Origin of the sequence: Planktothrix mougeotii LEGE 06226 (assembly GCF_015207485.1) — a bacterium.
Classification (GTDB): Bacteria; Cyanobacteriota; Cyanobacteriia; order Cyanobacteriales; family Microcoleaceae; genus Planktothrix.
On sequence record NZ_JADEWU010000020.1, the window covers coordinates 1 to 57,671 of the forward strand.

Annotated in this window: 60 protein-coding genes (1 of these 60 running past the window's edge); 41 read left to right on the plus strand and 19 right to left on the minus strand. The window is 39.6% G+C overall.

Annotated features, from left to right (window positions below; translation table 11 throughout):
* Window positions 1-1,573 (minus strand): choice-of-anchor Q domain-containing protein (locus tag IQ236_RS10920; RefSeq protein ID WP_322744114.1); only part of this gene is annotated, 1,573 nt, incomplete at its 3' end.
* Window positions 1,574-2,159: 586 nt separating this feature from the next.
* Window positions 2,160-3,581, minus strand: a complete 1,422-nt coding sequence (gnd, locus tag IQ236_RS10925) for a decarboxylating NADP(+)-dependent phosphogluconate dehydrogenase (RefSeq protein ID WP_193869278.1) — start codon at window positions 3,579-3,581, stop codon at window positions 2,160-2,162.
* Window positions 3,582-3,722: 141 nt separating this feature from the next.
* Between gnd and IQ236_RS10930 the strand changes: the two genes are divergently transcribed.
* The 4 genes from IQ236_RS10930 (at window position 3,723) to IQ236_RS10945 (ending at window position 7,319) form a co-directional block, all read left to right on the plus strand.
* Window positions 3,723-4,148, plus strand: a complete 426-nt coding sequence (locus IQ236_RS10930) for a hypothetical protein (RefSeq protein WP_193869341.1) — start codon at window positions 3,723-3,725, stop codon at window positions 4,146-4,148.
* 57 nt (window positions 4,149-4,205) lie between these two features.
* Window positions 4,206-4,778 (plus strand): Uma2 family endonuclease, encoded by a 573-nt coding sequence (locus IQ236_RS10935; RefSeq protein ID WP_193869279.1) that lies wholly within the window; start codon window positions 4,206-4,208, stop codon window positions 4,776-4,778.
* 103 nt (window positions 4,779-4,881) lie between these two features.
* Complete coding sequence (locus IQ236_RS10940) at window positions 4,882-5,451, plus strand: Uma2 family endonuclease (protein WP_193869280.1); 570 nt, start codon at window positions 4,882-4,884, stop codon at window positions 5,449-5,451.
* A 128-nt stretch (window positions 5,452-5,579) separates the two neighbouring features.
* Window positions 5,580-7,319, plus strand: a complete 1,740-nt coding sequence (locus IQ236_RS10945; RefSeq protein ID WP_193869281.1) for a potassium channel family protein — start codon at window positions 5,580-5,582, stop codon at window positions 7,317-7,319.
* A 63-nt stretch (window positions 7,320-7,382) separates the two neighbouring features.
* Here the strand turns inward: IQ236_RS10945 and rpsU are convergent, their stop codons facing one another.
* The 3 genes from rpsU to lipB all read right to left on the minus strand — a co-directional run bounded on the left by rpsU (window position 7,383) and on the right by lipB (window position 8,909).
* Window positions 7,383-7,598, minus strand: a complete 216-nt coding sequence (gene rpsU / locus IQ236_RS10950) for a 30S ribosomal protein S21 (RefSeq protein ID WP_072720560.1) — start codon at window positions 7,596-7,598, stop codon at window positions 7,383-7,385.
* Window positions 7,599-7,734: 136 nt separating this feature from the next.
* The gene (locus tag IQ236_RS10955; RefSeq protein WP_193869282.1) at window positions 7,735-8,046 is read right to left on the minus strand and encodes an RNA recognition motif domain-containing protein; all 312 of its coding nucleotides are present in this window, start codon (window positions 8,044-8,046) and stop codon (window positions 7,735-7,737) included.
* A gap of 188 nt (window positions 8,047-8,234) precedes the next feature.
* On the minus strand, window positions 8,235-8,909 hold the full coding sequence (gene lipB, locus IQ236_RS10960) for a lipoyl(octanoyl) transferase LipB (protein ID WP_322744116.1): 675 nt from the start codon (window positions 8,907-8,909) through the stop codon (window positions 8,235-8,237).
* Between the two features lie 266 nt (window positions 8,910-9,175).
* Here lipB and hpf point away from each other — a divergent pair, with 266 nt between their 5' ends.
* The 4 genes from hpf (at window position 9,176) to IQ236_RS10980 (ending at window position 15,688) form a co-directional block, all read left to right on the plus strand.
* Window positions 9,176-9,823, plus strand: coding sequence for a ribosome hibernation-promoting factor, HPF/YfiA family (hpf, locus tag IQ236_RS10965; protein ID WP_190522831.1), 648 nt, complete (start codon window positions 9,176-9,178; stop codon window positions 9,821-9,823).
* Between the two features lie 481 nt (window positions 9,824-10,304).
* A complete protein-coding gene (locus tag IQ236_RS10970) occupies window positions 10,305-12,947 on the plus strand; it encodes a response regulator (protein WP_193869283.1) in 2,643 nt (880 codons plus the stop codon).
* Complete coding sequence (locus tag IQ236_RS10975) at window positions 12,944-13,987, plus strand: GGDEF domain-containing response regulator (RefSeq protein WP_193869284.1); 1,044 nt, start codon at window positions 12,944-12,946, stop codon at window positions 13,985-13,987. The genes IQ236_RS10970 and IQ236_RS10975 overlap by 4 nt, the downstream gene beginning before the upstream one ends.
* Before the next feature lie 93 nt (window positions 13,988-14,080).
* On the plus strand, window positions 14,081-15,688 hold the full coding sequence (locus tag IQ236_RS10980; protein WP_322744117.1) for a mechanosensitive ion channel family protein: 1,608 nt from the start codon (window positions 14,081-14,083) through the stop codon (window positions 15,686-15,688).
* Here the strand turns inward: IQ236_RS10980 and IQ236_RS10985 are convergent.
* Entirely contained in the window at window positions 15,685-16,398 is a 714-nt protein-coding gene (locus tag IQ236_RS10985) for a DUF4079 domain-containing protein (RefSeq protein WP_193869286.1), read from the minus strand. The genes IQ236_RS10980 and IQ236_RS10985 overlap by 4 nt on opposite strands.
* A 133-nt stretch (window positions 16,399-16,531) precedes the next feature.
* Between IQ236_RS10985 and IQ236_RS10990 the strand changes: the two genes are divergently transcribed.
* The 3 genes from IQ236_RS10990 (at window position 16,532) to IQ236_RS11000 (ending at window position 19,748) form a co-directional block, all read left to right on the plus strand.
* Entirely contained in the window at window positions 16,532-17,836 is a 1,305-nt protein-coding gene (locus tag IQ236_RS10990; protein WP_193869287.1) for an FAD-binding oxidoreductase, read from the plus strand.
* A gap of 32 nt (window positions 17,837-17,868) precedes the next feature.
* Window positions 17,869-19,269, plus strand: a complete 1,401-nt coding sequence (locus tag IQ236_RS10995) for a (Fe-S)-binding protein (protein WP_193869288.1) — start codon at window positions 17,869-17,871, stop codon at window positions 19,267-19,269.
* A 77-nt stretch (window positions 19,270-19,346) separates the two neighbouring features.
* On the plus strand, window positions 19,347-19,748 hold the full coding sequence (locus tag IQ236_RS11000; RefSeq protein WP_228041559.1) for a ribosomal maturation YjgA family protein: 402 nt from the start codon (window positions 19,347-19,349) through the stop codon (window positions 19,746-19,748).
* A 26-nt stretch (window positions 19,749-19,774) separates the two neighbouring features.
* Here IQ236_RS11000 and nfi read toward each other — a convergent pair whose 3' ends face one another.
* The 4 genes from nfi to IQ236_RS11020 all read right to left on the minus strand — a co-directional run bounded on the left by nfi (window position 19,775) and on the right by IQ236_RS11020 (window position 24,311).
* A complete protein-coding gene (gene nfi / locus IQ236_RS11005) occupies window positions 19,775-20,437 on the minus strand; it encodes a deoxyribonuclease V (RefSeq protein WP_193869289.1) in 663 nt (220 codons plus the stop codon).
* Between the two features lie 8 nt (window positions 20,438-20,445).
* Window positions 20,446-20,655 (minus strand): hypothetical protein, encoded by a 210-nt coding sequence (locus IQ236_RS27720; protein WP_228041560.1) that lies wholly within the window; start codon window positions 20,653-20,655, stop codon window positions 20,446-20,448.
* A 21-nt stretch (window positions 20,656-20,676) separates the two neighbouring features.
* Entirely contained in the window at window positions 20,677-22,401 is a 1,725-nt protein-coding gene (locus IQ236_RS11015) for a diflavin flavoprotein (protein ID WP_193869290.1), read from the minus strand.
* Between the two features lie 179 nt (window positions 22,402-22,580).
* On the minus strand, window positions 22,581-24,311 hold the full coding sequence (locus tag IQ236_RS11020) for a diflavin flavoprotein (RefSeq protein ID WP_193869291.1): 1,731 nt from the start codon (window positions 24,309-24,311) through the stop codon (window positions 22,581-22,583).
* Window positions 24,312-24,740: 429 nt separating this feature from the next.
* Here IQ236_RS11020 and crcB point away from each other — a divergent pair, with 429 nt between their 5' ends.
* Both crcB and IQ236_RS11030 read left to right on the plus strand, forming a co-directional pair.
* Window positions 24,741-25,136 carry a fluoride efflux transporter CrcB gene (gene crcB / locus IQ236_RS11025; RefSeq protein ID WP_193869292.1) on the plus strand — a complete coding sequence of 132 codons (396 nt, stop codon included), beginning with the start codon at window positions 24,741-24,743 and terminating at the stop codon, window positions 25,134-25,136.
* Between the two features lie 56 nt (window positions 25,137-25,192).
* Window positions 25,193-25,639 (plus strand): fluoride efflux transporter FluC, encoded by a 447-nt coding sequence (locus IQ236_RS11030; RefSeq protein ID WP_193869293.1) that lies wholly within the window; start codon window positions 25,193-25,195, stop codon window positions 25,637-25,639.
* A gap of 52 nt (window positions 25,640-25,691) precedes the next feature.
* Here the strand turns inward: IQ236_RS11030 and IQ236_RS11035 are convergent, their stop codons facing one another.
* The 4 genes from IQ236_RS11035 to IQ236_RS11050 all read right to left on the minus strand — a co-directional run bounded on the left by IQ236_RS11035 (window position 25,692) and on the right by IQ236_RS11050 (window position 29,323).
* Entirely contained in the window at window positions 25,692-26,165 is a 474-nt protein-coding gene (locus tag IQ236_RS11035) for a hypothetical protein (protein ID WP_190522885.1), read from the minus strand.
* Window positions 26,166-26,286: 121 nt separating this feature from the next.
* On the minus strand, window positions 26,287-28,020 hold the full coding sequence (locus IQ236_RS11040; RefSeq protein WP_193869294.1) for a SulP family inorganic anion transporter: 1,734 nt from the start codon (window positions 28,018-28,020) through the stop codon (window positions 26,287-26,289).
* Between the two features lie 10 nt (window positions 28,021-28,030).
* Window positions 28,031-28,570: a rhodanese-like domain-containing protein gene (locus tag IQ236_RS11045; RefSeq protein ID WP_193869295.1), complete on the minus strand. Its 540-nt coding sequence runs from the start codon at window positions 28,568-28,570 to the stop codon at window positions 28,031-28,033.
* Window positions 28,571-28,633: 63 nt separating this feature from the next.
* Window positions 28,634-29,323 carry an MBL fold metallo-hydrolase gene (locus IQ236_RS11050; RefSeq protein ID WP_193869296.1) on the minus strand — a complete coding sequence of 230 codons (690 nt, stop codon included), beginning with the start codon at window positions 29,321-29,323 and terminating at the stop codon, window positions 28,634-28,636.
* Between the two features lie 455 nt (window positions 29,324-29,778).
* Here IQ236_RS11050 and petC point away from each other — a divergent pair, with 455 nt between their 5' ends.
* The 14 genes from petC to IQ236_RS11120 all read left to right on the plus strand — a co-directional run bounded on the left by petC (window position 29,779) and on the right by IQ236_RS11120 (window position 43,528).
* The gene (gene petC / locus IQ236_RS11055) at window positions 29,779-30,312 is read left to right on the plus strand and encodes a cytochrome b6-f complex iron-sulfur subunit (RefSeq protein WP_193869297.1); all 534 of its coding nucleotides are present in this window, start codon (window positions 29,779-29,781) and stop codon (window positions 30,310-30,312) included.
* Between the two features lie 92 nt (window positions 30,313-30,404).
* Window positions 30,405-30,839, plus strand: coding sequence for a beta-lactamase hydrolase domain-containing protein (locus IQ236_RS11060; protein WP_193869298.1), 435 nt, complete (start codon window positions 30,405-30,407; stop codon window positions 30,837-30,839).
* Window positions 30,840-30,977: 138 nt separating this feature from the next.
* On the plus strand, window positions 30,978-31,490 hold the full coding sequence (locus tag IQ236_RS11065) for a rhodanese-like domain-containing protein (RefSeq protein WP_193869344.1): 513 nt from the start codon (window positions 30,978-30,980) through the stop codon (window positions 31,488-31,490).
* A gap of 74 nt (window positions 31,491-31,564) precedes the next feature.
* Complete coding sequence (locus IQ236_RS11070) at window positions 31,565-32,881, plus strand: NAD(P)/FAD-dependent oxidoreductase (RefSeq protein WP_193869299.1); 1,317 nt, start codon at window positions 31,565-31,567, stop codon at window positions 32,879-32,881.
* A 425-nt stretch (window positions 32,882-33,306) separates the two neighbouring features.
* The gene (locus IQ236_RS11075) at window positions 33,307-34,008 is read left to right on the plus strand and encodes a 4Fe-4S dicluster domain-containing protein (RefSeq protein WP_193869300.1); all 702 of its coding nucleotides are present in this window, start codon (window positions 33,307-33,309) and stop codon (window positions 34,006-34,008) included.
* 15 nt (window positions 34,009-34,023) lie between these two features.
* Window positions 34,024-34,866: a DUF2202 domain-containing protein gene (locus IQ236_RS11080; RefSeq protein WP_193869301.1), complete on the plus strand. Its 843-nt coding sequence runs from the start codon at window positions 34,024-34,026 to the stop codon at window positions 34,864-34,866.
* Window positions 34,867-34,949: 83 nt separating this feature from the next.
* Window positions 34,950-35,996, plus strand: a complete 1,047-nt coding sequence (locus IQ236_RS11085; protein WP_193869302.1) for a heterodisulfide reductase-related iron-sulfur binding cluster — start codon at window positions 34,950-34,952, stop codon at window positions 35,994-35,996.
* A 63-nt stretch (window positions 35,997-36,059) separates the two neighbouring features.
* Window positions 36,060-37,130, plus strand: a complete 1,071-nt coding sequence (locus IQ236_RS11090; protein ID WP_193869303.1) for an FAD-dependent oxidoreductase — start codon at window positions 36,060-36,062, stop codon at window positions 37,128-37,130.
* Window positions 37,131-37,144: 14 nt separating this feature from the next.
* Window positions 37,145-37,732 carry a 4Fe-4S dicluster domain-containing protein gene (locus tag IQ236_RS11095; protein ID WP_193869304.1) on the plus strand — a complete coding sequence of 196 codons (588 nt, stop codon included), beginning with the start codon at window positions 37,145-37,147 and terminating at the stop codon, window positions 37,730-37,732.
* The gene (locus IQ236_RS11100) at window positions 37,729-38,595 is read left to right on the plus strand and encodes a CoB--CoM heterodisulfide reductase iron-sulfur subunit B family protein (RefSeq protein ID WP_193869305.1); all 867 of its coding nucleotides are present in this window, start codon (window positions 37,729-37,731) and stop codon (window positions 38,593-38,595) included. The genes IQ236_RS11095 and IQ236_RS11100 overlap by 4 nt, the downstream gene beginning before the upstream one ends.
* A 58-nt stretch (window positions 38,596-38,653) precedes the next feature.
* Window positions 38,654-38,944: a DUF4405 domain-containing protein gene (locus IQ236_RS11105; protein WP_193869306.1), complete on the plus strand. Its 291-nt coding sequence runs from the start codon at window positions 38,654-38,656 to the stop codon at window positions 38,942-38,944.
* Window positions 38,941-39,549, plus strand: a complete 609-nt coding sequence (locus tag IQ236_RS11110) for a ferritin-like domain-containing protein (RefSeq protein ID WP_228041561.1) — start codon at window positions 38,941-38,943, stop codon at window positions 39,547-39,549. Before IQ236_RS11105 ends, IQ236_RS11110 begins: the two co-directional genes overlap by 4 nt.
* A gap of 189 nt (window positions 39,550-39,738) precedes the next feature.
* On the plus strand, window positions 39,739-40,587 hold the full coding sequence (locus tag IQ236_RS11115; protein ID WP_193869307.1) for an MBL fold metallo-hydrolase: 849 nt from the start codon (window positions 39,739-39,741) through the stop codon (window positions 40,585-40,587).
* A gap of 214 nt (window positions 40,588-40,801) precedes the next feature.
* Window positions 40,802-43,528, plus strand: coding sequence for a cyclic nucleotide-binding domain-containing protein (locus IQ236_RS11120; RefSeq protein ID WP_228041562.1), 2,727 nt, complete (start codon window positions 40,802-40,804; stop codon window positions 43,526-43,528).
* A gap of 95 nt (window positions 43,529-43,623) precedes the next feature.
* Here the strand turns inward: IQ236_RS11120 and IQ236_RS11125 are convergent, their stop codons facing one another.
* Window positions 43,624-44,463, minus strand: a complete 840-nt coding sequence (locus IQ236_RS11125; protein ID WP_193869308.1) for a DUF4114 domain-containing protein — start codon at window positions 44,461-44,463, stop codon at window positions 43,624-43,626.
* Window positions 44,464-44,963: 500 nt separating this feature from the next.
* Entirely contained in the window at window positions 44,964-46,058 is a 1,095-nt protein-coding gene (locus IQ236_RS11130) for an NAD(P)H-dependent flavin oxidoreductase (RefSeq protein WP_193869309.1), read from the minus strand.
* Between the two features lie 337 nt (window positions 46,059-46,395).
* Between IQ236_RS11130 and IQ236_RS11135 the strand changes: the two genes are divergently transcribed.
* From IQ236_RS11135 to IQ236_RS11170, 8 genes are all read left to right on the plus strand, one after another.
* Window positions 46,396-47,442 (plus strand): heterodisulfide reductase-related iron-sulfur binding cluster, encoded by a 1,047-nt coding sequence (locus IQ236_RS11135; RefSeq protein ID WP_193869310.1) that lies wholly within the window; start codon window positions 46,396-46,398, stop codon window positions 47,440-47,442.
* Window positions 47,443-47,575: 133 nt separating this feature from the next.
* On the plus strand, window positions 47,576-47,782 hold the full coding sequence (locus tag IQ236_RS11140) for a YgaP family membrane protein (RefSeq protein ID WP_193869311.1): 207 nt from the start codon (window positions 47,576-47,578) through the stop codon (window positions 47,780-47,782).
* A 95-nt stretch (window positions 47,783-47,877) separates the two neighbouring features.
* A complete protein-coding gene (locus IQ236_RS11145; RefSeq protein WP_193869312.1) occupies window positions 47,878-48,312 on the plus strand; it encodes a NifB/NifX family molybdenum-iron cluster-binding protein in 435 nt (144 codons plus the stop codon).
* A 44-nt stretch (window positions 48,313-48,356) separates the two neighbouring features.
* Entirely contained in the window at window positions 48,357-48,737 is a 381-nt protein-coding gene (locus IQ236_RS11150) for a rhodanese-like domain-containing protein (protein WP_190524903.1), read from the plus strand.
* 138 nt (window positions 48,738-48,875) lie between these two features.
* Window positions 48,876-49,331 (plus strand): DUF2214 family protein, encoded by a 456-nt coding sequence (locus IQ236_RS11155; protein WP_193869313.1) that lies wholly within the window; start codon window positions 48,876-48,878, stop codon window positions 49,329-49,331.
* An 8-nt stretch (window positions 49,332-49,339) separates the two neighbouring features.
* A complete protein-coding gene (locus IQ236_RS11160; protein WP_193869314.1) occupies window positions 49,340-50,020 on the plus strand; it encodes a class I SAM-dependent methyltransferase in 681 nt (226 codons plus the stop codon).
* Window positions 50,021-50,046: 26 nt separating this feature from the next.
* Window positions 50,047-51,048, plus strand: coding sequence for an NAD(P)/FAD-dependent oxidoreductase (locus tag IQ236_RS11165; protein WP_193869315.1), 1,002 nt, complete (start codon window positions 50,047-50,049; stop codon window positions 51,046-51,048).
* Between the two features lie 53 nt (window positions 51,049-51,101).
* Window positions 51,102-51,794: an aldehyde oxygenase (deformylating) gene (locus IQ236_RS11170; protein WP_193869316.1), complete on the plus strand. Its 693-nt coding sequence runs from the start codon at window positions 51,102-51,104 to the stop codon at window positions 51,792-51,794.
* Window positions 51,795-51,939: 145 nt separating this feature from the next.
* Here the strand turns inward: IQ236_RS11170 and IQ236_RS11175 are convergent, their stop codons facing one another.
* Both IQ236_RS11175 and IQ236_RS11180 read right to left on the minus strand, forming a co-directional pair.
* A complete protein-coding gene (locus IQ236_RS11175; RefSeq protein ID WP_228041563.1) occupies window positions 51,940-52,545 on the minus strand; it encodes a hypothetical protein in 606 nt (201 codons plus the stop codon).
* Window positions 52,546-52,579: 34 nt separating this feature from the next.
* Entirely contained in the window at window positions 52,580-54,052 is a 1,473-nt protein-coding gene (locus IQ236_RS11180) for a polysaccharide deacetylase family protein (protein ID WP_193869317.1), read from the minus strand.
* 275 nt (window positions 54,053-54,327) lie between these two features.
* Between IQ236_RS11180 and IQ236_RS11185 the strand changes: the two genes are divergently transcribed.
* The 6 genes from IQ236_RS11185 (at window position 54,328) to IQ236_RS11210 (ending at window position 57,330) form a co-directional block, all read left to right on the plus strand.
* A complete protein-coding gene (locus tag IQ236_RS11185; protein WP_193869318.1) occupies window positions 54,328-54,909 on the plus strand; it encodes a Uma2 family endonuclease in 582 nt (193 codons plus the stop codon).
* Window positions 54,910-55,076: 167 nt separating this feature from the next.
* On the plus strand, window positions 55,077-55,541 hold the full coding sequence (locus IQ236_RS11190) for a DUF29 domain-containing protein (RefSeq protein WP_193869319.1): 465 nt from the start codon (window positions 55,077-55,079) through the stop codon (window positions 55,539-55,541).
* 229 nt (window positions 55,542-55,770) lie between these two features.
* Window positions 55,771-55,929, plus strand: a complete 159-nt coding sequence (locus IQ236_RS11195; protein ID WP_193869320.1) for a GTPase — start codon at window positions 55,771-55,773, stop codon at window positions 55,927-55,929.
* Window positions 55,910-56,194 (plus strand): hypothetical protein, encoded by a 285-nt coding sequence (locus IQ236_RS11200; protein ID WP_193869321.1) that lies wholly within the window; start codon window positions 55,910-55,912, stop codon window positions 56,192-56,194. The genes IQ236_RS11195 and IQ236_RS11200 overlap by 20 nt, the downstream gene beginning before the upstream one ends.
* A gap of 123 nt (window positions 56,195-56,317) precedes the next feature.
* A complete protein-coding gene (locus IQ236_RS11205; RefSeq protein WP_156093101.1) occupies window positions 56,318-56,554 on the plus strand; it encodes a type II toxin-antitoxin system Phd/YefM family antitoxin in 237 nt (78 codons plus the stop codon).
* A gap of 158 nt (window positions 56,555-56,712) precedes the next feature.
* Entirely contained in the window at window positions 56,713-57,330 is a 618-nt protein-coding gene (locus tag IQ236_RS11210) for a Uma2 family endonuclease (RefSeq protein WP_322744120.1), read from the plus strand.
* 88 nt (window positions 57,331-57,418) lie between these two features.
* Here the strand turns inward: IQ236_RS11210 and IQ236_RS11215 are convergent, their stop codons facing one another.
* On the minus strand, window positions 57,419-57,671 hold the 3' portion of the coding sequence (locus IQ236_RS11215) for an RNA-guided endonuclease InsQ/TnpB family protein (RefSeq protein WP_193869322.1). 980 nt of this gene lie beyond the right edge of the window; only the last 253 of its 1,233 coding nucleotides appear in the window; its start codon lies beyond the right edge, outside the window — the gene reads right to left on this strand; its stop codon occupies window positions 57,419-57,421.

Consider the following 57,671-nt stretch of genomic DNA (forward strand, 5'->3'; position numbering starts at 1 on the left):
GGGATGGGGTTGGGGTAACAGTGAACTCATAAGCACCACTATCAATAATTAATGTACCATTTTGATCGCCATCAATAGGACGAGGTTGATTTTTTTGATCAGTTGTTAATGAATTATTGACTCCGGTATCAATAGCGGGACTACCAATTAATAAAGGATAAAAATAAGTTCCGTTGACATTTTGGAGGGTTCCTAATTGAGGATCAACTTTGACAATATTTGTTGTCGCATCATATTGATTTCCTGTTTGATTAGGATTTCCAGGCCATTGAATATTTCCCCCTAAATCGCTAAAAGTTCGATTAGTATGTTGTAAAATATTCCATGAATTTCCACCATTATTAGCTGTATTATTATAGAAAATTGTATTTTGAACAGTGACCGTTTCATCTGATGCTGCGGAAACTCCACCGCCTGCCCATCCCGCATAATTATCAGCAATAGTAGTATTAATAATATTAGTCGGGCCATAAAGAGCCATTGCTCCTCCATTGCCTTGAACAGTCGTTGCTTCTGCCCGATTTCCTGAAAAGGTACTATTCGTAATTGTTGTGGGAGCATCCATCATCCAAATGCCCCCGCCTTGATTGGCGGCGGTATTATTAATAAAAGCCGTATTGTTAATTGTAAATCCTTGATTTAATCCATTACTGGTTTGAACAACAGCACCTCCATTCCCATTATTTCCGCCGGGAAGGGGTAAAACTTGATTATTAATAAAAACATTGGAGTCAAAAATAATGTTATCTTGAGTTCCAGCAAATAAGTTAGCCGCACCCCCTTGTCCACGAGCCATATTACCTTCAAAACGGCTATTAACAATCCGAATTGTTCCTGATGGTTCATCCTTAGCACTAGCACGGTCAGCAAAAACAGCCCCTCCAGATCCTCTTAAAGAGGGGTTAGTTTTACCTGTATCATAAACAGCAGCAGTAGTTTTATTATTTAAAAAGGTAGAGTTTTCAATGGTTAATTTTCCATTTAAACTATTAATAGCTGCACCATTAATTCCTTCATTTTCACTAAATTGGCTATTCGTAACGGTAATATTTCTAGGCCCCCAAAAGGCGATCGCTCCTGCACCTCGTTCATCATTTCCTGCGATCGCTTTATTACGATTAAATTCACTATTATTAACGGTTAAATTACCTTCAAAAGCACTAAAAATTGCCCCGCCACCTTTGTCAGCGATATTATCATTGAATTTAACATTATCTATGGTTAAAATTCCTTGATGAGTTGTAGAAACTCCACCGCCTCGGTCTGAAGTATACCCATTATTAATCGTCAGATTTTGAAGGGTTAAACTGGTAGGGTTAACCGAGGTTGAATTAAGATAAAAAACCGTGAATTGATTATTTCCACTAATGATTAAATTAGGATTATCAATCCCATCAATAATTAAATTTCTACCTACAGGAATATCTAATTTTCCGGTAGTTAAGGTAATAGTATTTCCTCCGAAGAGAGTCGGATTAAATTTAATAATATCACCAGACTGAGCTTGATTAATCGTGTCTCGTAATGAGCCTGCTCCCGAATCTTGATTATTAATAACGAACAGTTCAGCCATGGTTAATTTTCCTTGATAATAGAGAAATTAATGTTTGAAATTGTATTAATTTCTTCTCTATTGATCCAAGCCATCAGGAAAAACTCTTATCTTTTTTTATTGCTATACTAGAGAGTCTATTTGTCGTGAAAAATCGCAGTATTTATTAAAGGCGAAACTTGACGCCCTCAGATTTGGGGGTTTATAATCCAGTCAGAGTAAGGCTTCTACAAGCCTAGGCTTTAGACTAAGAAATTAGTCGTATAGCAAGTCTAAATAGATTGTACAATCCTAATCATCAGTATTATTAATCCTCAAAACTGGACACAAATCCCAGTAGGGGCGAGGCGCGCCTCGCCCCTACGATGAATTGAATTTTAAGACATTGATATAACTGATTTAGACTTGCTATATTAATGGAAACTAATTGACGATTTTTTTATTAGTTATCAACTCAATCAATTAAACTTTGATTTGTCCGGCTAATGACTGCGCCTTGCGTCCTAACCGTCTTGGCGGTTGTTATAAATAGGTTTTCATACTAAAAGTCCCCCTAAAATAACGGGGGACTTCGGTAAATTTCAACCTAGCTTAAAAATAAGTTGAATTAATCTTTTGTCCATTCGGTGTGGAAGAATTCACCCCTGGGTTTATCAATGCGTTCATAGGTATGAGCACCAAAATAATCCCGTTGAGCTTGGGTTAAATTCAGGGGTAAAGTAGCCCGTCGATAACTATCAAAATAGTCTAAGGACGCACTAAAAGCGGGAACTGGAATTCCAAATTGATTAGCGAGAACTAACACTTCCCGCCAAGCTTCTTGACGATCTAAAATCGTCTGTTTAAATTCCGGTGCTAATAACAAATTCGGTAAGTTCGGATTTTCGCCAAAGGCTGTTTTAATTTTATTCAAGAAACCAGCCCGAATAATACAGCCTCCTTTCCAAATTCGCGCCATTTCACCGAGATCCAAATTGTATCCAAACTCCTTAGAAGCGGCGCTTAATAACGCCATTCCTTGAGCATAGGAACAGATTTTAGAACAATACAACGCATCCCGAATTTTATTCACTAAACTGGCAATATCTCCTTGATATTCACCCGTTGGCCCTGGTAATTCCACAGAGGCGGCGACCCGTTCATCTTTATAGGAAGAAATAATCCGACTATTGACCGCAGCGATAATAGTTGGAATAGAAACGCCTAACTCTAACGCACTCATTACCGTCCAACGTCCGGTGCCTTTTTGTCCGGCTGCATCAACAATTAAATCAACTAACGGTAAACCCGTTTCAGGATCAATTTTGGTGAAAATATCCGCCGTAATTTCAATTAAAAAAGAATTGAGTTCGTCGGTGGTATTCCATTCTGCAAAAACTTCATGAAGTTGAGCCGCATTCAACCCCGCTACATTTTTCAGCAAGTCGTAGGCTTCTGCAATTAACTGCATATCGCCATATTCAATACCGTTATGCACCATTTTAACGTAGTGACCTGCTCCCCCTGGCCCAATAAAGGTGACACAGGGGCCATCATCGACTTGAGCGGCAATTTTCGTTAAAATCGGTTCTAATTCTTTATAAGACGCTTCCGTTCCTCCCGGCATTAAACTTGGCCCCCAGAGGGCACCTTCTTCTCCGCCACTGACTCCCATCCCCACAAACCCTAAACCTGTGGCTTCTAGTTCCTTTGTGCGGCGTTCGGTATCTTCATAGAGGGAGTTACCCCCATCAATAATCATGTCATCTTGATCCAGCAACGGTTTAAGCTGATCGATGACTGCATCAACGGGTTTCCCCGCTTTCACCATCACCAAAATCCGGCGCGGACGTTCTAAAGATTGGACAAATTCTTCCAGGGTATAAGCAGCTTTGACGTTTTTTCCTTGCGCCCGTTGCTGCATAAACTCATCGGTTTTTGCTCCGGTGCGGTTATAAACTGCGATCGGAAACCCATTGCGCTCGACGTTCAACGCTAGGTTTTCACCCATGACGGCTAGACCAATTACACCAAATTTTTGCAGTGTCATAGACTTCAATTGACTGTAATATTGTGGGTTACTGAGTGCAGTAATCTTCTTACCTTAGCGTTGATTTTACTGAGTGTATAATTTAAGTCAGATTTTTTTAAAGATTGATCAACAAAATTTGAGTGCAGCTTGATGGAACCAATGGAAGAATTACAGTATCTTGCCACTTGGGTTAAGGAACAACACGCCCAAGAATATATCCTAACCTGGTTATTAACTCAACCGGGTGTTTGGTGGTCGAATGGGGAAGTTTACCAAGCCATTTTACAAAAATCGGGGAAACGATTGAAAGAATTTGTCAAGAAAAGCAAACAAGGGGAGTTATTTCAAGGGATTGCTGATAAAATTGTCACTGATGAGAGTTGGGATCAAATTGCTGAAAGTTTAGCTCGGTTAATGGCAATTTATCAAGAAGAATTAGTAAAATTACAAGATCAAGGACGGTTACAACCTACCTCTGGCTTATCCGTGAAAGCAACTTCAACATCTTCAAAATCTTGGTCTAATATGGATGTTCAACAACAACCTTTACCTGATCCTAATACTGATGCGTTAACAGGACTTTAAATCGTTCATTTTTGTTAGAATCAAAGTTAACAAAAAATTCAATAGGAGCTTGTGATCATGTCTCTAATGACGATAAAAGACTTAGAGCAAGTCCAAAAAAGCCTCTCAGAAGCTGGTTTAGATTATCAGTTAGAATTAGTAGAGGGAAAAATTGAGATTATGGGGCCATCAGATATTGTTTCTAGTGAAATTGGAGTAACTTTCAGCCGTTTGCTGGGGAACTGGGTTTATCCCCGTCGTTTAGGTCGTGTCTTTGACTCTGCTGGCGGTTTTATTCTTCCTGATACAAACCTAAAAGCTCCTGATGTTGCTTTTGTTCGAGCTTCTCGTCTCAGACAAAGTGTGCGTTATTTTGCTGAATTAGTGCCTGATTTAGTGGTAGAAATTAAATCTCAAAGCGATCGCATCAATCTGATTAAAAAGAAGATCAAGAAATTCTTAGAATTAGGAGCGCAAGTTGCGATTCTGATCGATCCTGACTTGTTAACCGTTACGGTTTATCGTTCTACAGAAGAACCAATTGTACTGGGAAATGAGAATATTTTAACTATTCCTGAATTGTTTCCGGGTTGGGAATTACCGATTGATGAATTATGGCCGCCTGTTTTTACCGAAGATGAAGAAGATTAAAATCCCGATCTTTTGAATGGTCGGGTGGGTGACTCTCTCAAGTTAATACGAGTTCGATCAATCCTGACAAAATTAATAAAAAATGTAATAGGAGATGATTCTCATGTCTTTGATGACGATAAAAGACTTAGAGCAAGTGCAAAAAAAACTCTCGGAAGCTGGTTTAGATTATCAGTTAGAATTAGTCGAGGGGAAGATTGAAATTATGGGGCCATCAGATATTATATCGAGTGAAATTGGAGCCGAATTCATTAGACTATTGGGAAATTGGGTTAAACCTCGTCGTTTAGGCCGTATCTTTGACTCTGCTGGCGGTTTTATTCTTCCTGATACTAATCTTAAAGCTCCTGATGTTGCTTTTGTTCGGGCTTCTCGTCTCAGACAAAGTGTGCGTTATTTTGCTGAATTAGTGCCTGATTTAGTCGTAGAAATTAAATCTCAAAGCGATCGCATTAATCCGATTAAAAAGAAGCTCAATAAATTCTTAGAATTAGGAGCGCAAGTTGCGATTTTGATCGATCCTGACTTGTTAACCGTTACGGTTTATCGTTCTACAGAGGAACCAATTGTACTGGGAAATGAGGATATTTTAACTATTCCTGAATTATTTCCAGGTTGGGAATTACCGATTGATGAATTATGGCCGCCCGTTTTTAGCGAAGATGAAGATTAAAATTGCTTTTCTGTGAAAGTTCGTGTTGTTAGATACAGTCTGAGAGTGACAATACCGTTGATAATTTTGGGTGATGGCTAAATTTTGAGAACGTTGGCTTGAGATCGTCTTGATGAATTTCTATCCCTATGAAACCTCGAATCATCGTTTGTAGCTTAGGTCGCACCGGATATCAGATTTTTAGACTCTTGAAACAACAAGGGGCGATTGTGGTGGGAATGAGTGACCGACCCATTCCCCAAGAAGGGTCTGATGTGATTGTGGGAAATTTACGATCCGCCTCCACTTTATTAGCGGCTGGGGTAAAAACGGCTCATGCTTTAATTTTAGCAGGAAATGATGAAGCTATCAATTTAGCAATTTTAATGCAGGCGCGAATTTTAAACCCTCAAATTCGGATTATTAATCGTTTATTTAATACTAATTTGGGAACCCGTCTAAATCAAACGTTATCTGATCACAGTACCATGAGTGTTTCGGCTTTAGCCGCCCCTGTATTTGCCTTTGCGTCTTTGGGAAATCAAGCCATTGGACAACTGGAATTATTTAATCAAATTTGGCCGATTCATGAAGAGTTAATTGATCAAGATCATCCTTGGTTGGGAAAAAGTTTGAGGGATTTATGGGCTGAACCTAATCGAATGTTAATTTATTATTTACCTTTTAAAGATCAAATTGATTTAGTTTCTGGGGTGATGGCTGATCAACAACTGCAAGTGGGCGATCGCTTAATTGTAGCTCTTAAACCCCAAACTCGTCAAACTCAAAAAGATCTGGGATATCGACTTTTAAAATTCAAACGCGGTCTACAAAAATTTAAACAATATGCCAAGTCTGCTTTGATTGTCAGCTTGATTTTATGTCTGACGATATTAGGTGCGACTTTAACTTATATTTTCGCTGACCCCAGTTATTCTTTTGTAGATTCTCTGTATTTTTCTGTGGGAATGATTACCGGAGCCGGAGGAAATGAACAAGTAGTTGAACATTCCCCGGAGGCGATTAAACTGTTTACCGTCGTGATGATGTTAATCGGGACGGGAGTAGTTGGAATTAGTTATGCGTTATTGAATGATTTTATTTTAGGGACTCGGTTAAAAGATTATGTGAACGCCACACGGGTTCCTGAACGCAATCATTATATTATTTGTGGCTTAGGAGAATTAGGATTAAATATTGCTCAACATTTATATCAACGCGGCTATGAAGTTGTTGTGATTGAACGTGATCCCAACAGTCGATTTATGAGCACGGCCAAAGGCTTAAAAATCCCGGTTTTTGAAGGAGATGCGAGTTTAGCCAATACCCTCAAAAGCGTGAATGTTGAAGCCGCCGAAGCGTTACTGGCCGTTACCAATGATGATACAGGAAATTTAGAAATTGCCTTGAGTGCGAGGGGATTAGCACCGCGTTTACGAGTGATTACCCGTACCCATGATTCCCATTTTGCTTTGATGGTGCAACAAGTTTTTGATTTTGAAGCGGTCTTAAATACAACAGAAATTGCGGCTCCAGCCTTTGCGGCGGCAGCATTAGGCGGACGGATTTTAGGAAGTGGAATCACCGCCGATAGTCTTTGGGTGGCGTTAGGAACCTTAATTACTCCTAATCATCCGTTTTGTGGAAAACGAGTCCAAGAGGTCGCCCGAAAAGTAGATTTTGTTCCTTTATATATTGAAACCGCTTATCAAACCATTCACAGTTGGGAACTGTTGAACTTTTTACTACAACCGGGGGATATTTTATATCTAACCATGCCAGCGAACCACATTGAACACCTATGGCATTCTCTCCCCCCAGAACGAACCTCCTGGGAGGATAATCGTGTCCTCAGCCCAGAACCCAGTATGGGGCCAGGAAAAAACTAAAGCGTCAGGGAGGAAGTCAAGACAGCAAACCAAATCGGCTCACTGTATCGTCCGTTTTTCCCTTTAGGAGTCACTATTTTGAAATTGTTGTCTACGGTTACGAAGGCGACGACGTTCTTTATGGCGAGCTACCTCTTTCCGCTTGCGTTTTTGTCCGGGGGTTTCAAAATGACGATTTTTTTTCAGATCGGCAAAAATGCCAGCTTGTGAAACTTTCCGCTTAAAGCGACGTAGGGCGGACTCTAATTGTTCTGTTTCACCGAGAACGACTTGGCTCATTCCATATTCTCCCACTTGAATAATTGATTGGGTTGGACAAGCTGCCCTAAAATCACCGACAGCATCGGGACAGGGTTGAAATTCCCTGTCCGGTCAGAAGAAGACTTCAGAGCAGGTTAATCAGAATTAAAACGGTTTACTGACGACCACCGCGATAGTTAGAATTACCGCCGCCGCCCCAGCCTCCTCTGGAGGGTTTGCGTTCTTCACGAGGACGGGCCTTATTCACTTTCAGGACGCGATCCATCCATTCAGCACCATCTAACTCTTCGATGGCTTTGGTTTCTTGAGCATCTGTTTCCATTTCCACGAAGCCAAAACCCCGTTTGCGTTGAGTTTCCCGATCAATAGGAAGCTGGACGTTTTTAACATTACCGTACTCAGCAAAGACTTCTGTGAGATCTTGTTCTGTGACGCTATAGGAAAGATTACCAACGTAAATAGTCATTACTTACCTCTTAAAATCGAGTGGTGTGCAGAGATTGGAATTCGGAGGTAAGCGAGTAGGACTTACACTAAACAGAAAAATTTTTCCTGATTCCAGCATAAACTGGGCTACCGATACCTAATCCAGCTTAAATTATAGCATGATTTTCGACCCTGACCAGTCAACTTGAAGGAATCTGTCAACCTCAACTAAATTATTCCCGTAGGAATCAACTCGACTTGAGGCGGAATCAACTCTACTTCAAAGATCTGAGCAAAGGTTTGAGCAATTTGGGGGCGTATTTGTTCGATGGTAATGCCGGGAATAAATTGGGCTAAACTCCCGACGGGTCGATGGGCAATCCCACAGGGAACAATCGCTTCAAACCCTTGCATATCAGGGCATACATTCAAGGCAAAACCGTGCATGGTAATCCAGCGACTGACTTTAATGCCGACGGCGGCAACCTTCACTTCCCCGATCCAAACCCCCGTTAAACCGGAAATTCGTTCTCCCGGAAGTTCATAAAATCTTAACACTTGGATTAACACTTCTTCTAACTGTCGTAAATACCAGTGTAAATCGGGGGTATGGCGTTTTAGATTTAAAATCGGATACCCGACCAACTGCCCTGGACAATGATAGGTGACTTCGCCCCCACGTTCCACCCGATGCAGTTCAACCGGACTCTTGAGGGGATCAAACTTGAGAAATTGTAGATCAGCGCCCTGCCCCAAGGTATAGACGGGGGGATGTTCCAAAAGCATCAACACATCATCGAGAGCCGGGTTGAGCTTTCGGTCTTCAACCAAAGAGTGTTGCCAGTTCCAAGCCACGGTATAGGGAACCGAACTAAAGTAATAAATTTGACAAGGGGGACGCACAGTAACCGTAAAAAAAACCAGTGAACTATAGTATAGATTAACCCATTTCTGCTAATATAATAAGTAAGAATACTTAAAACACAGCTAAGGAGAAAGGAAAACCCCCTACAATAAATTCCGAAAAAAATCAAGCAGTTTTTGACAAAACTTAACTTAAAAAAGTCAAGTTTTGTCACAGGATCAAAAAGATTTTAAACAGGTGAAGTTTGGTATCGGGTTAGTGTTAAGGTGAGATTATGCCCATATTATGAGCGGGAGGGAGCTTTATGAAGCTTGTTATCCAGGGTAAAAATTTGGAAGTTACGACTGCAATTCACGAATATGTACATCAAAAGATTACAAAAGCTGTCAGTCATTTTGAACAATTGACGACGGAAGTTGATGTACATTTGTCAGTTGCTCGGAACCCTCGGATAAATCCAAAACAAACCGCAGAAGTGACAATTTATGCCAACGGAACTGTGATTCGCGCTCAGGAAAGTAGTGAAAATCTTTACGCCAGCATTGATCTAGTCGCTGACAAAATTGCTCGCCAACTGCGGAAGTACAAAGAAAGACGCCAGGATAAAACCCACAATCTACCCAAAACGGGTGAAGTGGTTAACGAACATCCAGTTGTGGAAGACTTGGTTGGAAATCGTTCTCCTGAATTGCCCCAAGAGGTGGTTCGCACAAAATATTTTGCGATGCCTCCAATGACGATTAATGAAGCTTTAGAACAGCTTCAATTGATTGATCATGATTTCTATATGTTCCGCAATGCCGAGACTGAAGAAATTAATGTGATCTACAAGCGCTCTCATCACGGTGGTTATGGTGTGATTCAACCCCGCCAAGGAGAAGGAGTCAGCAATGGTAAATCCGCTCAGGGCAATACTGAGGTTTTAAGTTCACCCAAAGCGACTAAAGTTTAGGTGGGTTGGGGGTTTGAGTGACCACCAAACCCCCGATAAATGGTTGAGAGATGAATCTCCATGAGACATTTAGATCAATCAACAATATTTTTATTACACTCTGCACTTCACACTTTTTTCCAAAGCTCTTCTTTTAACAACTTTAGCCTTTAGAAAGAAGACAAGAATTCAACGGAGTCGCTACTTTAACGTTGATAGTTAAATCATTAGCGAATCTTCCTTAATAGATGAGTTTGATTAGTAGTAAATGGGTGTTCAACTGAACTCATCTCTCCAGAGATAGATGACTAATGGAGGGCATTATGAGGTAATCCAAACAAGCTCAAACATTAGGGATCTGATTCAATCCCAATAATTAGCAGGCGACGGTTGATTTCAACTGGGAAGCAATCGCTTCAGCAGCCTATTATGTTAATGAAGGCTCTTGCTCAAACCAAGAAGATCAGAACCGTGCCATATCAAGATGGAAAACATAAACCTTATGTTGAACTATGCAAATATAACCCCGGCTCCCCAAATTCTGATTGTCGATGATGTTTTGGAAAATTTAGAACTACTGCGCCATTTTCTGACGGAAGTGGGATATGACGTGATCAGTGCTTTAGACGGAGAATCTGCATTAGAACAGGTGAATCATCATCCTCCCGAACTGATTTTATTGGATGTAATGATGCCCGGTTTAACGGGTTATGAAGTTTGCCAACAATTAAAAGCTTCTCCCCAAACCCGTGATATTCCTGTAATTTTTTTGAGCGCTTTAGCAGAAATTAACGATAAAGTTAGGGGATTTGAAGTCGGAGGAGTAGACTATATTACAAAACCCTTTGAAATTGAAGATGTTATTATTCGCGTTAAAAATCAACTCACCATTGTTCAACAACAAAAACAGTTACAACAACAAAAAACTCAATTAGAAAAGGAAATTCAAGAGCGAAGACGAGTGGAATTAGCACTTCAAGACAGTATTAAACGGGAAAAAACCAGCGCTCGTGTCATTCAACGAATGCGACAAACCTTAAACTTAAATACAATTTTTAACGCCACAACCGCAGAATTAAGAAAGGTATTACAGTGTGATCGGGTTGTGATTTATCAGTTTAATCCTGACTGGAGTGGAAAGTTTGTTGCTGAATCTGTAGAATCGGGTTGGATACCCTTAGTCAAAGCCCAAAATTATGATCTAGTGATGAATCAAGCTGCTATTTCCAATTCGGATTGTGTGTTTGAACGCTTAACTGAAATTTCCGAAATTATTGTTCAAGATACTTACTTACAGGAAACCCAAGGGGGAGTTTACAGCCGAGGGGTAAGTTATCGATGTGTTGAGAATATTTATAAAAGCCATTTTAGTCCTTGTTATATTGATTTATTAGAACGATTTCAAGCTAAATCTTATTTAACCGTTGCCATTTTTTGCGGGAATCAATTATGGGGTTTGTTAGCGGCCTATCAAAATACAAATTTTCGCAAATGGGAACAAACAGAAATGCAAATGGTCGTACAAATTGCCAGTCAATTAGGGGTAGCGGTTCATCAAGCTCAACTCTTTTCTAAGATTAAACAGCAAACAGAAGAATTGAAACTTGCCAAACAATCAGCAGAGTCAGCCAATGCAGCTAAAAGTGAATTTTTAGCCAATATGAGCCATGAACTCCGAACTCCGTTGAATGCAATTTTAGGATTTGCCCAAATCTTAAAAAAAGATTTTTCCATGTCCTTAGAACAACGCAAACATATCGAAATTATTAACCGTAGTGGAGAACATTTACTGGATTTAATTAATGATGTTTTAGAACTCTCTAAAATTGAAGCCGGAAAAACAACATTAATGGAAGCTCGATTTGATCTGTTAATGTTGCTTCATAATATTAAAGATATGTTGCACTTAAAAGCAGAAAGTAAAGGCTTATTATTTGAACTTGAAATTTCCCCTACGGTTCCTCAATATATTATCGCAGATGAAAGAAAATTACGCCAAGTCTTAGCAAATTTATTAGGAAATGCGATTAAATTTACAGAAAAAGGTCGCGTTCAATTGTGTGTGAGTGCCGAAAAGAAAGCGGGACAGGAACCTTCTATTGAATTACACAATAGTATGGTGAATAGTGATTATCCCGAACTTTGCTCTCAGTTCAATTTTTCTACGGTCTTAGAAGGTTTATCCAAAAATCCCAAAATCCAGATTCAATTTAAAATTGAAGATACAGGAGTTGGGATTTCTCCCGAAGAACTCTGTTTATTATTTGAAGCCTTTTCTCAAACTGAAGCGGGCCGTCAATCAGGCCAAGGAACAGGATTAGGCTTACCCATTAGCCGTCATTTTGTCCAGTTAATGGGGGGGGATATTAAAGTAGAGTCTATTCGAGATCAAGGGTCAATTTTTACCTTTGAAATTCAAGCCAAAATTGATACAGAACCCACTCTATCATCTCCTCATATCCAGCAACAAATCATTCATCTTGCACCCGATCAAAAACCGCCTCGTATTTTAATTGTGGATGATGATTCAGATAACCGTTCATTATTAGTAAAAATACTAGGAAAAATAGGTTTTGAAGTTCAAGAAGCCTGTGATGGTCAAGAAGCTTTAGCACTTTGGCAAAGTTGGCAACCTGATTTAATTTGTTTAGATATGCAATTACCGATTCTCGATGGTTTTGCTACGGCTCGTCAAATTCGCAGCCAAGAGCAGCAAAATGCCATTCCGATTTTAGCGATTACTGCCTCTGTTTTTGAACAAGATCGACAATCTATTTCCGGTGCGGGATGTAATGATTGGATTAGTAAACCTTTTAAAGAAGAAGTTTTGTTAGAGAAAATTCGCGAACATTTAGGAGTAGAATATTTGTATCAAGAACCTTATTCAAATTGTGCATTACCTACAATGACAACATCTTCAGTAAGTTCTACCTTAACAACTCAATTGGCGATGTTACCCCCGGCCTTCATTCAAGAATTACACTATGCAGCTACTCAATGTAGCGATGATTTAGTTTTAAAATTAATTGATCAAATCCCCGGAGAATTTTTGGATTTGACCCAAGTGATTAAAGAATGGGTGCTAAATTTTAGATTTGATCTAATTATTGATTTAACTCATCCGATTCAATCCCCTAAGCAATGAACAACGATCAAAATCCTTTAAATTCCTGTGAGATATTAATTATTGATGATTATCCCGATAATTTGCGAGTTTTAGCAGCAATTTTATCGGAACAAGGTTATCGAGTTAGAAAAGCAATTAATGGTAAACTTGCCTTAGCAACTATTGAAACTCAAATCCCCGATTTAATCTTATTAGATATTCAACTTCCTGATATTAATGGTTATGAACTGTGTCGTCAAATTAAAGCTCATCCCAAAACCGATAGTATTCCGATTTTAATGATTAGTGTTCATGATCAACCTGAAGATATTGTCAGAGGTTTTTCAGAAGGAGCAGTAGACTATATCAAAAAACCGTTTCAACCCGAAGAAGTGATTGTTAGAGTTAAAACTCAACTGATGATTAGACATCTTCATCATCAATTAAAATCCCAAAATCAAACTCTCTTTGAAAGAAATTATCAATTAAAATTAGAAGTTGAACAACGGATACAAACGGAGGATGCTTTAAAAGAAGCAAATTTTAAATTACAAAAATTAGCATTTATTGACAGCTTAACCGGCTTAGGAAATCGTCGTTATTTTGATGATCAGTTGCCTCGTTCTTGGCGACAAATGGCTAGAAACAAACAATTCATTTCCTTAATTTTGTGTGATTTAGACTATTTTAAAACTTATAATGATACCTATGGTCATCCCGCCGGAGATCTCTGTCTGAAACAAGTTGGCCATGCCATTAATCGTGCGGTTAAACGTCCTGGGGATGCTGTGTTCCGTTATGGGGGTGAAGAATTTGTTATTATACTACCTGAGACTCCCCTAGACGGTGCCATACAAGTTACTAAAAATATACAGCTTGAAGTTGAACAACTTCATCTTCTGCACACTCATTTTTCTATTTATCGACAAATCACCTTGAGTTTTGGAATTTCGGGTCAATATCCTAATCCAAACACATCACCCACGGGTTTAGTCATTCAAGCTGATCAAGCACTTTATGAAGCCAAGAGCAAGGGACGTAACACTTATGTTGTTTATTCTTTCCCAAGTCATGTTTAATCTCTTGTAGATTATTAACCTATTTTAATGATAAAATCGTTTAAAAACCTTAAAATCATGTTAAGAAATAACTTCAGCAAAATAATTTTGCTTGTGTTGATCTGCCTGATTTATCTGTTCGGGTTTCCCGCCTCAGCACAGGAACAATTTCAACCCTTATTTCAATCTAATATTGCTGGCGTAACCTTAGACGGACGAGCCATTTTTAAAGTCAGTGGAGCCGAAAATTTGACCGCTCAAGAACGAGCAGAAATGATTAGTACCAAATTACAACAAGCGGCAATATCAACAGAACCCATAGAAGTTAAAGTTAAACCCATCAATGAACAACCCACCCTTTGGCTGAATAATTCCTATTTACTGACAGTGACTCAAGAAGATACACAAAAGCCAAATCTTCCTGAAGATCAAGCTCAAATCTGGCGTTCTGAAATTCAAGAAGCGGTTAAGGAAGCGAGGAAAGAACGCAGTCTTGATTTCCTAAAAAAAGCAACCTTGAAAACCATTTTAGTGCTGTTCTTTGGAGGCTTATTTCATTGGGGATTGGGTTGGTTTTGGCATCACTCACTCCGACGATTTTTTCAATTATTTATTAAGTCTACTCCTGAATCCTCTTCATCAGGAAATAAACCCCAAAATATAGAGTTATTTTTAAGTTTAACTCTGGCAGGTACAAGATTAGGATTATGGACAGCTATCATTCTCTATCTGACCAATCAATTTCCGTTTACTCGGATTTTAAGTTATCGATTAACGGGAACCTTAATTTCAACCTTAACTTCTAAACTGATTACCATTAATAAAGCGTCTTATTCTATTCCTGACTTATTAATTTTAGTGAGTTTAGTTTGGGGATTAATCGTTTTTGCTAAAGTCATCACCGACCTTTTACAATCTCGTGTTTTAAATGCCACCCGCATTAGTCGAGGTGCTCAAGAAGTGGTTGCGGTGATTTTTCGATATGGGTTTATTTCCTTGGGAACAATTGTTTTATTGCAAGTTTGGGGGTTAGATTTAAGTTCTTTAACGATTTTAGCCAGTGCATTAGGGATTGGAATTGGGTTTGGATTTCAAGATATTGCTAAAAATTTTGGCAGTGGTTTAGTTTTGTTATTTGAACGTCCTATTCAAGTCGGAGATTTTGTAGAAGTGGGGGATTATATGGGTACGGTCGAACGAATTGGTGCTCGAAGTACGGTGATTAAAACTTTAGATCAAGTCTCTATTATTGTCCCAAATTCTCGTTTCTTAGAATCAGAACTGATTAATTGGCATCATGACAATCCCATTTCCGGTTTACGCTTATCTGTGGGGGTTGCCTATAAGTCGAGTGTAGAAATTGTCAAAGATTTATTATTATCAGCAGCAAAAGCGAATTCTGAAGTTTTATCTATTCCCTCTCCTCAAGTTTTATTTAAAGGTTTTGGAGACAATTCACTGAATTTTGAATTAAGAGTTTGGATCTCTAAACCTAGCCGTCAGTTTATAATTAAAAGTGATCTTTATTTTCAAATAGAATCCCTTTTTAGACAATATAAGATCGAGATTCCCTTTCCGCAACGAGATGTCAATATTCGGGGAAGTGTTCCCTTAGAATTATCTCCTGAATTGCAAACAATAATCCGACAAATTGCCGAAAATAAAACCAACGGATACCCTCAAAAATTAGAGGGTTTTGGGGGGCAAAATTCTAATCCTTAACTTTTAGGCGGTTGAGGACAAGTTCTTTGATTCCAATTACATTGATAGAGATGTTGTTGTTGCCAACTTAGGGGAATTTCTAATAAATCTCTCGTTCCCGTCATGCCTTGACCTAAAAATAATAATAAAGCGATACAATTGAGAATGGTATGGGTTATTCTCCAGCGATTGGATTTATAAATATCGGGTACAATCGCTAAGGAAAAAATCATTAATAAGGCTGCTGCTACCCCATAATAATAATGAGAAAATTGCCACTCGTACCCTCGTCTAAAAACTCCATCTTGGCATCCTATCACGACAATTCCCATTCCCGTTAAGGTGGCAAAAATTCCTCGCCAAAGAGGTTGATTGGGTTTAGATCGATAGAGTAAAATTAGAGAAATGAGTGTAAATATAAACATTAAAACAATAAAACTAGCTTGAGGTATTTTTTCTAGCGATAAATCCTTAAAAATACCTTTAAAATAAATAGAATAGGCTAAAGCAATTAAGGTAATTCCCACGATTGAACCCGTTAACCACCGACCGATTTTTAAATGTTCTTGTCCGACAATAGCCGGAATTTTACTTTTATTCTCTTGATCAAAACGGGAGAGACGACGTTGACGAGTTTGCCATGCCATATAGACAGAAATGCCAATCAGGGGAAACACAAAACCCACCGCCAATACAGGATGGATTAATGCGATAATATCCTTAAATTCCATAACTTTCTCCTCAAAATAATGACGGCTGACTGCTTAAAGTTTATTTTTCCTGATCGGTTCCCTATTCTCTATTCGCTGCTAGAATAGTTATAACTTAATTTTTGCTCAAATCAATCTATTGTTTTGAATCAACGTGATTTCTACCACCGACCTTAAAAACCGACAGGAATTCGAGAAAATCGTAGGGGAAGCTAATGTCCAACCTTGGGACGAAATCGAACCCCTGCGACAACAACAGATCATACAATCCCTTGCACCCGAAACAACGCTTCAAGGGATTATTTATCCTCAAACTCAAGATGAATTAGCTCAAGTCATTGCCTATATTCATCAAGAGAAATTGAGCATTTTACCCTGTGGTTCTTGTAGTAAAATTAATTGGGGAGGATTGATTAAATCTGTTGATTTTGCCGTTAGTACAGAACGAATGAATCAACTGATTGAACACGCCGTTGGAGATTTAACAGTTACAGTAGAAGCGGGAATGAAATTTTCCGAATTAAAAGCTATTTTAGATCAAAAAAACCAATTTTTAGGATTCGATCCCACCTATCCAGAACGAGCAACAATTGGGGGAATTATTGCCACAGGTGATACAGGTTCTCTACGACAACGTTATCGCAGTATCCGCGATATGATTTTGGGGATTTCTATTGTTCGTTATGATGGGAAAATCGCTAAAGCGGGAGGTCGAGTTGTTAAAAATGTAGCCGGTTATGACTTAATGAAATTATTCACAGGTTCCTATGGAACCTTGGGAATAATTAGCCAAATTACCCTACGAGTTTATCCCCAAGCGGAATCTTCAGGAACCGTTATTTTAACCGGAGAACCGGAAGCAATTACCCAAGTCAACCAAACCTTATTATCCTCGGCTTTAACTCCCGTTGCGGTGGATTTAATCTCTACTAATCTTTCAAAAGTATTAGGATTGGGAGATCATATCGGTTTAGTTGTTCAGTTTCAAAGTATTCCTGAAAGTGTACAACAACAAAGTCAACGATTAATGGAACTGGGAGAAAAATTAGGGTTAAAAGCGATATATTTTGACGTTGATGAGGCAAATTTATGGCAACAATTAAAACAGCAAATTTGGCAATCTGAATCTAACACTTCTATTCTTTGTAAAATTGGCATTACCCCCACCTCTGCGGTTAAAACCTTGATACAATGTCAAACCCTAGGCGTTATTCATGCTGGAGTTGGTTTAGGAGTTTTACGGTTTGAAAGCGTTTCTTCAGAAACCTTGTTAAACTTAAGACATTCGTGCGAATCTCAAGGCGGATTTTTATCCCTTTTAAAAGCACCCCTAGAGTTAAAACAACAGTTAGAAGTTTGGGGATATTCAGGAAATGCGTTAAATTTGATGCGCCAAATCAAAAAACAATTTGATCCTCAAAATCAGTTTAGCCCTAATCGCTTTGTCGGTGGAATTTAATTGATCTATAATCATAGGAGAATTTTGTTAAAATGCCAACCTCTGACTTTGTTGCTGAATCTGAATTAATTCCGGCAAAAGACAGTAATTTTTTAGGACAAAACCCCCATTTAACCTCGGAGGAAATTCCAGGGTTTGACTCAATCAATCCGCCTAATCCCAATTTTATTAGTACCTGCGTTCACTGTGGATTTTGTTTATCCACTTGTCCCAGTTATCGAGTGTTAGGAACAGAAATGGACTCTCCTAGGGGACGAATTTATTTAATGGATGCGATTTCTAAAAATGATGCGTCTTTAGGAGAAACAACCGCCCAACATTTTGATAGCTGTTTAGGCTGTTTAGCCTGCGTTACAACTTGTCCCTCTGGGGTTAAATATGATCAATTAATTACCGCCACTCGTCCCCAAATTGAACGAAATGTACCTCGCAGTTTACCAGACCGTTTAATTCGCGCCTTAATCTTTAATTTATTTCCCTATCCCAACCGTTTAAGAGCGTTTTTAATTCCGCTTTTCATCTATCAAAAATTAGGAGTACAAAAAATTGTGAGAACAACGGGTTTATTACCCAAAATTTCTCCTCGTTTAGCCGCAATGGAATCTATTTTACCTGAAATTACTGCTGAGGCGTTTCGAGAGGATTTCCCGGTTATTATTCCCGCCCAAGGGGAAAAACGTTATCGAGTTGGGGTGATTTTAGGTTGTGTTCAACGATTATTTTTTAATCCGGTTAATGAAGCAACGGTGAGAGTTTTAACCGCTAATGGGTGTGAAGTTGTAATTCCCAGAAATCAAGGCTGTTGTGGGGCGTTACCTGAACATCAAGGACAAACAGAACAATCTCATACGTTAATTAAACAAATGATTGATCGATTTTCGGGAACCAATGTGGATGCGATTATTATTAATGCGGCGGGATGTGGTCATACTTTAAAAGAATATGGACATATCTTGAAAGATGATCCTCAATATCGAGAACAATCTGAAGAATTTGCAGCAAAAGTGAAAGATGTACAGGAATTTTTAGCCGAAATTGGTTTAACAAAAACCCTGCATCCCTTAACAGAAACAGGAGACTTAACCTTAGTTTATCAAGATGCTTGTCATTTATTACATGGACAAAAAATTAGTGTCCAACCTCGTCAACTTCTGCAACAAATTCCAGGGGTAAATTTACGAGAACCCCTCGATGCGGCTTTATGCTGTGGAAGTGCGGGAGTTTATAATTTATTACAACCGGAAGTTGCTGAGGAATTAGGACAACAAAAAGTGGAAAATTTAACGAATACGGGGGCGGAATTAATTGCGTCTGCAAATCCGGGTTGTTCGTTACAAATTAAAAAGCATTTACAATTACAAGGAAAGGATATTCCGTTAATGCACCCAATGGAATTACTGGATTATTCCATTCGAGGCGTTAAAATTAAATAGTTTATTGTTGGGCTTTAGCCCCTAAATTTCCTGTTAAAGCCCAACAACAACCTGAATCTAAAAAAGTGCTTTTAATTATGAAGATCAAGCAATATCAACAAATTATTTTAATCAGTTTAATTGCTTTAATTCCCATTGGATTAGCCAGTAAATTTTATAAGGGGCCGTTTGATGTATGGCTAAATAATTCTATGGGTGGGGTATTTTATGAAATGTTTTGGGTGCTTTTAGTTATTTTAATTAATCCTATTTTATCCCCCGGATGGGTTGCATTTTGGGTTTTTATTGTTACTTCTATTTTGGAATTTGCACAACTCTGGAAACCGCCTTTTTTAGAAGTGATTCGTGCAACCTTATTGGGTCGGTTATTACTGGGAACAACATTTTCCGGGTGGGATTTCCCCTATTATATAATCGGTTGCGGGTTGGCTTGGTTAGGGTTAAAATATCTTAAATATTCTTTAAAATCAATAGATTAAATGAGCGAATGGCTGTATAATAAAAATTAAGTATGAGAAGCTAATTTATCCGCCCATCGGGTGGTTTCAGGTAAACGATATTGAGTAATACACTTTAACACATAATCAATAGAGGTTTCTAAACTAATCCGATGACCAGGGGAAATATAAAGGGGTCTAACATTAGTTCTGGAACGTAAGACTGCACCGATAATTTCTCCTTTATCCTGTAGCGGTGTCCAACTGCCTTTTTCAGCCGGGAGATCATCATGTTTTCCAATTAATAAAGATTTCGCCGCCCCAATGGTCGGTTGATCAATTAATACCCCTAAATGACAAGCTAACCCAAACCGTCTAGGATGGGCAATTCCTTGACCATCACAGATGATTAAATCAGGGGTTATTGTTAATTTTTCTAAGACATCTAAAATTACAGGAACTTCTCGAAATGATAAAAACCCAGGAATATAAGGAAAGGTGGTTGAACGTTGAGCGATCGCAGTTTCTTGTACACTTAAATCAGGAAAACTTAAGACCGCCACTGCTGCTTGAGAAATGGTATAATTCTGTTTAAATCCCACATCAACCCCAGCCACATATTTAACCGTTTCTAATTCATCGGTTGTCCGAACTAAGGATTTAAGTTGGTTTTGAATTACCATCGCCTCTTCAACCGTTGTCGGCCATGTTTCCGGGCGTTGAATGTTCATAGTTTTTTCTAATCTTGGTTTGACTGAATTGCAATTTGTCCCAAACGTTTAAAAATTTTCAACACCTCATAGAGTTGGTTGCGACGGGGGAGGAGAGAAAATATATTAGATAATTCATATTGGGGAAATTCTTGCATTATTAGGGGCAATAGGTAATAGCTAATCGGTATTTTTTGAGCCAGCAAACAAGCATCTTGCCTGTTTTGCTGGCTAGTCATTAACAAAAGTTTGATTTTTGCTTAATACTGTGTTCCTGTTTTGCGATAATGAACAGCCGTAACGCCTTCTGGATGTAATAAATGACCATTATTAACTGTGGCATAAATCACCCAATGATCACCACATTCCATCCGATTTTTAACCTCACATTCCAGATAAGCTAAGGCATCTTTTAAGATCAAACAACCATTTGATGCTTCTTCTGTTTCGATGCCAACAAACCGATCTTCTCCGGGTTCATATCGTTTTAGAAAATGTTTTCGCAGTTGTTTTCCTTCCTGCAAAATATTCAAAACAAATTGATCTCCAATATGGGTTAAAGGTTCCAAAGCTCGATCCTTCGCCACAGCGACGGTAAACCCCGGAGGGTTAAAGGTGGCTTGGGATACCCAGGAGGCTAACATGGCGCTGCACACCTCGCCTCGACGACCGGAGACGACACACAACGAACCCACGATACGCCCTATGGCTTGGGCGGTGCGATCAGCCCCTGATGAAGTCGCAGTAGGACGAAAAGCCCGCCGTTTTTGCGTGCGTTTGAGGGTTTGAGCAAAATCAACCGCCGCTTCTTTACACATTTGTAACGTGACATCGGTGGGGGCAAATTTCACCCGAATGGGTTCAAAACCAAATTTATAACCGGCATCTTTCAAGCGACCTTCTAACAAATCAATGGCTTCTCCACTCCATCCATACGACCCAAATACTCCCGCTAATTTATTCGTAGAAGCTGTATTTAAAATCACTCCTAAAGCGGTTTGAACTTGTGTCGGTGCATGACCCCCTAATGTGGGTGAACCAATAATAAATCCATCACATTTTTCTAAAGCTTCTTGAATTTCTGAAGATTTGGCATATTCACAATTAATTAATTCTACAGCCACATCGGATTTAGTTAAACCCTTAGCGATCGCTTGGGCAACGGTCGCCGTATTTCCATAGGCTGAAGCATAGATTAATGCCACATTTAATTCATTAGATTTTTGTTTTTCACTCCATTGTTGATATAAATTGGTTAGTTCAGTCATGCCATATTTCACTAACGGCCCATGACCTGTTGCATAGAATTTAATGCCAGGTAAGTCTTTAATTTTATCGAGAGTCGAGAGCACTTGTTTAGCTTGGGCGGCATGAAGACAGTCATAATAAAACCGTCGATCATCGTTATACACTGACCATCCTTCATCAAACACTTGATCGCCGCAAACGTGTGCCCCAAATAGTTTATCGGAAAACAAAATTTCCGTAGCCGGATCATAGGTTAAAATTTCATCGGGCCAGCGAGGAGTTGGGGTTAAAATAAACTGTAATTGATGACCTTTACCTAAATCTAAAGTTTCTTCCCCCTTGATGGTCAAAATCTTTAAGTTTTCATCTTCAAAATATTCTCGTAAGGCTAACGCAGCAGGATTAGAGCAAACGAATGTTGCCTGGGGTGATAATGTTAATAAAGCCTTTAATGTTGCCCCCCGGTTAGCATTAAAGTGGCCCAAAATAATATAATTCAACTGTTCTAAATTTAAGCGACTTTGTAACGCTTCAATATAATTTTGGGTAAAGGATTCTCCTGGCGGATCAATAATTGCAGTTTGCTCGGCTTCAATAATATAACTATTTGCCGTTGTTCCCCGTTGCAGAGAATATTCCACTTCAAATTTTAATCGATCCCAAGTGCGCGATCGCACAACTTTTGTATCATTTCCAATTAAAAAAACTTGAACATCACGCGGTTTTTGATTAGGCATAATTCTGGATTAAAAAATTTTTTGCTCTTTCCTCAGTGTTAAATATCCCCCTGAATCAGGTTGATTTTGAGATTCCGGTTCCCCCTTTTTTAAGGGGGGTTAGGGGGATCTAATTCAGGTTAATTTTGAGATTCCAGTTCCCCCTTTTTTAAGGGGGGTTAGGGGGGATCTAATTCAGGTTAATAATGATTACCGACTTTACGATGATGAACCGCAGGTAGCACATCAGGATCACTGACCCGTCCATTATCAACAGTAGCGTAAACAATCCAGTGATCACTTAACTCCATCCGACTTTGAACTTGACATTCTAAATACGCCAAGGATTCTGTTAAAATCGGACTGCCATTGTTAGCGGTTTGGGTGTTAACTCCTTCAAATCGATCGGCTCCCGGAGCAAATCGTTTTAAGAAGTGTCGCATTAATTTTTGATAATTATTTTCCGCTAAAACATTGAGTACAAATTGATCATCCACTTGCATTAATGCTTCAATAGCCCGATCTTTAGCGACTGCAATGGTTAATCCTAACGGTTGAAAACTTGCTTGAGTCACCCAAGAGGCTAACATCGCACTGCTCACTTCTCCTTTTTGAGCCGTAATAATATACAACCCACCGCTTAAGCGTCCCATCGCTTTATCTAAGTTTGTATCCAGGGATTTCATCTGCTTAACGGTTTTATCCCGACTTAACCATTGTCCGATATCTGTTCCCGCTTCATCACAGGTTTGATAGGTGGTATCGTGGGGCGTTTCTGTAATCCGAATTGCAGGAAAAGATTGTTTTAATCCGGCATCATTGAGTTTAACTTGCAACGGATAAATTGATAAATCATTACCCCCTCCTGACTCATATAAACCGTAAGCTTGTTTATTATGAGCCGATGCAATAATCGTATTAATCGCTTCTTCTGCCAGTTCAGAATTGACCCCCGAAACAGGTGGCATTCCAATTACAAATCCCGCAGAACTCATCACTAATTCGCGCACTTCTGGCGGGTCAGCCGTGCGTAAATCCATCATTTCTACCGCCACACCTGTTTTGGTAATCCCGTGAGCAATGGCTTGGGAAAGGCGATCGCTATACCCATAATCGGAGAAATAAAACACCGCGACGCTGGTTTCCGATTTCGTTTGTTCGTGACTCCATGTCCAATAACGTCCGGTTAATTCTTTTAAATTATGCCGTAATAAAGGGCCGTGTCCGGTGGCAATGGTGGTAATTTCTCCTAACGGTTCCATGCGTTTCATGGCATTAATCACCGAACGGGCATTAGGAGCCATTAAACACTCATAATAAAAGCGAAAATCCGGTTCAATATCGGCTAAACTTTCATCGTAGGTGTGATCAGAACAATAGTGCATTCCAAACGCATCACAGGTAAATAACGTTTGGCTTTTGCGATCATAACTAAAAATGGTATCCGGCCAATGCAAATTCGGGGCGGAAACAAATTCTAAAACATGATCATTTCCTAAATCTAAAGTATCGCCATTTTTGACTAATTTACTTTGAAAGGGCGTATGGGTTAAATTTTCTAAAAATTGAATCGCCACTTTTGCCCCCACCACCGTAGCGTTAGGCGCAAGTTCTAGGACATCTTTAACTAAGCCACTATGATCGGGTTCAGTATGACTAATAATTAAATAGTCAATATCCGCAGGATTAATTAATCCCTTCAGCGTATCTAAATACAGTTGGCGAAACTTAGTGTGGGATGTATCAACGAGGGCTAGTTTTTCCCCGCGAATGATAAAGGAATTATAGGTTGTACCGTTTTGCAGACCAAATTCTATGTCAAATCTTTCCCGATCCCAATCTAGGGAACGTATTGCCGTGGTATCAGCAGCAATGTCTTTAACTTCAATGGTTAAACGATTTTGTTTTACACGGTCAGTGAGGGCTACCATTCATGACCTCCCTAGATAATTGATTATGATTTTTTAACTTGTTCTCTATTGTTACACGGATTAATCGTAAAGATTTATTAAAAAACCTATAACTCCGTTAAGCTTTGCAAAAGTAAAGGTATTGACCATTGACCATTGACCATTGGCTGTTCCCCATTCCCTGTTCCCTGATTTACAGAACTTTAACAATAATTGTAAATTTTTTACACAATCTTTAAATAGGGGGGTTGACCCCCCACCCTAAAAACGTTATATTATGGTATGTAGATGCACCCTGATGGTAGGGAGAGTTGCCAAAGCGACTCTCTCTTTTTTATGGTCTGTTGTCTGTTGTCTGTTGTCTGTTGTCTGTTGAGGGTTGTAGGGAGTGATAGTACATTAGTATTATTAGAAAACCGACTGCCATCAAGCAAAGGATCAATTCTAATCATGTCAGACCTAACTAACGTTTTAGCGATCGCAGCAGGAGCAGTACCAGGGGCACTATCTCGGTATCAACTGACCGAATGGACAAAAGCTAAATTCGGAACCCAATTTCCCTATGGAACATTTATTATTAATTTAACGGGATGTTTAGCTGTAGGTTTCTTTTTTACAATTTCCAAAGGAATTACAGGCTATCCCAAAGAATTAGATTTACTCATTAGAACTGGATTTTTAGGGTCTTACACCACATTTTCAACCTACGGGTTTGATACTCTAAGTCTCTGGCGGAATAAACAAACCGTTGCGACCGCTTTTTATTGGGCTGGAAGTGCAATTTTGGGTTTGATAGCGGTGATCATAGGCGTTGCGATCGCTAATATTATTGTACCTTCTTCATAAACAAAAGTTGAGATTGATCTCGTATAAACTGAACACAACTAATTTTAGGGAAAAACATGGAGTTTTTGAAAGGACGTTATGCTCTGTCTATGGCAATTGGGGCTATTTTTGGTGCATTAAGTCGTTTTTATTTAACTGAAGCCACCCAAGCAATTTTTGGAAAAAATTTTGGCTTTTACGGTACATTTTTGATTAATGCGACCGGTTGTTTATTAATTGCTTATATTTTGACTCTAGCGATTGAGAATATTCGACAGATCACACCTGAACTGCGACTAATGACGACAAACGGTTTCTGCGGTTCCTATACGACCTTTTCTACCTACGGTTTAGAAGCCAATGGTTTCTTAGCCCAAGGAGATACCCAGACGATGTTTCTTTATTTTTTCGGGAGTGCCGTAGTCGGTCTAATTTGTGTCCAAATCGGTGTTTTATGGGCAAGGGCAGGTCTTCCAAAACTTAAAGGGGAGGGGATTAGTCGTCGGGTTAACAAGACTAAGTAAGGTTATAATCCGAGTTAATCAAGGAGTTGATCGTTTTTGATTCATTAATCTCTTAAAAGTATTGAATGATTAAAGGTTTTTCCGGCACAAATCGGGAGGCAAAAGGTTCTTTTTTTCCTAATCCTTTGAAGTTAGAAATATTGACCGGAATTTCTAAGGGTCTGAGATCGGTGACTTCCCAAAAAATCGCGGCATCTAAGGCATCATTTGCTGCCGTTGCTGGACGATATTTCATGCCTTGGGGATGGCGACCGCGCCTCGAATCACTATGACCAATATATAATCCTTGCCAGGTGACTTTAGGAATAAAGGAGCGATTTTCTTGTTCAGAGGCATAAATTAACACCTTCACAGGGCGTTCATTACGATCTAGGTCAATTTTGCGAAACACTTCAAATTCACGGCTTCCAAAGGCTACTTTTCCCTCCTGTTCACAGACCTCCTGAGCAGAAATCAAATGAATTTCAGGTACAGGAGCCAGGAGGGAAAAATTACGGGTCGGTGATTTTACACTAGAATCGTGCATAAAAATCCTGATTCAGACAAGACGATTAAATTATCTCATCTTTAGGTAACAAAGAACCGGAGAGGTTACCCTATTTTATTGTAGGGGTTGGGTTTTCCAACCCTTTATACCCCTTAAAATATTATGATTGGGCTGAATTTGAAACTCGTTGAGATAATTCTTTCATGGCTTGGTCTGTGCTTAAGAAAATGCGATCGCGTCCTAATTTATCCACAAACCCAACTTTTTCTAATTGATCAAAAACCGGGCCTTTGACTTCAGATAAATAAAACTCAATTCCCATTCCCCTTAAATCATCAATCAAACTTTGAAGGGTTTCTAAAGCACTGCCATCAATTAAGTTAATTCCGCTACAAACCAAGAGCAAATACTCAACTTCCTTTTGTTCTGTTACCAGCTTTAATAAATAGTTTTCTAAATATTTGGTATTCACAAAATATAAACTTTCATCCACGCGCACCGCTAAAATATGGGGGCAAGTTACCACCGGATGACGGAGAATATTGCGAAAATGTTCTGTATTTCCCACCCTTCCAACAATGGCAATATGGGGTTTACTGGTTCGGACTAAATGTAATAGCAGAGAAATCAAAACCCCAATCATAATTCCTTGTTCTGCACGGGTAAACAGAACCGCAACAAACGTACCGCACCAGGTAATTGCATCCAGTTTATTATATTGCCATAACCGTTTTAGCGTCGGAAAGTCCAGGAGATTGCCAACCGCAACTAAAATAATGGCGGCTAAACTGGTTTGAGGTAAATAATAGAATAAAGGCGTTAAAAACAAAACCGTTAACATCAGGAATACGGCTGTAATCACTGATGCTAACCCGGTATTTGCTCCGGCGGAAAAGTTGACAACAGAACGACTTAAACCTCCGGTGATAGGATAGCCTCCCGTGAATGAGGCGGTAATATTTGAGGCTCCCAAGGCAATTAATTCTTGATTGGCTTCAACTTTTTTGCGTTGTTTACTGGCTAAAAATTGCCCTACTGAAAACGCTTCCATAAAGCCAACAAAACTAATGGCTAAGGCGGAGGTTCCTAATAATTGCAGATGGTTTAGATCTAAATTAGGGAGAGTCAAAGGCGGAAACCCTTTAGGAATTTCTCCCACCACTTTCACCCCAAAAATTTGATCTAAATGGAATAACCAGACTAAAATTGAACTCCCGATCACCACCATTAACGGCCCACTTTTGGTGAGGGGAATAATAATTGATTCCTGAACTCCTTTGGATTTGAGATATTGTCCTAAACCTCGATTAAAATAGAGTAATAAGACTAAACTAATTATTCCTAATGTCAACGTAATTCCGTTGAGATGAGGACTTTCCTGAAAAATAGCAGTAACGGTACTTAAAAACGATTCAGTTTGAGGAATTTTAATTCCCAATAGATGTTTAACTTGGCTAAATCCAATCAGAATAGCGGCGGCACTAATAAAGCCAGAAATTACCGCTTGGCTGAGGAAATTAGCGACAAATCCTAACCGGAAAATTCCGATTAAAAGTTCAATAATTCCGACTAATAACGCTAAGGTTAAGGCATATCCCCAATATTCCGGTGTGTTTTCTTTGGCGATCGCACTAACCGCCGTTGCGACCATTAAAGAATCGACCGCCACCGGAGCCACCGACAGCATGGAAGCGGTTCCTAAACAGGCATAAACAATTTGAGGAAAAATGCTGGCATAGAGCCCAACTTCTGGGGGTAAACCTGCCAGCATTGCATAAGCCATTCCCTGGGGAATTAATAAACTAGCGACAATAATTCCGGCGGTTAAATCTCCGGTTAAATCTGTTCGTTTGTAATTTAATCCCCAGTTTAAAATCGGAAAATATTGTTGCATTGATGCCAATTTAAACACGCTGATTATAAGGTAATTTTGCTAATAATTGTGCCATCATGCAAGTATTGGTAATTCCGGCAAACAGTAATCCAGCACCCACAAATCCACTTAAAAATAGAAAATTGGGAGAAACAAATGTGCCTAATAAGGTGCCAATTAAGACTAAGGAACCTGCAACAATTTGTACCTGTCTCATCATGCTAATGGGGGCATTTTTATTGACAATCGTAGGATATCCGGCTTGTTTCCAACTGTTTAATCCCCCTTGTAGGTGCATGACCTGTTTAAACCCAAAAGCAAACAATTTTTGAGCCGCTTGGCTACTGCGGTTGCTGGTTTGGCAATAAAAAACAAAGGGTTTTGAGCCATTCACAGGTAAATTTAAGGGGTCAAAGGTTGATAAAGGTATGGAAATTGACCCAAAAATATGTTCTCCTGCGTGTTCAGATGGTTCTCGAACATCAATCAGGGTAATTTCATCCTGATCAAGCCATTGTTTTAAGGTTTCAGCATCAATTGATTGTAATTGGTCAGTAATAAAGTTAGCCATATTTTATGTCAGGTAATTACATCGGGAATCATTCATTTAATCAGGTTTGCAGACTATCTTGCTTTAGGCTTGATTTCCACAGAGTTGATTCGCCGGAACTGCTTCAGCAATTTTTTTCGGGTTGGGTAGATTTAAGTTATTCATCATCTCAATAAAGCTGTTTCGATCTTTGCCCACAAACCGAGGATTAAATTGTTTTTCTTCTCCAATGGTTGAAACCGTTCTTCCTTGATAATCATGACCGGGATAAACGGCTGTTTGATCGGGCAGAGTAAATAATTTTTGAGTGATATGATCGTAGAGTAATCCCGCATTTCCACTTTGAAAATCGGTACGTCCACAGCCTCGAATTAATAAGGAATCTCCAGTTAATAATCGCTCCCCATTGACTAAATACGCCATGTGACTATCGGTATGTCCCAAGGTTGCGATCGCTTGAATTTTAACAGCCCCAATTTCTAAAATCTCCCCATCTTTAATCAAGCGATCAGCACAATTAACAATGGCGTTTTCGGGAACAATTCCTAAACATCCGGTGCGTTCTCTGAGTTTTCCAGTTCCGGTAATATGATCCGCATGAACATGGGTTTCTAAACAATAACGCAAGGTCAATCCTAATTGTTCTAATAGGGTGATATCTCGTTCTACTTGCTCTAACACAGGATCAACTAAAACCGCCTCTTGAGTTGTTTCGTCCGCAATTAGATAAGTATAGGTACTGGTTTCTGGGTCGAACAGTTGGCGAAAGAGCATGGTTTTTCACTCCTTGGGGGGAAATAGCAACACCACTATCCTACCATATAGTTTTATAGAAAGATGGATTTATAAAAAAATTTATAATTATCTTGACAATCATATAACTAAATGGCAATATTAATATACCTGCATATTTATCCTCTAACTCTAGGACTTACCCAATGGGCTGATGCAGAAGCCGGGTTTCTGGAGCGAAAATCAAGTTTCCATCCTGAAAAATAGCCAGAAACCTGATTTCTTGGGTACTGTGTGTAAGTCCTAACTTTTATTCCTTGCAGGTTTCAGCACTTATAAACGCCGAGGCGATCAACAGTGCCAACTTTGGCATTGAAGTGATCCACGTCTGAACTGTCGGTTTTGATTCCTTCTAACCGCGTCTTGCTTTCCCTTTTTTAATCCCCGGCTTCTTCAGATTTAAACGAGAAGTCGGTTTTTCTCCTAACTGAACTTTAATGGAAAATAGCCTACCTCTGGAAACTCCTTCTTTGTCCCGTCGTCAACTCCTGAATTTTTTGACAGGTGCAGTTGTTGCGACCACTGCGGGAGCCGTTCTTTATCCTGTAGTTGAATATATTCTTCCTCCGGTAGAAAGCGGAGAAGATGGGGCAATTTTGGCAAAAGATATCTTAGGAAATCCCATTCCTGCTAGCCAAATTTTAGCCGAAGCCCCTGGAACTCGTGCTTTAGTTGCGGGTTTAGCGGGAGATCCAACCTATTTGATTGTTGAAGAAAATAGCGGTTTAAATCCGATGGGAATTGTCAATAATTGTACCCATTTAGGGTGTACTTTTCCTTGGAATTCTGTTGATCAACAATTTCAATGTCCTTGCCATGGTTCCCGTTATAGTGCCGATGGTTCAGTTTTACGAGGGCCAGCACCTTTACCGTTGAAATTAGTTCATGTTGCGGTTAAAAATAACCAAATTTGGATTTCTCCCTGGACAGAATTAGATCCCCGAACCCAAGCTAAACCTTGGTGGGTTTAACAACAGCAATAGAAATCGGATTGGTAAAAAAAATTGGGTTATCAACCCAGTTTCTAGTGCCATTCTAACAATAATAACCATCGGATCACATCATGTTTCAAACTGTTACATCATCCTTAGCCATTGGGAATTTATCTTCCCCCGAAGAACTGCAAGAGATTGCTGAACAAGGGTACAGTACCATCATTGATTTATGTACACCCCAAGAAGGCAAAAAAATGCAAGCTGAAGAGGTGGAAAAACTGGGATTTAATTATATTAGTATTCCTGTTTCTCCTCCTAACCTCAACGCAGACGTACTGCAAACCTTTAACCAAGCTTTAAATACCGCATCTCAACCTATTTATGTTCGTTGTGCATCGGGTTTGCGTGCGGGAGTGTTAACCCTCTTGACCTTAGCCAGTGAATATAATTGGACAGAAGAAGACTATTTAAAACGTCATCAAGAATTAGGTCTTGAACACAAGCCTAACTGTTCAATTAAAGCGTTTACTGAAGAATATTTTACTAGCCATACATCTCAATAAACCCAGAGAACGATAGAGGCAATGGTTCATAATTTTGCCTCTAAAAAGCTAGGTATTAAAGGTTAAATAGAGCCTAATTTCTATTTTAATTTTTATTTCCAGGCTTTGAGATTTAGCTGTTACAGAATGGATATGTTTATGTTTGGAAATCTCGGTAAAATCAGGCAAAAATTATTATTATTATTTTTGCTAATTGGGTTGCTCCTTTCTCCTATCTTACTGTTTAAGCCTGTACCTGCCTTAGCCAGTTCTTTTGATTTAGGAGAGCCGGTTAATGCACCGGAAAATTTGAACCCAGTGATCACTCATTTTTTGGAAGAAATTCCTCCCCGATATTATGCAATCATGAAGATTCAGGATCTTCAAAATCTGATACAACAAGGTGATCTGGTTTTAATTGATGTTCGAGAACCTTCTGAATATGCTTTCGGTCATATTCCAACTGCCATCAACATTCCCTTAAGATCCTTAACTCAAAATATCGATCAAATTCCTAAAGATCGTCCTGTGGTTTTGTATTGTACAACAGGTTATCGGACAGCAATGGGCGTGATGGCATTAGAACTTTTAGGCTATCAGAATGTTCGAGGATTTCCTCCTAGTATTCAAGGTTGGAAAGCAGCCGGACAAGTTTTAGAAACAGTCCGGTGATTCCTGATGCAATTAACAGCATTTATGGATTGATTTTCACTAACAACAACTCTTCTCACACAACAACACTCAACATGGTTACATCCACAATCAAACCCGCCGAAATTTCTGATAAAGTGACACTTCCAACGGTTACTAAAACCTTAAATTATCAAATCGTGATTATCGGAGCAGGTGCCGCCGGAATTACAACCGCATCTCTACTTTTTAATCAGAATCATTCCCTCGATATTGCTATTATTGATCCTTCCGATAAACACTATTATCAACCGGGTTGGACATTGACGGGAGGGGGTGTCTTCCAGATTCAAGATACTGTTAGAAATCAACGAGATGTTATTCCTCAAGATGCCACTTGGATCAAAGATAAAGTCATTCACTTAGACCCAGATAACAATCAAGTTTTAACTCAAGCGGGTTTCCAGATTCGATATGATTATTTAATTGTTTGTCCGGGTATTCAAATTGATTGGCATCTGATTTCAGGACTCAAAGAAGCGTTAGGAAAAGAGGGTGTCACCACGAATTATTCTCCTCGGTATGCACCCTATACTTGGGAATTGATTCGTAATTTTAAAGGTGGGAATGCTTTATTTACCTTTCCGAATACTCCGATTAAATGTGGGGGTGCACCTCAAAAAGTCATGTACATGGCCGATGACACTTTCCGTCTAAAATGGGGAGTTCGTCAACGAACCAACGTGATGTTTTTTTCCCCCGGAAATCGGATGTTTTCTGTTCCTGAATATTCTCATCTGTTAGAAAATGTTGTTAAAGAACGAGAGATTAATGTTCAGTTCCGGCATAATTTAAAAGCGATTATTGCTGAAACGAAAACAGCCCTTTTCGATATTTTGGATAACAATGGCAATGTAATTGATCAAGTCAGTTATCCCTATGATATGATTCACGTTGCTCCGCCCCAAAGTGCACCGGACTTTATTAAACATAGTCCTTTAGCTATTCCCAATAATTCCTATGGTTGGGTTGATGTCGATGCTTATACCTTGCAACATAAGCGATATCCGAATGTTTTTAGTTTAGGTGATGCTTCCTCTTTACCCACTTCTAAAACCGCCGCCGCTATTCGCAAACAAGCACCCGTTGTTGCTAAAAATTTACTCGCTTTGATGGTTTCAAAACCGTTAATCAGTCAATATGATGGTTATACTTGTTGTCCCTTAATTACCGGGTATGATCGGACTATTATGGCAGAATTTAATGGTTATAATACCACAGTTCTATCCAGTTTCCCCCTCAATCCGGTTAAAGAACGGGCAATTATGTGGACAATGAAAGTTACCGCTTTACCCTGGATTTATTGGAATCGAATGCTCACGGGAGATCGATTTGAGGGAGAGTACATTAAATTTATGCAGTGGAAAAAATAACCTCTTAGGGTGCGTAAGCTTAAGATTATGCACCCTTGATGATCTCAAAATATAGAAAAATCACCCTAAAAATCAGTTTTTTTTAGGGTGATTTTTTGCTAAATATGCCATCAAAATTTTAGATTTTTTGAATTGACAAACTGAGAATATTATAATAAAATAAATTAGGTTTAAAAACCAAAACCAGTTGTTACAGATTAATCTGATTCGTCTTAAGAAGTGTTCTATTCCTAAAATCAGGCGGTAGGAGCAGATTGATCTAACTTTTTGCTATGCCATTGCTCATAGATCAATCGACTCCTACCTTTTCCTACTTCTGAATTAAGTATATTTACTGATTGACATTTTGTGTATTTTATATAACTATATAAGAATATAAATATTTGATCAGCTAGTTAAAAAAATCGCATCGGAGGGTTTGGCTGATGGGCAAGCTAGTTAACGAACTTAAACAAGACATTCAATACCAACACGGGATGAATGCCTGCCTGAACTGTGGCATCTGTACTGCGGTTTGTCCAGCCGCCGAGGTTTATGACTACTCTCCGAGAGAAGTGATGAACATTTGCCATCTGGAAGAAGAAGACTCCCTTATAGAGTTACTTAAATCTGATAAAATCTGGTTTTGCGGACAATGTTTCTCCTGTAAACCTCGATGTCCCAGAGGTAACAGCACCGCCCAAGTCATTCTGGCTTTGCGTCGGCTTTCAGTTCGTTATGGTTATTTTGCAGAGTCCGAAAAAGGCAGACAACAATTATTTGCTAAACGAGTCTTTGGGGAAAATATGCTCACACGAGGTTATACCTTAGTGGCAGAAAATATCACCCCGGCCCACTTTCCTGAACTCGGAGAAAACTGGGAATACTATTACGAACACATGGCAGAAATGCGAGAGTGGTGGGATGTTCCCATGAACTTAGAAAATAGTGCAGGTTCCCACCGCATGATACCCGAAAAAGACATGGATGAATTGCGGGCAATTTATCAAGCAACTGGGGCACTTGAGTTAATGGATGCTGTTGAAAAAGGCATGGAAAAGAAACTCGGTAGCAAAGAAGAAGTTGAAAAATATTGGGAAAATTGGGTAGAAACGGCTGATAGCAGAAACTACGAGATGGGAGAATAAATCAGGAGAAAAATTATGCAGACAGTTAATAATTTTAGTAGCGTCAATAACAGTCTGGATGCCTCTGAAACGGAAGGACTCCTCTATATGCGCGAAGAAGAAAAACTGGCGCATGATGTCTACGTCACCCTGTATGAACAGTGGGGATTGTCTATTTTTAACAACATCGCCAATAGCGAAGACAGTCATGAGAATCAGATAGAAACCCTGCTCAATAACTATCAAATTGAAGATCCAGTAGGTGATAATCTGATCGGTGTTTTTGTCAATCCAGATTTACAACAATTGTACAATAATCTGATTGCCCAAGGCAGTCAATCCCTAACGGCAGCCTTACAGGTAGGAGTGTTGATTGAGGAGACTGATATTGCAGATTTACAAGAGCGAATTGCCCAAACAGATAACGCTGATATTCAAAAGGTATATGAACAACTTTTGAAGGGATCAAATAATCATCTGAGTGCATTTACTTCAAACTTGACTGGCGAAACTGTTAATACGAACTCCTCTAATACCTCTAATAATTTAACGAATCAGATTCAGGAAACAATAATAGATGACCCTCTAACTGGAGGTGGAAGCAATCAAAGCTTCGTTAGCAATGGTGGGGGTAACTCAGCTTATGCAGCAAATTTTGTCTTGGGTTCGTCAAGTCAAATTAACAGCACTGGGTTATCAGCAGTTGAGCAGAGTTATCTGAATATTGATAATAGTTTTACTGCCCAAAACCAGCCCTTTGCTTCATCTAATATAGGAGGGATCAGTAACGTATCTACAAACGACTTGCCGATGGGCTTTTCTCTGACTCAAAACCCGATGGCTGCTCTTACTATAATGCAGACAATAGCCAGAATATGAGAGCGGTAATTTGCCCGGTTAATTCCTAAATTAGCATCCATCAAAGATTAAAAATTGACATCAATAAAAAAGGAAAAAACACAATGAAAGTAGCTAGACAAAATTTAGCTTGGGAAAAACATCAAAAGCACGTTCCAACCGTTGATGAACCCGGTGGGAATGTATGGGGATGTTTCCGCAGTTGTTTTCTGCAAAGTGCTGCCCCCTATACAGAAGGAATTGCCTATAAAATCTTAAAAAATGACTTAGGAATTGATTTACGCGAAGCTGCTGGACATACTTCTTGTGGGGCAATTGGCTATCACGGAGATGTGACTAATCTGGAAACCCAAATGGTGGTTGCGGCTCGTAATTTTTCCGTTGCCCATGATGAATTAGGAGTCGATAATCTCTTCTCATTTTGTGTAACTTCTTTTGCGAACTACACTGAAATGATTCAACTTTGGGAAGAAGAACCAGAGTTACGAGAATATACAGAAAAAATGTTAAAAGAAACCACAGGACGTGAATTTTGGGTTCCTCATGTTTCTGGGGGTAGACCGTCTGTAGTTCATGCGTCTGATGTGTTTTTTGCCAATCGCCATAAATTAGCAGAAAAAGCTAAATATAGTTTAAAAGGAATTAAAGCAGTTGATCATATTGGCTGTCATTATGGCAAAATCTTTCCGGGTGAGTGCATGGGGGGATCAGAATTTCCTCAAGTTTTAGTCGGGTTATTAGAAGCATTCGGCGCGGAAATTGTTGACTATCCAGAAAGAAGACATTGCTGCGGCATGGGTTTTCGTCAATGTGCATTTCCTGAAAATCGAGACTATACCGCTAGTAGCGTTTATAAAAAAATGAAAAGTCTCAAAGAAACCCATCCCGATTGTAATTTAATTTTAACCAATTGTCCGGGGTGTACGGTGTTTTTAGATGCCGAACAAGGAACCATTAAAGAAGTCTTGGAAGAAGAATTTAATGTTAGTATTCTCGACTATGCTCAACTCACAGGTTTGATGTTAGGATACGATCCATTTAAAGATTGTGGATTAAATGCCAAAGTTGTTCCCATTGAACCCTTATTAAATAAAATTGGCATTCCTTACGACCAATCTAAAACCTTTGAAGAACGGAGAAGACCGTTTTAATCAGTTATCAGTTATCAGTTATCATGCCTATTGAATTTTATTTTCTAAAAAAAGGGAAGAAACATGAACAAACCTGTGGTAATTATTGGTGGTGGCCCTGCGGGATTAGCGGCGGCTGGAAAACTTCAAGACTTTGGTTATGAGGTGGTTTTAATTGAAAAACAAGCCGAAATCGGCGGACATTTAAACAAGTGGTATAAAGTGTTTCCTGATTTTACGGACGCTTCAGAAATTACGGCTAATCTGAAAGCTGAGTTAGGGAAAACTCGAATTTTAACCGATACAACCATAACTCAAATTCAAGGGTCTGCCCCCAACTTTCAAGTCACAACATCAACGGGAGAAAATCTTGAAGCCGCAGCAATTTTAGTTTCAACCGGATATAAGCATTTTGATGCCAGATTGAAGGAAGAATACGGCTATGGAATTTATGATAATTGCATCACTTCAGTGGAACTTGATTTGATGCTGAAGGCGCAAAATATTAAAACTCGGTCAGGACAAATTCCCCAAAAAATAGCGATGATTCATTGTGTTGGATCTCGTGATGAAAAGGTGAATAATAATTACTGCTCTCGCGTTTGTTGTACAAATACGATTAAGCAGGCTATTGAAATTAAAGAACAACATCCTGATTGTGATGTTTACTGCCTTTATATGGATATTCGGGTCTTTGGTCGCGGTTATGAGGAACTTTACCGCACCTCTCAAGAACAATATGGGGTGCAATTTTTACGGGGTCGGTTGTCGGAAGCGAGTGAGAAAAAAGATGGCAATTTATTACTGCGTTTAGAAGATACCTTAACGGCAAAACCGATGCGATTAAGCGTTGATTTGTTAGTGTTAATGGTGGGAATGGAAGGCAACCCAGAGTTAGCAGAAATAGCCGATTTAAAATTAGGATGCGATCGCTTTTATGCCACCGCCCATCAACAATATTCTAATAATTGCTCAACCCGTGAAGGTATTTTTCTAGCGGGAGCCGCAACGGGGCCAAAAGCCATTATGGAATCGATTACCGATGGTCGCTCCGCCGCCGCAGAAATTGCCAGTTTTGTTGCTCGTTCTTCCCAAGATTCTGAAACGAATTTGAATGGACAATTAATCACAGAAATGGCAACATCTCTCAAATAAAAGAGGAAAAAATCATGGCAACAAAAGCGAAAAAATTTGTCTTTGGGTTGAAAGCGGATCGCCAACTCGACGGCGATAAAATGAACTCCAATTTTGTTAAAAAAGTGGTTGCTGAAGGGGGAAACGGGGCTGCGATCGCGGCTTGTATGCAGTGTGGGACTTGTAGCGGGGGCTGTACCAATATTGACCAGATGGATATGTCCCCTCGAACTCTCATTTTAATGACACAACGAGGGGAGTGGGAGAAGGTACTTAAAAGTAACGCTTTGTGGATGTGTAGTTCTTGTTATATTTGTACCTCCCGATGTCCCCGTGGGGTGCGTCCTTCTGATGTAATTGAAGCGGTAAAAGCGATCGCCATTCGCGAAGGAATTGAGAACAATTCAACTCGTTTTAATCAAATTTTTGTTGAGTTAGTGCAGAAACGAGGCATTCTGTTTGAACCAGAATTAATGCAGAAATATGGCGGTTTACAAGCCATGATTGATCAAGCAGAATTGGGCATTAAATTAACCCTGAAAGGGAAAATGTCACCGTTTCCTGCAAAAATCAAAGACCCTAAAACCTTTAGTGAAGCATTAGAAAAGGCGGATCAAAAATGAAATATTCTTACTACCCTGGATGCAGTCTCCATACCACTGCTAAAGAGTTTGATATCTCAACCCAAGTTGTGATGGAGGAACTCGGAATTGAGCTAGAGGAACTCAAAGATTGGTCTTGTTGTGGGGGATCTGTTGCTGCTGGAGTTTCTCACGATGTAGGGATGGCAATGGCGGCAAGAAATGTCGCTTTAGCTCAAAAACAAAATCTCGATTTATTAGCGTCTTGTTCGGGGTGTTACAACAAGTCAGCCAGAGCACTTAAGGCATTAAAAGAACCCACCGAAAAAGATAGAATTATGGCGATTATGTCGGAAATGGGGATTGATGTTTCTGACTATAATATCCGAATTAGAAATGTTGTCGATGTGTTAGTTAATGATATCGATATTGCCTCCCGAATTAAACGGCCATTAACGGGTTTAAAAGTTGCCTGTTATTATGGGTGTTTGTTAACTCGACCCGCAGATATCACAGGTTGGGATTCGCCAGTTTTTCCGACATCAATGGATAGATTGTCTGAAATTTGTGGGGCGGAAGTTGTTGATTTTCGCTCAAAAACAAAATGTTGCGGGGGGCCGATTTTAGTGTCTCAACAGGATGTCGCTTTTGACCTAACTAAAAAACTCTTAGATGAAGCAAAATCTCTAGGGGCTGATTGTATTGTTTTAGCTTGTCCGTTGTGTGATACTAACCTTGAACTTCGTCAGCCAGATATTGAGAAGAAATACAATGTTTCTTACAATTTACCAATTTTATATATCACCGAAATTATCGGACTTGCTTTAGGAATGAAACCCGGAAAATTGGGCATGAATAAGCATATTGTTTCCCCTAAACCTGTTTTAGCTAAATTGGGATTGTGAACTTGAGGGTTGACTGATTACTGATGCGCGGGCGGGGTAACTCCGCCCCTACGGTTATATGAAACGTAAACGCAGAATTAACCCCAGAATTTATATGCGAGGGGTTGTGGCTTTAGCACTCCTAATCAGTTGGAGTTTGGTCGCACTTACAGGTTTTATCTTATGGTTTGCACCTCATGGACAAGGGGCAGGTAGGATTGCCTTTTTGTTAGGATTAAGTCGCCACGAATGGGGTGATATCCATTTTTTTATCAGTTTGTTGGCGTTAGTTGTAACGATGCTTCACGTTATTCTTGACTGGCGCTCTTTAAAAGGACTGATTCGGTATTTGATAGGAGTAAATCAATGAACAACTATAAACCAATCAAAAACAATCTAAGCACAGCTTTTCAGGGATTAATAGCAGGAATCATTCTGATTAGCAATAGCATGATTTTTCCCAGCTTTTTCCCTTCAAAAGCACTTTCTCAAACTGCTTTAGATGCTAAGACTCAACAAGCTATGATTGACGCGATTAATGATGAATATCGCGCTAGAGCCTTTTATAACGCCGTGATCGAAAAATTTGGGGCTGTTCGTCCGTTTAGCAATATTGTGCAAGCCGAAAATAACCACGCCAATCTTTGGAGAAATCTATTTGCTCAGTATGGAATGGCTGTTCCTAATGATACGTTTCCAGGTCAGATTTCCGCACCTAATACCTTAAAAGAAGCTTGCCAAATGGGAGTAGAAGCGGAAATTGCTAATGTTAAAATGTATGATAATTTTTTAACATTTGTTACCCAACCCGATTTAAAAGCCGCTTTTACCCAACTGCGTCAAGTCTCTCAGGAAAGGCATTTACCCGCCTTTGAGCGTTGTCAAACTCAACCTTGTGGCGGTCAAGGTCGAGGTCAAGGTCGAGGTCAAGGTCGAGGTCAAGGTCAAGGTCAAGGTTGTAATCGCAATTTTTAGTGATTACTTGATGTTTCCAAACAGATCCCAATCCACCAGACTTTTAGTCTTTAATTAATTCCCAAGATATCTGTTAGTTTAAACTAGAAATTATCAGGTTTAATCTTACCCCCAAACGTCAAACCCAAAGATCCACTGGCATCAATTAGAGGAGCGCACCAGATCAGAATAAACCCATTTACTAATGCTATGAAAACATCGTTTGTACTCACCGTTTTAGTGGAAAATACCGCCTCCGGTAGAGGGTTATTGGGAGAACACGGACTATCTTATTTAATAGAAGCTGGTGAGTCCAGAATTTTATTCGATACCGGACAGGGGTTAGTATTACAACACAATGCTAAACAGTTGGGAATTAACTTACAAAATTTAGATGCTGTTGTCCTCAGTCATGGTCATTACGATCATGCTGGGGGTTTAATCAAAGTATTAGAAGAATGTAATTATACCCAATTATTCCTACATCCATCAGCACTGCAACCCAAATTTAGTAATCGAGGAGAAATTGGTTCTCCAATTCAGGATAAAGAACTCCTAACCCAGAAATTTCGTCAATTAATTTGGACGGATCAACCCACAGAAATTATCCCTGGAGTCTTCGTAACTGGTACAATTCCTAGGGTTAATTCTTGGGAAGATACTGGGGGTAATTTTTGGCAAGATTCCCAGCATAATCAAGTTGATTTAATCTTAGATGATCAAGCATTATTTATTGACGCACCCGAAGGTTTAGTTGTGATTTTAGGGTGCGCTCATGCCGGAGTTATTAACACCTTAAACTATATTACAAAACTGACTGGAAAAGAAAAAGTTTATGCTGTAATTGGGGGAATGCACCTGTTAAATGCCAGTAGAGAACGCCTGCAAGCAACGGCAGAAACCTTAACCCAATATCAGGTGCAAATCATCGGTGCCAACCACTGTACGGGAATGAAAGCCATCGCTTTTTTGTGGCATCAGTTTGTTGGACGCTGCGTAGGCTGTCAAGTTGGTACTCGCTTAGAATTTGGCATTTTTGATACTCTCCAGTCAAGCTGACGCTGTGACGGGAGATTCTTGTTTCACAGAAGAATGCTTTTTAGCTCACCGCCCAATTAAAACCTAAAGTAATTTTTTAATAAAGCTAGCCAAATCTTGATAAATTGTGTCATCAGCTACTGAAAGGATAAAAAATTTTCGGGTATACTAAATAGTAGAATGCCAGACATTTCACATCAAAGCATTGCTCGCTGAATAGAGGGAAACTGGTTTTATGAACTCGATCGAGTTAACGAGTATCTTCCCATCTCACTCAATGCCACCCGCCCTAGACCAACCTTTACCCTCACCCATCGCTCCAGATCAAACCGTTGTGATCGATGAACAGGTGATCGCAGAATATATCCGTTGGTTGGGAGGTCAGCGCATCTGGGAAAGCCTGCCAGAAAGCGCGATGCAAGCAATTTCCCAATGGTTTTATCGCTTCCAAGTCGAAGCCGGAAGTCTGATTTATCGAGAAGGCCAAACTCCCATCGGGCTATATTTGCTCAAGCTGGGAAAGGTGGAAATCTTTCAACAGTCGGCTATTGGTAAATTGTCGATCCGCGATCGCCACCCTGGAGATTTATTTGGCTATACCCTGGTAGCGAGTTCCGATGGAACGTACCATAGCAGTGCGATCGCCCTGACAGCCAGTGAAATCCTGTTTTTACCCCAAAACCAGTTTTTGGAATTGGTGATAGACTATCCTGCTATTCAACAAGTGCTCCATGCCCTGTTGATGCGAGACTTAGATGATCTTGCCAGCCGCATTGCTTGGGAAGAAGAACGCATTCGAGGCTTGCAACCCTACATCCAAGATATTCCTACCGGGGAAATGATTCTGGGTCATAGCAAAGCCACCCAAAAACTCGCTCAAAAAATCGATCAAGCTGCCTCTACGTTAACGCCTGTGGTGTTTCAAGCCCAACCGGGTAGCGGAAAAACCTTTTTAGCGGGATTGATCCACCTGCGATCGCAATTAGCCGACCGACCCTTTGCTGAATTAGATTGTGCTGAACTTCCCCATACCGCCGATGGCCGACTCAATACCGATGTCTTGTTTGGCAGAACGGGCAATCAACCGGGTATTCTGGAATTATTAGAACAGGGAACTTTATTACTTGATAACGTTCAGGTTTTAAGTGAAGGCGATCGCACTCGGTTAATTCACTATCTGAAAACAGGATTAATTATCCCCAATCATGGAATATTAGACCACCATCAATTATCTCACGAACCGCCTCAACCCGTTCAATCTTGGGTGCGTTTAATTTTTGCTTCTGCCAACAAACTAATTTTTCCCGATATTGAAATTATTTCAATTAAGCTATTAACTTTACCCCAACGCAAAGCTGATATTATCGAATTTTCCGAATACTTTCTGAATCAATTTTGTCGGGAACAAAATCGCCCCCTGCTACAACTTGATCAAGCCGATTTGCGCCGTTTGATTAGTTACGAATATCCGGGGAATTTAGCAGAATTAGCCGAAATATTGCACCGGGCTGTGATGATGACTCCCATCGGACAATCGGTGATTCCAGAACAAGCTTTATGGTCGGTAGAATCTAGGAAAAATGCCTTTCGGATTGATTTGCTTACCCATGTTCCGGGGCTGCGGAAATTGTTGCTGAGTCGCTGGTATCCCGAAGGAATCTGGATCGTGATGATGGCAATTTTCATCCCCGTTACAATTTTAGGTTTTATCGGTTCCCAATCACGAGATAGCAGTATTACCCTCAACTTATTTTGGGCTTGGTGGTGGCCCGGTTATTTATTTTTATTCGCGTTTGTGGGGCGATTTTGGTGTGCGATCTGCCCATTTATGATTATGGGTGAATGGATGCGCCAGCTTTCCCTGTGGTTATTTCCCCGTCAACAACTCACCTGGAAAACTCAATGGTTAAACCGTTGGGGGGCATGGATTTTATTTGCCGGGTTTGTCATCATTTATCTGTGGGAAAAACTGTGGGATTTGCCCCATCATGCCTATCTTTCTGCTTGGTTATTATTAACAATTACGGCTGGGGCAGTTATTTTTAGTTTAATTTATGAACGTCGGTTATGGTGTCGTTATCTCTGTCCCATCGGGGGTATGAATGGGATGTTTGCCAAACTGTCGATCACGGAATTGCGATCAACTCAGCAAGTTTGTGGGAGTCAGTGTAATACCTTTGGCTGTTATAAAGGCAGTACGGAAACACCACTGAACTTTGCTGATGCCTTACCCAATGAAGGACAAGCGAGTAAAGGTTGTCCGCTTTACTCCCATCCCGCCCAATTGCAAGATAACCGCGATTGTATGCTTTGTATGGATTGTTTGAAAGCTTGTCCCAATCGCTCAGGACAGTTAAATTTACGCTTTCCTGCATCGGATTTATTAGATGATCATCAGGGTTTTTGGGCAGAAGTGGCGCTGTTATTACTATTATTTGGGGGTGTGTTTATGCACCATTCCCAGACTATTTTAGGTTGGTTGGGATGGGAAAATCTGCCTGTCGATGCTGATCATTTTCTAACCAGTTTACCCATCACTTTAGCATTACTCAGTATTCCAACTATTTTAACTTATGGAACTCATGCGATCGCTCGTTTATTTGATCCCGAACAACCCAATTATTTAACCATTATTTACGCCTATCTCCCGTTTGTTTTGGCTGCCAATTTAGCCCACTACGTTCCTGCTTTTATGACCGAAGCCGGACAAATTCTCCCCGTATTAGCTCGTTCTTTAGGATATAGTGGGGCAGGATTACCTACTCTAACGTGGAGTTTAGATGTGGCGCAATTTCTCCAAGGCGTAACCCTACTTTCAGCAATGGTTTTTAGCCCTTATCCTCTACTGAGAATTACTAAACAAGGTGAAGAAGTAACGGGGATACAAAGACTGATGAGTAACCTACCTCATTTGTTATTTATGGCTGGATTAACGGTTTTATTATTTAAGTTAATGATTTGAATTTGTTGTCTGTTGTTTGTTGTCTGTTAACGGTTAATAGCCAACCGTCAACAGTCAACAGTCAAGCATGAAACAGTCCGGGGATTCTCATTAACCTATGATTTCCCTTGACGACGGCGACTCCCGAATCCAACTAAACCAGCGATACCCATCAGGGCTGCTGCGCTAGAGGGTTCTGGGACTGATACACCCGGAACATTCCGTGCATTACCTTTACCAAAGTCAATGGCAAACACCACATCGTTATAGTCTTTGTCGCCACCGCCCCATAAATCTTCATAGCCAAAAATCAGCAAATCTTTGTAATAGTAAGCCATAACGTGTTGCAGTTTGTCCGGGTTTGTCGCTTCGTCAACACCGAAGACTCCTGTGAGACCCTTACCAGGAATACCACCGTTAATAGCGTTGGAAACTAAGCGGAAGTCGAATACCGTACCCGCTTTAAAATTGCCGAGTTCAGCAAAGTCACCCACGTTTAAAGGGCTATCTTGTTGGCTTTTATTGGCTAAAGGATCATTGGGATTAGCACAGAAATCTTTATAGTTGGCTAGGGTATATTGTTCAGCCTTGCTGCAAGAGGTGTCTCCAAAAATTTTAGTTTGATTTTGCAGAACCTTGCCATCTTTCCAAGTAATGAAGTCTAATTGATTCCGATATCCTCCGGCTGTCTCCCCTATAAAATAAACGTTAACATTATGGTCATATTTGAGTTTGATTGAGTCCAGATCAATCGTCTGTGCGCCAATTGTTTCCGGTGCTAGATACCGAGCTTCTTTGCCCACAAAGTCTTTTAATTCTGGCAAGATATTCTGGATGTCAACAGGGGCTTCACTTCTGCCTTTGATGGTAAATGCAGAAGCAGATTCAGCACCTAAGAATAAACCTGTAAAAGCTGTTGTGGCGGTTAATAATGCCATCAAAATTCTAGTTTTCATCGCAATTCTCCTCTGATAATATTGGAAATTCCAGAATGAATAATACAAATGTAGATTGCCGAGCACCTGTAGGGTTTTGATTGACGTATAAATAGGTCAATGAAATACTTGTTACCGTTTTGGGAGTGAGAGTTTTTTAATTTTTAACTCATCTTGAATTTAAGATAACAGCTTAATTTGAAGCAATCAATCAAGATATTGTAAAATAAAAATCAAAACTGTAAAGTAATTGTAAAAACCTTCGTATTGCTCTATTTATTACGGACTATTAAGTAAGCTCTATAGCGCTACTTGAAGAGGGAACAGCTTAACTGGGAACAGGGAACAGTAAGAAGTGAAAGGGTTTGAGAATTCATAAATGTCAAACACTCCCTATGCGTAGCACTATAGCTTACAGAGAATTAGATTTGATATTACTTTTAGCAAAAATTTATCAACCAGAGGGCATTCATGCCCTCATTGCCACACTGAATTAGATCAGGATATAAAACCCGACTCGCTTAACTCACTAACTCCGCCATCAACTCAGCCACAGGCATAATCCGTTGGCTGCGTCCAGCATTACTACCGGAAAACACTAAACCATTTTCCACGTCTCCCCGTGCGGCTTTATCCAACGCTCGAACAATACAATAAAGTTCTCCAGCTTCTCGGTGACGGCAAACTTGGAGACAGTTTAACAGACAGCGTTTTTCAACGGTCGCCACACCGGACATCACCTTTTCGACAAAGGGGTTTCGCAGCGCTCGTCCGGGTAATCCCACCGGACTCGAAACCACCATCACATCTTCCGGTTGGGCGTGCAGGTGAAATTCTTTATACCGAATATCGGCATCACATTCATCTGTAGTAATAAACCGAGTGCCAATCTGGACTCCTGTGGCTCCTAACTCTAACATTCTAATAATATCTGAGTGATCCCAAACGCCTCCGGCTGCAATCACCGGAATGGGTTGACCGAGTTCGGTTTCTAAATAATTGACTAATTCAGGAATCACCTGGTCTGGATTCAATTGTGGGTCGTTGAGTTCCTCATATTTAGCCCCCAGGTGTCCTCCTGCGGTATTGGGATTTTCCACGACAAAAGCATCCGGTAGCCGTTTATATTGGCGTTCCCATTTCCGACAAATAACTTTAGCCGCACGAGCGCTGGAAATGATGGGGACGAGGGCTACCTCTGGATAGTCGGCGGTGTATTCCGGCAAATGCAGAGGCAAACCCGCACCGGAAATGATTAAGTTAACCCCTTGGCTGGCTGCTGTACGAACTAGAGTTTCATAATCTCGTGCCACCACCATCACATTAACACCAATAATGCCATGGGGACTCAGTTGGCGAGCTTTGTTGATTTCATCAATCAGCGCTAATCGATTCGCCTCAAAAAATTGTTCTCGTCTGAGTCCAGCCTTGGGTTCGGTGATGTCAAAGTAGGGAGAGTTTAACCCTAAACCCACCCCAGAGATCACCCCAATTCCGCCTGCATTCGCCACCGCAGCCGCGAGATTGGCTCCAGAAATACGGATACCCATGCCTCCCTGAATAATCGGGTAACGGGCAATGTGTTGACCAATTTGTAGTGAAGGTAATGTTTCCATAGGTTCTGGGTGTTGAGAAGATTTTCCGAATTCAGGTAACTAGAGTATAAATACTTTTTATGATTTTACAACCAAATAGTCAAATAGTTATTTATTCAGGATTAGCTCAATCTGGATTTTGGCATAAGCTCTAATCCAGATTGAGTATAATTACTGATTGCAAAATATTTTCAATAACTTATACTACTAAATAGCAATATAGTCATACAAGATAATTGACCCAGCAACAATCCTAGGGGAGGGGGTTCCCTGTCCCTAACAGCCAACTATCAACAGCCATGATTAATAAATGTCCTACGGGTGATCAAAAAACCAACCCAATTGAGGAGAAAACCAGATGAAACGAACAGGAAAAAACCAAGCTTGGGAAAAACATCAGAAAGACATCCCCAGTATTGATGACCCTGGTGGAAAATTGTGGGGTTGCTTCCGTAGTTGTTTCCTCCAAAGTACGGCGCCTTATTCAGAAGGGGTTGCTTATAAAATCTTGAAAAACGATTTGGGTATCGATTTGCGGGAAGCACCCGGACATACCTCCTGTGGGGCTATCGGATATCACGGGGATGTATCCAATTTGGAAACACAAATGGTAATTGCCGCCCGCAACTTTTCCCTGGCTCATTATCAAGAAGGGGTTGATAATCTTTTTTCTTTCTGTGTGACTTCTTTTGCCAACTACACCGAAATGATTAAACTCTGGGAAGAAGAACCGGACTTGAAAGAATACACGGAAAACACCTTAAAAGAAACCACTGGACGGGAGTTTTGGATTCCTCACGTTTCGGGTGGCCGACCTTCTATTGTCCATGCTTCTGATGTTTTCTTTGCTAATCGCGATAAATTAGCAGCAAAGGCAAAATATAGCCTCAAGGGAATTAAAGCAACAGATCACGTTGGATGTCATTACGGAAAGATTTTTCCAGGGGAAGCAATGGGGGGTGTGGAATTCCCTCAAGTCTTAGTGGGGTTGCTGGAAGCCTTTGGTGCGGAAGTAGTGGACTACCCAGAGCGTAGACATTGCTGTGGGATGGGGTTTCGGCAGTGTGCTTTCCCAGAAAACCGAGATTATACGGCCAGTAGTGTCTACAAGAAATTAAAAAGTCTCAAAGAAATCCACCCAGACTGCAAGTTGATGTTGACCAATTGTCCGGGGTGTACGGTGTTTCTTGATGCGGAACAGGGAACCATCAAGGAGGTGATGGAAGAAGAGTTTAATGTCAGTATTCTGGACTACGCACAACTGACCGGGTTGATGTTAGGGTATGACCCCTTTAAAGATTGTGGCATGAATGTCAAAGCGGTTGCCATTGAGCCTTTGCTGGATCAAATTGGTATTCCCTATGACAAATCCAAAACACCGGAAGAACGCCGAAGACCCTTTTAATCCTCAGTCATCAGGAGGATTTAAACAAATCTTAAGGTCATTTAATGACTAATTAGATATATAATCATAAAGTTGAAATTTTGTCAACTTCAGCAACCCAATCTGTTTTTTTTACTAGGATTAGGAGTGTTCAATGTTAAGTAATGTCGGAAACTTAGATCGAATGATTCGCTTGTTATTAGCAGCAATTTTTCTATATGGCGGTTTGAGTCTCTACTCAGGTACAGCGTTAGGAATTGGATTAGATGTTGCTTCAGCGTTGCTAATTATCAGTGGTTTAATTGGTTTTTGCGGGATCTATCGTTTGTTAGGGATTAACACTTGCAAGCCTCAAAATTAGTGGCTCTCAAACAGAAGTCAAAAATAGAGACTTCCCCCAAATTTTATCAACAGAAAAAATAAAAGTTAACTCAACTCTAAATCGGAGAATTTACCATGAAAATTGCTGTCACCAGTCAAAATAAAACATCTATTACCGAACATAGCGGACATTGCCGTAAGTTTTGGATTTACGAGATTAACGAGGGTGAAATTCTGGGCAAGAACTTGTTAGAATTATCCCCTGAACAATCGTTTCATAATAGTTCTGCCAACGAACCCCATCCTTTAGATGATGTGCAGGTTTTGATTTCTGGAGGCATGGGAAAAGGTTTAGTGCGACGGTTGGAAGGAAAAACCATTGAAGCGATTATTACCAAAGAAACCGATTTAGATAAAGCTGTGAATGCCTATCTTGATGGTTCTTTAATTAGGGAAGAACCCCAATGTCACGAACATGAAGGTGAACATCAACATGAACATAAACATGAACATAAACATCAACACAAACATCAACACGGTCATCAATGTGAATTAGAAAGCAGCAATTAAAAAGATCAAAATCCGGGTTTCAAGTTAAAATTCAAGCATTTTCTATGGCCTCTATATCTTCAGTGAAACCTAGTCTTGTTAATCTATCTCCTTTGGAATTCACTCAGTTATCTCATCCGCCTTTACTGATTGACGTTCGCAGTCAGTTAGAGTATGTCACAGGTCATGCTCCTAATGCCATCAATCTAAGTTTACCTCGACTATTGATGGCAAGAATTTATGGACTTCGTAACTGGATTTTACCTCAATGGTTTCGAGATTTATCCCCTGATCAACCGATTGCTGTTATTTGTTTAACATCTCACCGCAGTCCTATAGCGGGCGATTGTCTAATTCAGTTAGGATTTACAGAGGTATTCAATATTACAGGTGGTATGGTAGAATGGCAGCAATGGAAACTAGAAATAGTTAAGGATAAGCCTTAATTATTAAAGGGTGGGAGATATTTTATCTCCCACCAACTCTTAACAATACTGCTTTCCAACAGAGTTAATTGCAGAGCGAATACGCTCTGATTAGCAAACAAAAATCCAAAAATTTTCAATCACACTGTTTATAGAATCATGTGGGCTAGTTCAATTACCGCTTATTTCCATTACTTAGGCTTTATGTTAGCGTTTGCGGCACTCACCGTAGAGGTTTTTAACTTAAAAAAAGAAATGACCCTCGCTGAAGCCCAAAAAGTTGCCTCTGCTGATGCTGTTTATGGAATAGCTGCTACGATAATTTTGATTACAGGAATATTAAGAGTTATCTACTTTGGTAAAGGAACCGATTACTACTTAAATAATCCCTTTTTTCAGGCTAAAATGGCAGTATTTATCCTTGTTAGCTTGTTTTCATTGTATCCAACATTTACGTTTATTTTGTGGTTTAAAGACTTACAAAAAGGTCAAATTCCTAGCCTAGAAATTGCCAAATTTAATCGACTTACTTGGCTCATAAAAGGGGAGTTAATCTGTTTTACTGTCTTGCCACTATTAGCCGCTGTAATGGCGAGAATGAACGGATGGAGTTAAATAAAAAAATGAAATTTTCCAACTTATCTCAAATTCAAAAGCGTCTATTTGCCTGGGGAATGTCAAAAGCAAATGCCGCCGATGGTAGCGCGATAGAACTGATTGACTGCCCTGATTATTTCACCTTGGCAGAACTCAAACAAGGGCTGTTAGGATCTTTAGAAGGAAAAGTATTAGAAATTGGCCCTGGTGCTGGCTCGAACCTCTCCTATTACCCAAAAGATATTGATTGGATAGGGGTTGAACCCAATCTTTTTATGCACCAGTATCTCGAACAAGAAGCAGATAGTCAAGGATTAAAAAAGATCAGATTATCCCCAGGAAGTGCTGAAAAATTGCCCGTTGAAAATAATAGTATTGATAGTGTAGTCAGTACCCATGTTCTCTGTTCCGTCAGCAATATTGATCACAGTTTACAAGAAATTAAACGCATTCTCAAACCAGGCGGAAGTTTCATTTTTTTAGAACACGTTGCCGCCGAATGTTGCACTTGGACACGCCGAGTTCAGGATGGCATTGAACCCTTATGGAAAGTTTTATTTGATAACTGCCATCCTAACCGGAACACTTGGAATGCCTTAGAAAATGCTGGATTTGAGTCAGTCAATTATCAGCAATTTAGCCTGTCAATTCCCATAGTCAGTCCTCACATTGCCGGAGTAGCTAAGAAGGCGAAAATCCTTGATTAATCAATAATTTAAACGGAGCAAAAATTATGCAGCTTTCCAAAAATAATTTACAGGAAAAACAAAACCAAATCTATGATGTTATTGTGATTGGTGGCGGTGCTGGAGGACTTTCGGCAGGAATTTATTTACAACGTTATCGCCTTTCTAGTTTAATCATTGATAAAGGCAAAGCTCGGTCATTTTGGATGCAGGAATTACATAATTATTTAGGTTTACCTCCTGACACGCCAGGGCGAGTTCTATTACAACGGGGAAAAGAACATTATGCCAGTTTAGATGGGGATTTTCTCAACGGTTTTGTTGAAGAAGTCATTGATGAAGGAGAAACCTTTACCATTAAAGTCAAAGTCGGTCGTCAAAATAGTATTGAAGCGGTGTTTCGTTCAAAATACTTAATTGCAGCAAGTGGAATTATCGATTATTTACCCCCCTTAGATGATATGCGAAATGTTTACGAATATGCGGGTTATAACCTGCACGTTTGTATGGTGTGTGATGGGTATGAAATGACTGATAAAAAATGTGGTTTTTTTGCTGGGAGTGAAGCCGCAATTGAAGAAATGGTATTTAATTTAAGTTGGTTTACCCCTTATATTACTATTTTTACGCATGGAGCATTTACCATTAGTGAACCTCTGAGAAATAAATTAAAAGAATATGGTTATCCAATCATAGAAACCCCCATTCATCAATTTATCGGAAAAAATCATCAAATGACCGGAGTTGAGTTAACCAATGGAACCTTAATTGAGTTAGAAACTGGATTAATCTCGATGGGATCTCGCTATCATAATACCTATCTCAAAGATATTAATCTGGAACTACAAGGAAATAACTTACTCACTGATAAAATGTGTCGAACTTCTCACCCTAGAATTTTTGCAATTGGGGATTTAAAAGTGGGGTTAAATCAAGTTATAATAGCAGCAGGAGATGGAGCGTTAGCTGCTACAGCAATTTGGCGAGAAATTCGTCGGACAACCGGAGCAAGACCTTGGCTAGAAAATTTGCCTAATCCTGCTATTTAATGCTGATTTAGTTATCCCTTAAACCCAGTACATCATCAGGAGATTTATCAAAGATGTCTCAATCTTTAGCAACTAAAAAATTAGATTACAATAGTGATACTTACCGTGATAGTTTTAGCCGGATTAACGGAATTGTGATTGAAGGTGAACAGGAAGCTTATGATAATTTTATCAGTTTGGCTGAACTTTTGCCCGAATTTTCTCAAGAATTAATTCAGTTAGGAAAAATGGAACGGGGTCATCGTAAAAGTTTTGAAGCTTGTGGAAAAAACCTTGATGTTATTCCTGATTTAGAAATGGCAAAAGACTTTTTTGCCGATTTGCGTCAACTGTTTAAAACGGCGGAAATTCAACAGAAAATAGCAACCTGTTTATTAATTCAATCTTTAGTTATTGAATGTTTTGCGATCGCAGCTTACCATAACTATATCCCAGTTGCGGATAATTTTGCTCGAAAAATTACTCAATCTGTTGTTAAAGATGAATACAGTCATCTCAACTTTGGCAGTATTTGGTTAAAACAACATTTTGCCGAGGTCAAAACCGAAATAGAAATCGCAAATCGTCAAATTCTACCGATTATTTTGCGGATGCTGAATCAAGTTGAATCTGATGTCAAAGCATTGGGAATGAACAAACTTGAAATCGTCGAAGAATTCATGGTTAATTATGGAGAAGCCTTACATCAAATGGGCTTTAAAACCACCGAAATTCTCCGGTTATCCAGCCAAGCTTTAACGGCTTAAAACTCAATAATTTTTCTCCCCCTTCGTAGTAAGCCCTTCAGGGCTTAGAAGCGTGAACGCTATCCCCGTAGGGTGCGTAAGTTTGAAACCCACGCACCCATTAAATAACTATAAAACCAAACAAAGCTAATCATTTTCTTCTCATCTATTCAAAAGAACCATAAAAAGAATAAGAACTACCAGAACCAAAAATTTGTAAATTCCAGTGTTTAAAATCCGTCGGACTTAAACAATAATTCCCTCTCCCTTGTAAAATTAGTCGAAATCGGCTATCGCTACCTATCCCCGGCAAAAATATCCCATTTCCTGCAACTTTTCCTTCCATTCTTAACTCTTTATACAGTCGTGAATCGGGAGTAGGCTTGTCATAAAAATCCGTTCCAAAAGCTATCATTTTTTCAGGGAGGGTAAACGACAGATTACCCGTTTTACCCGTCTCATCCACCAAACGGAAATTCCAAGACCGTTTATTTTTAGAATGAAATAAGCGATAAGTTTCAGAATTAGATGAAATTCCTTTAACGATATCCAACCCTGCTGCTGTTAAATAAAGGTTAGCCGAGGGAGAAAACTTTAATTGATTGAGGTCTTCAACTTGTGAAGAATCTAGGTTTTCAGTACGTTGATACCATTCTCCAGCATATCCACAACAAGCACAAGCATAAGCTTTGGTTGGCGACATAACAAAAATTGCCAATGCAGTCAGAATAGCCAATCCAAAAATGATAAAATTGCGAAGTTTATTAGTCATATAGTTTTGATGTTTTTGATCAAAAGAACAGAATTTAATTTATTGTCCCTTTATTTGGTTTTGAAAAACCCCCCTTTTGATAGATAGCAATTTGTTCAGGAGTTTGCAAATCCATAAAATCCGCTAACACACTATAGGTAACACATCGGACTTCCGGTTGACCACAAACCGCCTCAGCAAAACGAAATAGCGCTTTCCAGTAAGCACCCTGATTCCAATCGGAAAAATGATGACCAATATGTACAGGCGCACGATTTCCTAAATAGTTACTTTGGAAATATTTTAGATAGGTTTGAAACATATCCTCTTCATAACGTTTGGCATTACTAGAATTTGATTTTGCCTTAGAATGGAGATAATAAAAGTTATAATCCATCGATAAAACATTTTTGCGAGTCATCGCCGTTGTGAGAGAAGCCAGAGGGAAATTCCAAACCTTATTTTCAAGTTTCGGCCAATAATTCGCGGCGGCGACTCGACTGGTATCATAACGAAATTCTCTTTTTTTCAAGGTTTTGTATAAACCCGGACTTTGACCCAACTCAGGAGCACGAAATCCTTGAATTTCACTGACATCAAATACCAAAGACCCTTTTAAATTGTTGATTTTGTAAGCATTAAAAATAAATTGATTAAAATAGTCAAATTCTCGCGTCCAGTCCGCCTCACTCCAGCGACTCCCATCAAAATGACCCACCGCATGGGAGCCAATTTCATGACCTTCTTGGTAGGCTTTATTTAACTGTTCTAGGCGTAGATTAATCTCTTCAGGAGTGCCACCCCAACCAATAGCCGACCGTCCCCGACCTTTTCCCCCAGGAGGCGTGTAGAGGTTGCGTTTCTCATTATTGACAAAGTAAACTCCGCTAATAAAGTATGTAAAGTGAACCGTAATATCCTTTTTCGCCATACTTTGAGTAAAGTTACGAGATTTTTTCCACGCATCCAGGGAACGGGAACCATCAAAAGCCAGTAACACAAACTGAGGAGGACGACCGACCGGGGTAATGAGTTTTTTATCCTGCATCTTTTTATACAGCAACCTGGCATTCTGGCGAGTTGACAGACAAGTGCTACTACCGTTCGCTTGGTCACAGGTTGCCATAAGCTCTTGAGGGAAAGGCCCTAACGCCTCATTTCCCTCAACACAGTAGCCCAGAATTTGATTAAGGCGGCTGCCATCGGGACAACGCCCTTGTCCATAGGCTTTCAGAAACAAGGCTTCCGGCCATTCCTGGGTATTACAAACACTCCCCCCATTCCAGCCTTGACATTTTTGTACCATAGCCTGAGTAAACGGCCCGAAAGCATTTTCACCGTTAGAATAGAAATAACCCCCTAAACTATTAACAGGTTTTTCTTGGATGGGTTGCGGTGGTTTCGGTGTTGGGGAAACTGCAACATTAAGGGTTTGAGCAAATGGAAACAGTGAGGTAGAATTTCCACAACCCCACAAGATTAAGGATGAACTAATATAAATAAAGCGTTGATACAACCCTTTCGACATTGTTAATACCATGAGCTAGTTCTGCAATAAACTACCAAATTCTACCCCATTTGTAGTAAGCCCTTCAGGGCTTTGAGTCCTAAAGGACTCACTACAAGGTAGTAAGCCCTTCAGGGCTTTGAGTCCTAAAGGACTCACTACAAGGTAGTAAGCCCTTCAGGGCTTTGAGTCCTAAAGGACTCACTACGAACTGTTAGACTTTCAGGGCTTTGAGTCCTAAAGGACTCACTACGAACTGTTAGAATTAATTTAAAAATAACTTGATTTTCAAAACGATGATTGCTAATCAACACGAAAATTATATTTATCCAGAAGATTATCTAGCAAGGGAAGAAACCAGCCCTATCAAACACGAATATATTGACGGACAAGTTTATGCAATGGCAGGGGCGAGTGATGCCCATGTTACCATTTGCTTAAACTTAGCTTCAGCCTTAAGAAATCAGGTTCGAGGGCGGGGTTGTCGTGTCTATATGTCTGATATGAAAGCCCAAATTGACACAGCTAATCTTTATTACTATCCTGATATTCTAGTGACTTATGATCCTAGAGATCGAGAATTAACAAATTATAAAAAATATCCTTGTTTAATTGTTGAAGTTTTATCTTCAAAAACCGAAGCTTTTGATCGAGGGGACAAATTTGCTGACTATCAACAATTAGAAACCTTACAAGAATATGTTTTAATTAGCCAGAAACGTCAGCGTGTTGAATGTTTTCGTCGAAATAGTGAGGGCTTTTGGGTTTTGCAATTCTATTATCCAGGTAGTGAAATTCATTTAAAAAGTATTGATTTTCATACTCCTATTGAGACGTTATATGAGGATGTCATGTTTGAAGATAATACTGTTCAATAACATTAAATTCAGTTCAAGTATGGAGTCAGTTAGAAACCGGGTTTCTCAATCAACTCTAAGTATAGCCATTTTCATACAGGACAGAAACCGGGTTTCTTGACCTGATATAGCGATAAATTGTGGAATCTGTTAGACTGATGTACAGAATAGAAAGGGAGTTAAACTCAATGACAACGATTCAATCAATGGCAATCAAATCCCTTTATGAACAGGATTTTTATGAATGGCTACAAACCAATATAAACTTATTAAGAGAGCAAAATTTTGCCGATATAGATTTAGAAAATATCCTAGAGGAACTGGAAAGTATGGGGAGAAGTGAAAAAAATGCTTTAAAAAGTAATCTGAGAATACTTCTGATGCACTTACTCAAGTATAAATATCAGCCAGAGAAACGAACAAATAGTTGGGTGTACACTATTATAGAACATCGTCAACGCCTCCGAGATACCTTCAAAACCAGTCCAAGTTTATATCGGTTTTTTGAAGAGATTTTTAATGAATCTTATGAAGATGCAAGAAAATTAGCCGCAGGTGAAACAGGTTTATCGATTAATGAATTTCCCCCAGAGTCTCCCTTTACGGGAGAAGAAGTTCTTAACGGTGATTTTTTGCCCTCTGAGAAGAATTGACCTAAAAATGATCAGTAGAAGAACCCTCTTATAGTAGTTCTTTGTTATATAAGATAAAAATAACCCTATCAAGCTTTTTTTAAATTGGGTTGAAATCACAAAATCCTCTTTTAAAAAATAGAAAACAGTTATTGACAATTACACTAAAATATTTTAGTGTAAAAATTGTGTAATTATACTCAATTTAAAATAGCAAAAATTATAGGTCAAATCCTTATAGGTACTTAATATGGATACAAAAGAGAGGGTCAGGATTGCCGTAGCAGGACATACCAATACTGGAAAAACGACCTTAATCAGAACTTTGATGCGAACTGTTGTTGGAGAAGTTCGTGATTCATCAAATGTTACGCAGGAGGGTCAAGCTTATGATTATAGTTTTTTCTGATAATGAAGACAATGTGCAAGTTAAGCTTGAATCAAAAGAGATTGAAGAAATTGCAGTAGCTAACTTGGCAGCGATATGGGGCTTATCAAACATAGGTTTTGGTCGAGGAACAAACCTTGCTCAGAATGAAATTTTACTCATTCAAAATAAAATTTCTGAGCTTGAAGCTTTCCCCTCTCATCTTGATTGGATAACTGTAAGTCAGCAGGAAATTATAGCACATTGTGAAGCTATTCTTAAAGCATTAGAAGAGGAAGACTTATGATCAGAAAACCTTGTAAGCTATGATGACCTAGTTGAAGCCTTACCTGATGGCTAAAGCCTTTACTACAAACTTAGCGATCGCTTCTACAATGGAAATATAAAATGCTCATGGCAAGTTGACAACATGAAGTATCTGAACCTACAGGAAACGGATATCGAACTAACCGCAATTGTTGATGAAATTGCTACTACTCAGTCAGAAGTAGTTATTACCCGCAATGGTTTGCCCGTCGCTCGTATTGTTCCTTTTTCGATAGATTCTGTACCTACAAAACATTATCCACTGCGAGGAATGCCAATCACAATTGCCTCCGATTTTGATGAACCGATGTCTGAACTTTGGGACGCTTTGGGAGAATGATTTTACTCGATACCCATGTTTGGTTATGGCTAAACGATACGGTATTCCCTTAGTAACTTGTGATAGCAAGATTTTGAACTATCCCCATGTACAGACTATCTGCTAGTTAAAATAAAATCTGATTTCTGACTTCATTACCTCAAAACATAGAGGAATATATGATGCAATTACTCGAAACTAACAAAACCCAAAAACGCACTTACACCCCGGAAGAATACCTTGCCCTAGAGGAAACCGCAGACTATAAAAGCGAATATCACGATGGAGAAATTATACCGATGACGGGAGGCACTACCAACCATAACCAAATTGCAGGAAACTTTTACAAAAAATTCCCTTTGACCATCAAAGAACAAAATTATCGGCTATTTATCGGTGACGTTCGCCTCTGGATACCCGCCACCCGACGCTATGTTTATCCTGATGTGATGGTCATTCAGGGAAAACCGACTTACCAAGGAAAAAATACCACCACTGTTACTAACCCTACAATTATCGTCGAGGTTTTATTACACTCAACGGAAGGTTACGATAAAACTGATAAATTTCGCTTTTATCGCTCTATTCCTACATTTCAAGAATATATTTTAATTGACCAAAATAGTTATTATTTGGAACAGTATTCAAAAACCGGAGAAAAGCAATGGAAATTTACCGAATATGACTCAGAACAGGATGTCATCTCTTTGAGTTCCGTTGAATTTCAATTTACTTTAAGTGAACTTTATGAACAAGTAGATTTTTCGGAAATTGAAGAGACGGAACCTCAAGCATAACTTAAACCTTCTGGGGACAATATCGAGGTTATCCTACCGCCACACCCTCCACTCCAAAGGTAGTAAGCCCTTCAGGGCTTTGAGTCCTTTAGGACTCACTACGAAGTGGTGAACTACTCCGACCCGCTACGCGGTCTGTCGGAGCTTCCTGCCCAACAGAAAGCGTAGTAGTAGATTTCTTACGTCCTCCACTACTGCGTCTTACATCTGGACAACAGGCTGACTCGCTAGTCCCTAACGACAAAATACGCAGTCCCTCATCTCTAATATTTTTTGCGGCGTTAATATCTCGGTCGTGATTAGTTCCGCAATGATGGCAAGTCCATTGCCGAATATCTAAA

Bases quoted from the DNA above. Each gene is read 5' to 3' on its own strand.
- gnd (WP_193869278.1), bottom strand. From the start codon at position 3,581: ATGACACTGCAAAAATTTGGTGTAATTGGTCTAGCCGTCATGGGTGAA.
- IQ236_RS10930 (WP_193869341.1), top strand. From the start codon at position 3,723: ATGGAAGAATTACAGTATCTTGCCACTTGGGTTAAGGAACAACACGCC.
- IQ236_RS10935 (WP_193869279.1), top strand. From the start codon at position 4,206: ATGTCTCTAATGACGATAAAAGACTTAGAGCAAGTCCAAAAAAGCCTC.
- IQ236_RS10940 (WP_193869280.1), top strand. From the start codon at position 4,882: ATGTCTTTGATGACGATAAAAGACTTAGAGCAAGTGCAAAAAAAACTC.
- IQ236_RS10945 (WP_193869281.1), top strand. From the start codon at position 5,580: ATGAAACCTCGAATCATCGTTTGTAGCTTAGGTCGCACCGGATATCAG.
- rpsU (WP_072720560.1), bottom strand. From the start codon at position 7,598: ATGAGCCAAGTCGTTCTCGGTGAAACAGAACAATTAGAGTCCGCCCTA.
- IQ236_RS10955 (WP_193869282.1), bottom strand. From the start codon at position 8,046: ATGACTATTTACGTTGGTAATCTTTCCTATAGCGTCACAGAACAAGAT.
- hpf (WP_190522831.1), top strand. From the start codon at position 9,176: ATGAAGCTTGTTATCCAGGGTAAAAATTTGGAAGTTACGACTGCAATT.
- IQ236_RS10970 (WP_193869283.1), top strand. From the start codon at position 10,305: ATGTTGAACTATGCAAATATAACCCCGGCTCCCCAAATTCTGATTGTC.
- IQ236_RS10975 (WP_193869284.1), top strand. From the start codon at position 12,944: ATGAACAACGATCAAAATCCTTTAAATTCCTGTGAGATATTAATTATT.
- IQ236_RS10985 (WP_193869286.1), bottom strand. From the start codon at position 16,398: ATGGAATTTAAGGATATTATCGCATTAATCCATCCTGTATTGGCGGTG.
- IQ236_RS10995 (WP_193869288.1), top strand. From the start codon at position 17,869: ATGCCAACCTCTGACTTTGTTGCTGAATCTGAATTAATTCCGGCAAAA.
- IQ236_RS11000 (WP_228041559.1), top strand. From the start codon at position 19,347: ATGAAGATCAAGCAATATCAACAAATTATTTTAATCAGTTTAATTGCT.
- nfi (WP_193869289.1), bottom strand. From the start codon at position 20,437: ATGAACATTCAACGCCCGGAAACATGGCCGACAACGGTTGAAGAGGCG.
- IQ236_RS27720 (WP_228041560.1), bottom strand. From the start codon at position 20,655: ATGACTAGCCAGCAAAACAGGCAAGATGCTTGTTTGCTGGCTCAAAAA.
- IQ236_RS11015 (WP_193869290.1), bottom strand. From the start codon at position 22,401: ATGCCTAATCAAAAACCGCGTGATGTTCAAGTTTTTTTAATTGGAAAT.
- IQ236_RS11020 (WP_193869291.1), bottom strand. From the start codon at position 24,311: ATGGTAGCCCTCACTGACCGTGTAAAACAAAATCGTTTAACCATTGAA.
- crcB (WP_193869292.1), top strand. From the start codon at position 24,741: ATGTCAGACCTAACTAACGTTTTAGCGATCGCAGCAGGAGCAGTACCA.
- IQ236_RS11030 (WP_193869293.1), top strand. From the start codon at position 25,193: ATGGAGTTTTTGAAAGGACGTTATGCTCTGTCTATGGCAATTGGGGCT.
- IQ236_RS11035 (WP_190522885.1), bottom strand. From the start codon at position 26,165: ATGCACGATTCTAGTGTAAAATCACCGACCCGTAATTTTTCCCTCCTG.
- IQ236_RS11040 (WP_193869294.1), bottom strand. From the start codon at position 28,020: ATGCAACAATATTTTCCGATTTTAAACTGGGGATTAAATTACAAACGA.
- IQ236_RS11045 (WP_193869295.1), bottom strand. From the start codon at position 28,570: ATGGCTAACTTTATTACTGACCAATTACAATCAATTGATGCTGAAACC.
- IQ236_RS11050 (WP_193869296.1), bottom strand. From the start codon at position 29,323: ATGCTCTTTCGCCAACTGTTCGACCCAGAAACCAGTACCTATACTTAT.
- petC (WP_193869297.1), top strand. From the start codon at position 29,779: ATGGAAAATAGCCTACCTCTGGAAACTCCTTCTTTGTCCCGTCGTCAA.
- IQ236_RS11060 (WP_193869298.1), top strand. From the start codon at position 30,405: ATGTTTCAAACTGTTACATCATCCTTAGCCATTGGGAATTTATCTTCC.
- IQ236_RS11065 (WP_193869344.1), top strand. From the start codon at position 30,978: ATGTTTGGAAATCTCGGTAAAATCAGGCAAAAATTATTATTATTATTT.
- IQ236_RS11070 (WP_193869299.1), top strand. From the start codon at position 31,565: ATGGTTACATCCACAATCAAACCCGCCGAAATTTCTGATAAAGTGACA.
- IQ236_RS11075 (WP_193869300.1), top strand. From the start codon at position 33,307: ATGGGCAAGCTAGTTAACGAACTTAAACAAGACATTCAATACCAACAC.
- IQ236_RS11080 (WP_193869301.1), top strand. From the start codon at position 34,024: ATGCAGACAGTTAATAATTTTAGTAGCGTCAATAACAGTCTGGATGCC.
- IQ236_RS11085 (WP_193869302.1), top strand. From the start codon at position 34,950: ATGAAAGTAGCTAGACAAAATTTAGCTTGGGAAAAACATCAAAAGCAC.
- IQ236_RS11090 (WP_193869303.1), top strand. From the start codon at position 36,060: ATGAACAAACCTGTGGTAATTATTGGTGGTGGCCCTGCGGGATTAGCG.
- IQ236_RS11095 (WP_193869304.1), top strand. From the start codon at position 37,145: ATGGCAACAAAAGCGAAAAAATTTGTCTTTGGGTTGAAAGCGGATCGC.
- IQ236_RS11100 (WP_193869305.1), top strand. From the start codon at position 37,729: ATGAAATATTCTTACTACCCTGGATGCAGTCTCCATACCACTGCTAAA.
- IQ236_RS11105 (WP_193869306.1), top strand. From the start codon at position 38,654: ATGAAACGTAAACGCAGAATTAACCCCAGAATTTATATGCGAGGGGTT.
- IQ236_RS11110 (WP_228041561.1), top strand. From the start codon at position 38,941: ATGAACAACTATAAACCAATCAAAAACAATCTAAGCACAGCTTTTCAG.
- IQ236_RS11115 (WP_193869307.1), top strand. From the start codon at position 39,739: ATGAAAACATCGTTTGTACTCACCGTTTTAGTGGAAAATACCGCCTCC.
- IQ236_RS11120 (WP_228041562.1), top strand. From the start codon at position 40,802: ATGAACTCGATCGAGTTAACGAGTATCTTCCCATCTCACTCAATGCCA.
- IQ236_RS11125 (WP_193869308.1), bottom strand. From the start codon at position 44,463: ATGAAAACTAGAATTTTGATGGCATTATTAACCGCCACAACAGCTTTT.
- IQ236_RS11130 (WP_193869309.1), bottom strand. From the start codon at position 46,058: ATGGAAACATTACCTTCACTACAAATTGGTCAACACATTGCCCGTTAC.
- IQ236_RS11135 (WP_193869310.1), top strand. From the start codon at position 46,396: ATGAAACGAACAGGAAAAAACCAAGCTTGGGAAAAACATCAGAAAGAC.
- IQ236_RS11140 (WP_193869311.1), top strand. From the start codon at position 47,576: ATGTTAAGTAATGTCGGAAACTTAGATCGAATGATTCGCTTGTTATTA.
- IQ236_RS11145 (WP_193869312.1), top strand. From the start codon at position 47,878: ATGAAAATTGCTGTCACCAGTCAAAATAAAACATCTATTACCGAACAT.
- IQ236_RS11150 (WP_190524903.1), top strand. From the start codon at position 48,357: ATGGCCTCTATATCTTCAGTGAAACCTAGTCTTGTTAATCTATCTCCT.
- IQ236_RS11155 (WP_193869313.1), top strand. From the start codon at position 48,876: ATGTGGGCTAGTTCAATTACCGCTTATTTCCATTACTTAGGCTTTATG.
- IQ236_RS11160 (WP_193869314.1), top strand. From the start codon at position 49,340: ATGAAATTTTCCAACTTATCTCAAATTCAAAAGCGTCTATTTGCCTGG.
- IQ236_RS11165 (WP_193869315.1), top strand. From the start codon at position 50,047: ATGCAGCTTTCCAAAAATAATTTACAGGAAAAACAAAACCAAATCTAT.
- IQ236_RS11170 (WP_193869316.1), top strand. From the start codon at position 51,102: ATGTCTCAATCTTTAGCAACTAAAAAATTAGATTACAATAGTGATACT.
- IQ236_RS11175 (WP_228041563.1), bottom strand. From the start codon at position 52,545: ATGACTAATAAACTTCGCAATTTTATCATTTTTGGATTGGCTATTCTG.
- IQ236_RS11180 (WP_193869317.1), bottom strand. From the start codon at position 54,052: ATGTCGAAAGGGTTGTATCAACGCTTTATTTATATTAGTTCATCCTTA.
- IQ236_RS11185 (WP_193869318.1), top strand. From the start codon at position 54,328: ATGATTGCTAATCAACACGAAAATTATATTTATCCAGAAGATTATCTA.
- IQ236_RS11190 (WP_193869319.1), top strand. From the start codon at position 55,077: ATGACAACGATTCAATCAATGGCAATCAAATCCCTTTATGAACAGGAT.
- IQ236_RS11195 (WP_193869320.1), top strand. From the start codon at position 55,771: ATGGATACAAAAGAGAGGGTCAGGATTGCCGTAGCAGGACATACCAAT.
- IQ236_RS11200 (WP_193869321.1), top strand. From the start codon at position 55,910: ATGATTATAGTTTTTTCTGATAATGAAGACAATGTGCAAGTTAAGCTT.
- IQ236_RS11205 (WP_156093101.1), top strand. From the start codon at position 56,318: ATGAAGTATCTGAACCTACAGGAAACGGATATCGAACTAACCGCAATT.
- IQ236_RS11210 (WP_322744120.1), top strand. From the start codon at position 56,713: ATGATGCAATTACTCGAAACTAACAAAACCCAAAAACGCACTTACACC.